Here is a 57671-nt window from a genome sequence, read left to right as displayed (position 1 = left end):
ACGCCGAGCGGCTCGAGAAGGCCGGCCGCAGCTGGAAGACGTACCAGGAGTGGGAGAACTTCACCGACAACAACATCGAGTTCTTCACCACCTTCAAGAAGATCGCGCGCAAGGCGCTGGCCAAGGCCGGCGACTTCACCTACATGGAGGCCTTCTACGCGAAGGTGCGCGACACCCAGGACACCGCCGAGCGCGCGCGGCTGCTCGCGGCGCTCGAAGAGGGCGTGGCGACGCTGACCGACAGCGAGCGGTCGCTCTTCGAACGCGGGCTCCGGCGCGCCGAGACCGGCTCCCTCGCGGACCGGTTCCGCGCGGACGTGGCGGCGGGCACGCTCCCCGAGGTGTCGTACCTGGTGCCCTCCGCGATCGACTCCGAGCACCCCGGCACCTCCTCGCCGATCGCGTCGGCCACCCTCGTCTACAAGGTGCTGGACGCCCTGGGCTCCCACCCCGACGTCTGGCGGCACACCGTCGTCCTGATCAACTACGACGAGAACGACGGCTTCTTCGACCACGTACCGCCGCCGGTCCCGCCCGCCGACAACACCGAGGAGCGCTGGCAGGGCAAGCCCACCGGCCTCGGCATCCGCGTCCCGCTGCTCGTCGTCTCACCCTGGTCGGTCGGCGGCTACGTCTGCTCCGAGGTGTTCGACCACAGCTCGGTGGTCCGGCTGCTGGAGAAGTGGACGGGCATCGAGGAGCCCAACATCACCCGCTGGCGGCGCGCTGTCACCGGCGATCTGACCTCCGCCTTCGACTTCCGGCGCGGCAGGCCGCAGCCCGACGTGGAGCAGCCGGGTGCGATCCCGCCGTTCACGGGACGCTGGCGGCCCGTGCCGCCACTTCAGCAGCACATGCCCGTGCAGGAGGAGGGGACCCGGCCCGCGCGGCCGCTGCCGTACCAGCCCGACGCGTACGGCAGGGTCACGGGCGACGCCTTCACGGTGGCCCTCAGCAACAGCGGTCGCGCGAGCGCCCACTTCGCGCTCTATCCGTACGCCGGTGAGTTCCCCGTCCCGCAGCACAAGGACGTAAGGGGCAAGGCGCAGTGGTCGGTACCCCTTACCGGCGACGCCTACCGCTTCACGATCACCGGCCCGAACGGCTTCCGGCGCGAGTTCGCGGGCAACATCCAGGGAACCGCTCAGGTCTCTTCGTCCATCGACCACCACGACCGCGATCTGCATCTCACGCTGCGCAACGACGGCAGCAAGCCGGTCACCTTCACGATCCGACCGCTGGCCTACGTCGATGACGCCGACCTCGACGACTGGACCCGCACCGTCACGGTCAAGGCGGGCCGCAGCCGCACCGTCGTGCACTCGGCGGCCGACGCGCACGGCTGGTACGACATCGAGGTGACGGCCGACCGGGACACCGGCTTCCGCCGCCGCCTGATGGGTCACGTCGAGAACGGGCGAGCGAGCGTGTCCGGCTAAGAGGTGAGGGCTGAGGGCTGAGAGGCGCGGGGGGGCCCGGGACCTTTGTCCTGGGCCCCCGCGCGACGGGTCGGCCTCGCCGTGTGCCGTGTGCTGTGTGCATGCGAAGATCCCTGGGCAGCGCGCGAGCGAGGACGGACAGCTCGTGCCGTAACCGGGCCGGGGGAAGAGGAAGACGATGTTCGCGATATCGCTGGGCGACGACGGGGCGGAACTGCGGCCGCTGGAGCCCTGGCAGGCCGAGGAGTACCTCGCCCACTTGGACCGGGGCCGGGAGTTCATCGGCCAGTACGTCGCACTCGCCGCCGTCTCGACCGATGTCGACTCGGCGCGGGCCTTCCTCCAGTCGTACGCCGACAAGCAGGCCGGGGACGGCGGGCGCATCTACGGGATCTGGCTGGACGGGACTCTCGTCGGCGGTGTCCTGTTCCGCACCTGGGACCACGCGAGCGAGTCGTGTGAGGCGGGCTGCTGGCTGGAGCCGTCGGCGGCAGGGCGCGGGCTGGTCACACGGGCCACGCGCGTGATCATCGACTGGGCGGTGTACGAGCGTGGAATGCACCGTGTCGAGTGGCAGGTGGCCTCGGGGAACACCGCGAGCATCAACGTCGCCAAGCGGCTGGGGATGGTGCGGGAGGGAGTGCTGCGGGAGAGCTACCCGTACAGGGGCGTTAGGCACGACATGGAGGTCTGGTCGGTGCTGGCGCCGGAGTGGCGGGAGCTGCGGACGCGGGAAGGGCGCTGAGGGGCTGACGACCCTGGGCCGGCCGCTGAGGGGCTGATGACCGGGGCCGGCCGCTGAGGGGCAGGGTCGTTAAGAGGACTCTCAGAATCGGCACCTAGCGTGCGGCGCATGAACCCCACCGAGACCAAAAAGACCACAGACACGACCGACGTGACGGACGCGCCCGACGCGGCTGCCGCCGAGTCGGCCGAGTCCACCGGAGCCGAGGTGCATACCGCCGAAGCCGAGGACATCGAGGACACCGACGAGGCGCCGCGCGCTTCCTCCGGCCTCGGAGCCGCCGCCGCGGGCGTCGTCTCGGTCGGCCTCGGCGTCGTAGCGCTCAGCGGGACCTGGGTCGGCAAGATCGCCGCAGAGAGGCAGGCGCTGGTCGGGCAGATCAAGACCTCGCAGGGCGGCGACCCCGCCCAGCAGATTTCCGCGATCTACGGCGACGCCTGGCACTCCACCGCCATGTTCAACGGCATCTTCGCGCTGCTCGCGCTGATCGTCGGCCTGGCTGTGTTCGCCCTGCCTCAGAAGGCCGGCTGGGTACGGGCCTTCGCCCTGGCCGGAGTCGCACTGGGCGTCCTGGGACTGATCGTCTCCGCCGGCATGTACTTCGACCTCTTCATGTCGCTGCCCAGCGCAGGCTCGTAGCTCTGGCTCTCAGGCCCCGGCTCCTCGTAACCCGTTGGTGCATCTGTCCGTCCGGTGCTGCAATGCGCGGATGGATCACGACGAGGTACTCAGCCTGTTCGACCACCAGATGCGGCAGGGTGGCGAAGGAGCCGGGGAGGCGCGCGACGTGGTGCGGCAGGTCGGTGCCGACGGCGACTGGAACGGGGTCGGGGTCCGAGTAGGAACGGAACAGAAAACCGGTGTAGCCGTCAAATCTTTTGACGACCTGTGAGGTGGGCTTCCGCTCCTGCGCTCACGAGGCCGCCTCCGTCTCCTGCTCGGATTGGGCCAAGGCGCGGTACAGCGAGGCGACCGATGGGCTCGTGCCCGCGTTTTTGCCGGTCTTGATGGTGAGCTTCTTCGCGATGTCGGGGACGGGGACGCCCTTGTCCTTCAGCGCCTGGGCGAAGGTGAGCATGTCGTCGTCGATGACCTTGGGTCGTCCGCCGTGGTTGCCCTTCTTCGCAGCGGTGACCTGGCCTTCGAGGGTCTTCTCCCGGATGTAGTTGCGCTCGATCTGCCCGGCGACGGCGAGCACGGCGAAGAACATCGCGCCCATGCCATTGGGGTCGTAGATCCCGGTGAGCGGGCCGGTGAGGAGTTCGAGCTGGATGCCGGCGGCCTGTAGCTCGGTCGACAGCGTCATCAGTTCGGCCGCGTTGCGGGCCAGGCGCTTGAGCTCGTGAACGGTGAAGATGACCGGGGTGTCCGGGGCGGCCTCCTTGAACTCGCGGGCCAGCTTGAGCGCGGCCTCGAGCTCGGGCCGCACCTTGATCCGGGTCCTGATCTGCTCGGAGTAGATCTTGTGGCAGTCGGCCGCAGCGAGGGCTTCGAGCTGGCTCGCCAGTTCCTGCCTCGCGGTCGACGTCCTTGCGTAGCCGATGCGGATGGGCTTGCTGCCGCGCTGGGCGGGCACGGCGGCGGGCGCCGGTCCTTCCTTCCACGGCCGTCCGGGTCCACGGTCGGCGGGCACGGGCACTTCGAGTTCCTCGCGCAGCGCGGCGATGAGAACGAAGCGCGGGGTGTGGTACTTCGAGGCGGTCTTCCCGCCGCGCGTGCGGCACGGACTCCCGCCGGGCACCTCGCACTTCGGGCAGTCGTTGCGTTCTACCGCAGCTGCGGCTTGATTGGGCGCCAGATCCACGCGATCAGTGTGTCAGAAGTGTCTCGCAGAACACCCGAGTTCTGAGAGGACTTCTGCGAATGGCGACCTGCGGAAACGCGATCACCCCGAGGGGTCTCGCAGAACTCGCAGAGATGGTCATTTGTGAGAATGACCCTGCGTCACACGGACGTGCCGGGCTGGTTCCTCACTGCCTTGTCCTTGATCCCTCGTTCGGCGCCATGGTGCCGAACGCGAAGAACAAGCAGTGCCTCGCTCTCGCGAAGGTGATTGTGCCGCTGCTGGAGCACGGTTGCCCCGAGAACAGCGGCGGCACGGCATGCCTCCGTCTGCTCTCTGGGGCGGTACGCCCGACCCGGCGTCTATGCAGTCGCCCGACGCGTTGCTGAGCGCGACCCCGCCGGACGTGACACCCCCTCGTTTGCGACTGGTGACAGCGTTCTTAACCGGCCCTGTGTTCGGAGTCAGGTGCGGTGGGCAGCCCAGACGGTGCGCTCGGTGCGTACCGTCAGGTCGTCGCGGCGCAGGATGCTGTGCGGGCTGCTGGTGTCGAGGAGCCGGTCGAGCGCGGTGAGGTCCTCGGGGGAGAGCCTTTCGGCGATGACGCTGCGGATGCGCTGCAGGATGCCGAGGGCGTAGAGGCCGATCGCTTCGCTGCGGGAGCCTTCGATGTTCACGGCGATGGTGCGTTCGTCCTCGACTGTGAAGCCGGCGGCGGTCAGCATCGGGCCCCAGTCGGCGCCGCGGTGGGGCATGTGTTCGGCTTGGAGGCGGTCGGCCGCGGCGTGGACGCGCTCTTCCAGGCCGGGCCGATCCTTGGGGGCGTTTTCGGGCAGGAAGCGGGGGTGGCCGGCCAGTTCGACGACGGCGAACAGGCCGCCGGGCGCGAGCGCGTCGTGGACGGTGCGCAGTGCGCGGTCGGGGTGGGCCATGTGGTGCATCGAGGCAGACGCCCATACCAGGTCCGGTGAGCCGAGGTCGGGCCAGGCGGCTTCATCGAGGTCAGCCTGCACGGTGCGCACGCGCTCCTGGACGCCGCGGGCGCACGCCTTTGTGCGCAAGCGCTGAAGGTGTTCGGCGGACGCGTCGACGGCGGTGACGTGCGCGTCGGGGAAGCGGTCGAGGAGGGTGAAGGTGCCCGCGCCCGTGCCACAGCCCAGATCCACGATGTGGTGTGGGCCGGTATGCAGTGGCAGCCATGCGGTGATGGAGGCTGTGTGCTCGGCGAGGACCTCGGCGTCCAGGTCGAGGATCTCCGCCTGGCCGTCGGTTCCGTGCTCGTGGTGGTGACCGTGCGAAGCGCCGTGGTGAGGGGTGTGCGTGTGTGCTTGGTTCATGCTCTTCACGCTAAGACGGTTATGCGCCTGCGGCACGAAAACTTCCCGTTTACGCAATACGATGGTCGGGGGTGCTGCCCGACGCGCAAGAGGTCACCGCTGCGGAGGCCGTCGCGCGGCCCGCGCCGTCATTCGGGAGCGCCCTGAGCGTCGCCGCCGTCGCCGTCGCGCTGGTGGCCGCGGCGGGCGTCGCGGTCGAAGATGCCCAGGATCTCGCAGGGCCCGCCCTCGGCGCCGATCGCGTGCGGCATCATCGTGGGGAACTCGGCGGCCTGGTTGGTCTCGAGGCGGAAGCGGCGGTGGCCGAGCATGAGGATCGCGGTGCCGGACAGGACTACGAGCCATTCGTGCCCCGGGTGGGCACGCATGCGCGCCGGGTTCTCGGGGGGTGGTTCGGTCAGGCGCTGGCGCACCACGCTCATCCCGGGGTCGGCCTTGACGATCCAGCGCATCTGGCCGTGGGTGCTGTCGATCGTCGGGCTGGTGACTACGTCGTCGGTGGCGGTCTCCACGAGCTGATCCAGCGTGGTGTCCAGGGCGCGGGCGAGAGTGACCAGCTGATCCAGTGCGAGGCGGCGCTGGCCGTTCTCGATGCGGCTCAGTGAGGACTGGCTGAGGTGGGCGCGGGTGGCCAGTTCCTCCAACGACCAGCCCTGCGCCACCCGCAGAGCGCGGATGCGTTTGCGTACGAGGCTGTCCAGCTCTCCACCTTCTTGCGTCATGAGCAACATCATATGCCCCTAATGCAATGCGGGGTTAGCGTCGTGTGCAGATGGTCCGCAACGTCTGGGACCACGCACGAGGAAAGGGTAGGAGGACATGGCTGTGACGACTTCTCCGTACGCGAGCGACGCACTGCCCGGTGGGACCGTCGACGCGGTGGTGATCGGCGGGGGCGCCGCGGGGCTGAACGGTGCGCTGATGCTCGCCCGCTCCCGCCGCTCGGTCGTCGTGATCGACAGCGGCTCCCCGCGCAACGCGCCGGCAGAGGCCATGCACGGCTTCATCGTCCTGGACGGCACCCCGCCCCGCGAGATCCTTCGGCGGGGCCGGGAGCAGGTGCGCCAGTACGGCGGGCGCATCGTCTTCGGCGAGGTGGCCTCGGCCGAGCCCGCCGCCCCGTCGGCTGACGGGGATCTGCGTTTCACCATCACCCTGGCCGACGGCCGGAGCGTGACCGCGCGCCGGGTCCTGGTGGCCACCGGCCTGCGGGACGTGCTGCCCGAGGTCCCCAGCCTCGCCGAGCAATGGGGACACGGTGTGGTGCACTGCCCGTACTGCCACGGCTGGGAGGTGCGCGATGAGCCCATCGGTATCCTCGCCACCGGCCCGGCCTCCATCGCCCACGCACTCCTGTTCCGCCAGCTGACCGAGGACCTGACCTACTTCACCCACGGTACTCACCTGGATGAGGACACCCGCGCCCGCTTCGCCGCCCGCAGCATCCGCATCGTCGACACCCCGGTGCAGGAGGTCATCAACAACGAGGACGGCACCCTCGCCGGGGTGCGCCTGACCGACGGCCAGGTCGTGGCCCGCCGCGTCCTCGCGGTCGCCACGCAGATGCAGGCCCGCATCGAGGGCCTGGACGGTCTGAAGCTGCCGATGGAGGACCTGCCCGACAACATGGGCCGCCGCTTCGCCTCCGGCATGGCCGGTACCACCGAGGTGCCGGGCGTGTGGGTGGCCGGCAACGCCACCGACCTCACCGCCCAGGTCGGTGCCTCCGCAGCGGCCGGCGCCCTGGCCGGCTCCCACATCAACGGCCTGCTGGCCACCGCGGACACCGACGCGGCCCTCGCCGCAGCCCAGGGCGAGACCCCCGCCCCCTGACGTCCCGGCACGGCACCGGCCCACCGCTCGACCGCACCCGGCGATGCGCGGCGCGCGGCGCCCGGGCCCCGCCCACCCCTTCACTCGGCGACCGGCGCTGCTCCGGCGCTGACTCGACATGCCCATTTTGAGAGGAATCCATGAGTACGAACCAGCCCGTACAGGCCGCGCAAGCCAGCGGCGGGGGTGTCCCCGACGCGCGTCAGCTGCGCACGATCCTGATCGCCGTCTCCATCGCCCTGATGGGGGTCATCGCCTCGGTGACCGGGCTGAACGTCGCACAGACCCACATGGCCGTGGAATTCGGCGCCTCCCAGAGCACGGTCCTGTGGATCATCAACATCTACACCCTTGCCCTGGCCGCGCTGCTGCTGCCGCTCGGCGCCGTCGGCGACCGCCTGGGCCGCAAGCCCATGCTCATCGCCGGACTGGGTGTCTTCGGCATCGCCACCGTTGTCGCGGGCCTGGCCCCGACGGCGGAGGTGATGCTCGCCTCGCGCGTGGCCAGCGGTATCGGCGCCGCGATGATCATGCCGATCACGCTTGCCGTCATCACCTCCACCTTCCCCGAAGAGCAGCGCGGCAAGGCGATCGGCGTGTGGACCGGTGTCGCCGGAGGCGGCGGCATCCTGGGCATGTTCCTCTCCGCGCTCCTCGTCGACGTCGCCGACTGGCGCTGGCTGTTCGTCCTGCCGCTGGTCCTGGTCCTCGTGGCCCTGGCCATGACGGTGAAGTCGGTTCCCAACTCCCGCGAGACCTCGGCCCACCGGTTCGACACTGTCGGCGCGCTGGTCTCCACCGTCGCCGTGGTCGGCCTCATCTTCGTCCTGCAGGAAGGCCCCGAACGCGGCTGGACCGCCCCCGAGACGCTGATCAGCCTCGCCGTCGGCCTCATCGCCACTGTCGGTTTCGTAGCCTGGGAGCTGCACCGCCGCGACGCCTCGCTGCTGGACGTGAGGCTGTTCCGGGAGCGCGGTCTGGCCGGCGGCTCGGTCACGCTTCTGGTGGTCTTCGGTGTCCAGGCGGGCATCGGCGTGGTTCTCTTCCCGTTCTTCCAGGCCGTACTCGGCTGGTCGGGCCTGCTGTCCACGGTGGCGATGATGCCCATGGCCGTCATGATGATGATGGCCTCCGGCATGGCCCCCAAGCTTGCCGCACGTATCGGCGCTCGCTCGACCATGGTGGTGGGCATTGCGATGGCCGGCGGCGGCATGGCGCTCATGGCCCTGTTCGTCTCCGTCGGCGGCGGCTACCTGTCCATCCTGCCCGGCCTGCTCCCCATGGGCGTCGGCATGGGCCTTTCGATGACCCCGTCCACGGAGGCCATCACCGCCTCCCTGCCGCGCGAGAAGCAGGGCGTCGCCTCCGCCCTCAACGACGTCACCCGCGAGTTCGGCACCGCACTCGGCGTCGCCCTGCTCGGCGCGCTCGTGTCCGCCGGCTACCGCAGCGCCATCGACGACAGGCTGCACGGCATCCCCCAGGGGGCCGCGGACACCGCCCGGGAAGGCGTCGCCAACGCCGTTGAAGCGGCGGGCAGCACCGGCCCGCACGCACAGGACCTGCTCCACGCAGCCCAGCAGTCCTTCGTCGACGGCTGGCAGCAGGCCATGTGGGCAGGCGCCGCCGTCATGGGCGTCCTGTTCGTCTACATCGCCTTCCGCGGCCCCAAGAACACGGCCTCCGCGGTCGCGAACGAGACAGAAGCCGCTGAGGCCGTCGCCGCCTGCTGACCGCACAAGAGCCGGGCGCACAGCAAGCAGACCGCTCCGCGTACTTCGCGTTCGCCAGCCGCACGATCAGCCGACCGGGTCACGGCCCGGCTGATCGTGCGCCGGGTTCGTGACCTGGTCTATCACATGGGGTAATGCTCTGGTCTGGAATCAGGGATCGTCTCACGCACCGTCAGGTCACCTGGCACCGTCGCGCGCGAATCACGCCGACAGGTCAAGGAGCGGGCAGCGGGCGGTGCCCACCAACTTTCTGAGCGACGAACAGCGCAGGCGCTTCGGTCACTTCACCGAGGACCCGGACGAGGGACAGCTCGCCGGGTCCTTCCTGCTGGATCAGACCGCACGGCGCCGGGCAATGGCCGCCCGCAGCGGGCGCAACCGGATCGGCTGGGCCGTTCAGCTCGGCACCATCCGCTACCTGGGCACCTTCCTGGAGAATCCCGAGGAGGTGCCCGCCGTGGTGGTCGGCTATGTCGCCGAGCAGCTCGGTCTGGACCCTGGCGAGCTCGCCGGGTACGGCACCGGTGAGGCCCGCTGGGATCACCAGGAGCAGATCCGCAAGGAGTACGGGTACACGAAGTTCGAGTTCGACCAGTGGTTCGCGCTCGCCCGCTGGATGTACCAGCGGGCCTGGATCGGCAACGAACGCCCCACCCTGCTGTTCGACCTCGCCACCAAGCGCCTGGTGGACAAGAAGGTGGTGCTGCCCGGGGTGACCGTGCTGGAACGCCTGGTCTCCGGCACCCGCGAGCGCGCCGAGAAGCGACTGTGGGCCACCCTCGCCGCCGCCCCGACCACGGAGCAGGCCGAGCGTCTGCAGCAGCTGGTCGTCGTCCCCGCGGGCACGCGCCTCTCTGAGCTGGACCGCCTGCGCCGCTCCCCGCGCGACATCTCGGCGCGCGGCGTGGGCAAGGCCCTGGAACGCTACGAATCCCTGCGCGTCTTCGGCGGCTCCGCGTGGAACCTGGACGCGATAGCGCCGGGACGGCTGCAGGCCTTGGTGCGGTTCGCCAAGGCCGCCCGCGCCCAGGCCGTCTCCGACCTCGCCGGAGACCGGCGCCTGGCCACCCTGGTCGCGTTCGCCGCGGTCATGCCGCAGCTCGCCGCCGACGAGGCGATCGAGGTCTTCGACCTGGTGATGGGCGACATTATCCGCAGCTCCGCCACCAAGATGACCAAGCAGAGGCTGCGGACGCTGAAGGACCTGGACGCCGCCGCGATCGAGCTGCGCAAAGCCTGGCTCGCCATCTGCACCGCCGCCGCCGACCCCGAGGGCGACGTACGCGCGATGCTCGACGCGATGGACGTCGGCCCCGTCCACGCGGCGGCCGACACCGTCAAACTCCTCGCCCAGCAGCCTGACGACGGCGCCGAGCAAATGCTCGCCGCCCGCTACAACACCATCGCCCGCTTCCTGCCCGGCCTGCTCAAGACGTTCACCTTCGAGGCCAGCCCGGCGGGCGAACCGGTCCTGGACGCGATCGGTTTCGTGAAGTCCCTCAAAGGCCGGCGCCGCCCCATCCAGGCGTGGGAGGTCCCCGCCAAGGTGCTCACCTCCGCCTGGCGGCGCCTGGTCTTTCCGCCCCCGCCGATGCCCGTGGGCAGCGTCGAGAAGCGCGCCCTGATCGTCGCGAAGCCCTGCGCGCAGCGCTGCACCGGCACGAGGTGTTCGTGCCGGGCATGCGCAAGTGGGGCGACCCCAACGCCCGTCTGCTGAAAGATGCGGCGTGGGAGGCGGCCCGCACCCGGGTCTGCGAGGAACTCGACCTCGACCCCAATCCCCACAAGATCCTCAAGGCCTGGACCGACCGACTCGACAAGGCCCACCGGGAGTTCGCCGACGGCCTGGCCGCCAATCCCAACGTGCGCATCGAGCAGCAGGGCGGCCGCGACCGCATCATCCTCACCGGCCTGGACCGCCTGGACGAACCCGCCTCTCTGATCGACCTGAACAAGGAGATCGAGGCGCGCATGCCCGCCGTCGACCTTCCCGAGATCGTGCTGGAGGTCGACTCCTGGGTGCCCTACCTGGCCGACTTCACCCACGTCTCCGAGGCCAACTCGCGCATGGACGACCTTCAGCTGTCCGTGGCCGCGGTCCTCACCTCGGAGGCCACCAACGTCGGCATCGAGCCGATCGTCCACGACGGGATCGACGCGCTCAGCCGCGACCGGCTGTTCTGGGTCGAGCAGAACTACGTACGCGCGGCGACCCTCTCGATGGCCAACGCCCGCCTGGTCGACTACCACATGCGCCTGCCGCTGGTGCAGGCGTGGGGTGGCGGCGAGCTGGCCTCCGCCGACGGACTGCGCTTCGTCACCCCGATCCGCACCCTCAACTTCGGGGCCAGTCCCGAAAATTCGGCACCCGCCGGCGCGGGGTGACGTTCTACAATTTCCTCTCGGACCAGTTCAGCGGCCTGCACGGCATCCTGATCCCCGGCACCCAGCGCGACTCCTTCTACATCCTCGACGGCCTCCTCGAGCAGGAGACCGCCCTGCGCCCGGTCGAGATCACCTCCGACACGCACGGCGCCAGCGAGATCGTCTTCGGCCTTCCGCCTCATGGGCTACCAGTTCTCCCCGCGCCTGGCCGACGTCGGCAGCGCCACCCTCTACCGCGCCGATCCGGACGCCGACTACGGGCCGCTCAACCCCGTCACACGCGACAAGATCAACCTCAAGCAGATCACCGCCCACTGGGACGAGATGCTGCGCCTCGCAGGCTCCCTCCACTCCGGCACGATCAAAGCCTCGGAGGCCCTGCGCGTCCTCGCGCCCGCAGGAAAGCCCACCCCCACCGGCAAGGCCGTCATGGAACTCGGCCGCCTGGACCGCAGCGCGTACCTGTCCTCGTACTTCACCGACGAACTCCTGCGGCGCCGGGTCAATACCCAGCTCAACCGTCAGGAATCCCGCCACGAACTCGCCCGGAAGATCTTCCACGGGCAGAAGGGCGAATTGAGGCAGTCCTACCGAGAGGGCCAGGAAGACCAGCTCGGGGCACTGGGACTGATGCTCAACATCGTTGTCCTGTGGAACACGGTGTACTTCCAGAAGATCATCGCCGAGATGCGGGCCGAGGGCATCCACGTCCGGGACGAGGACATCGCCCGCCTCTCACCGCTGAAGTTCGCTCACATCAACTTCCACGGCCGCTACAGCTTCGCCCTGCCAGTCGAGGTCCAGGGCGGACAGCTCCGCTCCACCGCCAAGCCCGATAAGACAAGCACCACGATCTAGGACGGCTCCCCGGCCGGCTCGTCCTTGCCCGCACTCTGGGCGAGCCGGTAGCGGACCTTCTCGTGCGACAGGCCCACCTGGCCGCCGATCTGCCGCAGCCCCCAGCCCTCCGCCTTTGCCGCGGCCATGCCCTCGTCCAGGGCTGCGTCCGTCACCTTGTCCAGCGAGGCCCGCAGCTGCACAAGCAGTCGCAGCCGGATCGCCGGGGCCAGTTCATCCAGACCGGCGCAGAACCGCGCCACGTCCGCCTTCAGGAAACCGATCGTCGGGTCGTCACTCATGGGGCGCACCCTGGCAGCCCCTCTCACAGCCCGTCAAAAGATTTGACGGCTACGCCGGTTTTCTGTTCCGTTCCTACTCGGGCCCCGGGTCGTCTGGTCCGGCCTGGAGCCCGCCACGGCCGACGCCGTGATCGCCGAGCAGATTCGGTACTTCACCGACCTGGGACGGGACTTCGAGTGGAAGTTGTACTCCTACGACCGGCCCGACGACCTCGGCGCACGGCTGCGGGCGGCCGGCTTCACACCCGAGCCCGAAGAAACCCTGATGGTCGCCGAGATCCGCGACCTGCCCACCGACGTCGAACTCCCCGACGGCATCCGGCTGGAACCGGTCACCGACCCGGCGGGCGTGGATCTGCTGGCCGACGTGCACGAGCAGGCCTTCGGCACGAGCGGGGCCAGGCTGCGCGAACAGCGCCTCGCTCAGCTGGCCCGGACCCCGGACACCATCGACATGACCGTCGCGCTGACCGGCGAACAGCCGGTCTGCGGGGCGCGGATGGAGCTACACCCGGGCACCGATTTCGCGAGCCTGTGGGGCGGCGGCACCCTGCTTGCCTGGCGCGGCCGTGGCATCTACCGGGCGCTGATCGCCCACCGGGCCCGTATCGCCGCCGCGAGCGGCTACCGCTTCCTGCAGGTCGACGCCTCCAGCCAGAGCCGCCCGATCCTGCAACGCCTCGGCTTCGCCCCGCTGAGCACCACCACTCCGTAAGTCTACGAGCAGCGGCGCTAAGGCCGGGGGAGCAGCGGCCCTAGGGCCGGGGGAGCAGCGGCGCTAAGGCCGGGCGCAGGGGCCTCAGGCCGTAGGCGTACGCATCCCGTCGCGTCTAAGACATCGTTTCATTTGGTGAGCCGGCGGTAGCCAATGAGGGCTGCGGCTATGCCGACGAAGGCGAGGAAGTGGTCGGCCTTGCGTTCGTAGCGGCGGTGCAGGCGTCGGCAGCCTGCCAGCCAGGACACGGTCCCCTCGACCACCCAGCGATGGCGGCCCAGCCGTTGGGAGGACTCGATTCCCTTGCGGGCGATGCGGTGCCGGACGCCGCGCTTGCGGAGCCATCGGCGCAGGCCGCCCTCACGCTGACGGAGTCGATCGCGCACCGCGACCAGTTCAGCTCACCTCTGGCACCGAGTTCGTCGAGGATGACACGGTGGAGCTTCGCCCAGACCCGGTCCCGGCCCCACTGGGCGAAGCGCCGGTAGACCGTCTGCCAGCACGAACCGAACACCGGTGGGAGCTGCCGCCACGTACAGCCCGAGGTGGCCACGAAGATGATCGCTGCCAGCGCCTCGCGGTCGCCCGCCCGTCGCCGGCCCCCACCCTGTGGACGCTTCACCTCTGTCGGAGGTACCACCTGCCGGAACAGCACCCACAACTCGTCCGGCACCAGCCGCTCAACCAGATCCGTCATGCACGGTTCAACGAACGATCACACCATAAGAAACGACGTCTAAGGACCCCTTCCGCGCGAAGATGCGGCACCCTCCCGATGTGGCGGACCCCCCTGGGCGACGAGAGTCGAGGCATCGCAAGACGCCGAGAGAACTCGCAACCAGGGAGTCCGAGATGTTCGAGTACGAGATGCAGCAGCTCCGCCGGGCCGAGCTGATCCGCGAGGCCGAGGCCGAGCGGCTGGTCCGGCAGGTGCGCAAGGCCCGTCGTGCCGCGAGGCGGGCCGCCAAGGACGCGGAGGGCCGGGTGAGTCCGGACCACGACCGCTTCACACGGGCCGCGTGAGACGGCCTGACCTCGCGTGATGACTGTCATCCCGATCAAAAAGGGTGCCGCGTTGTCAGAGGGCTGTGCGATGCTCGGCGACGTGGAGACCAGGTCCGTCAGCCCGGTGTTCGTCGGCCGCGCCGGCGAACTGACCGCGCTCACCAACGCGCTCTCCCGCGCCGCCGCGGGAGAGCCGCAGGCGTTGCTCGTCGGGGGTGAGGCGGGGGTCGGCAAGACCCGGCTCGTCGAGGAGTTGTTCACCGAGGCGTGCCGCCGCGAGGCTGTCGTCGCGGTCGGCGGATGTGTCGAGATCGGCGCGGACGGGCTGCCGTTCGCGCCTTTCTCGACCGCGCTGCGCACGCTCCACCGTCGGCTGCCCAAAGAACTGGCGGAGGCGGCCGCCGGCCAGGAGGACGAGCTGGCGCGGCTGCTGCCCGAGCTGGGGGAAACGTCCCGCGGACAGCCGGGCAGGCACGACGAGGAAGGCATGGCCCGCCTCTTCGAGCTCACCGCGCGGCTGCTCGAGCGGATCGCCGCGGACCGCACGGTCGTCCTGGTGCTCGAAGACCTGCACTGGGCCGACGCCTCCACCCGCCACCTGCTCGCCTACCTCTTCCGCACACTGCGCCGCGGCCGGCTCGTCGTGATCGCGACGTACCGTTCCGACGACGTCCACCGACGGCATCCGCTGCGGCCCTTCCTCGCCGAGCTCGACCGGATGCGTACGGTCCAGCGCATCGAGCTGACCCGCTTCAACCGCGGCGAGGTCCACCGCCAGATGGCCGGGATCCTCGCCGCCGAGCCCGAACCGGCCGTGGTGGACCGGGTCTTCGAGCGCTCGGACGGCAATGCGTTCTTCGTCGAGGAGCTCGCCTGCAGCATGTCCGACGGCTGCGCCACGGGGCTGAGCGAATCCCTGCGCGACATCCTTCTCGTCCGCGTCGAGGCGCTGCCCGAGGACGCCCAGCGGGTGGCGCGGATCGTCGCGGAGGGCGGCTCGACCGTGGAGTACGGGCTGTTGCGCGCTGTCGCCCGGCTGTGCGAGGACGACCTCATCGAGGCGCTGCGGGCCGCGGTGGGAGCGAAAATCCTGCTTGCCACGCCGGACGGCGACGGCTACCGCTTCCGGCACTCCCTCGCACGCGAGGCCGTGGGGGACGATCTGCTGCCCGGCGAGCGCTCGCGCCTCAGCCGGCGGTACGCGGAGGCGCTGGAGGCCGACCCCACGCTCGTACGGAGCGAGGAGCGGGCGACGCGGCTCGCCAGCTACTGGTACCACGCGCACGACGCCGCCAAGGCCCTCCCCGCAGTGCTCAGCGCGTCGGTCGAGGCGCGGCGACGGCATGCGTACGCCGAGCAACTGCGCTTGCTGGGGCGGGCGATGGAGCTCTGGGACAGCGCGCCGGACGAGGTACGGGCCGCGCTGCGGCCGGTCGACTACGCGGAGGCGTACCCTCCGTGCGGCTGCGATCCGGCCACCACGCCGCTGCGCTTCCTCGACCTGATGGCCGAGGCGTCCGTCGCGGGCCGGCTCAGCGGCGAGAAGGAACGCGCGCTGAAGATCACCAAGCGCGGGCAGCGGCTGGCGGAGGCTGAGGACGACCCGCTGCGCGGCGCCTGGTTCTCTGTCCAGCGCTCCCGGCTCGTCTCGTCGCTGGGCCGCGGCGACGGGTGGGCGGAGCTGGCGGCCGCGCAGGAGCTGGTGCGCGGACTGCCGCCGTCGGCCGTCCATGCGGAGGTGCTCGCGGAGGCGGCGAACTGGGGCATGGTGCACGACCCGGGGCCGGGCAGCCTGGCGACCGCCGAGCTCGCGGTGGAGTACGCGCGCATGGTCGGCGAGGAGGCCAACGAGCTACGGGCCCGCCTCACCCTCGGCAGCCTCATGGTCGACGCGGGCAACGTCGATGAGGGGCTCGCGGAGATGTACGCGGTCAAGGAGCGGGCGGTCGCCCTCGACCTGCCCGCGCACGTGGGGCGTACGCATGTGAATCTGCCGTCCGCGCTGGAGGGTGTGGGCCGCTCACGGGAAGCGGTCGACATTCTCGGCGAAGGCGTCGAACTCTCCCGGAAATACGGCCTGTTGGACACCGAGGCATGGATCCTGGCCAACCTCGCCGAGTCGTACAGCTCGCTCGGGCGCTGGGACGAGACGACCGAGGCCGCGGAGCAGGCGTTGCGGATCGCTCTGAGCCCGAAGCCCCGGGGGTTCGCTGCGACCCGGTGCGCCTACCTGGCCCTCGACCGGGGCGACGCGGTGAAGGCGGCCGAGCACTTGGAGGCGGCGCGCGCGCACTTCGGGTCCAATAATCCGATGCCGCAGAGTTCCATCCCGCTCCATACCGTGGCGCTGAGCATCGCGGCGGCACAGGGGCGCGTGCTGGACGCTCGGGCCGAGTTCGAAAGGGCGGCAATGGAGGGCTTCCCGCCCGGGACCCAGCCGTTCGCCTGGCCGCTGCTGCGCGCCGCGGCCACGCTGGAGGCCGATACGCGCGGCCTGCCCGCCGCGGAGCCCGGCCGCGCCGAGGCGCTGGTACGGATCCGCAAGGCAGCCAGAACGCTCGTCACCGCGGTCCCGGTATGGATGGCCTACGAGCGCTGGGTCCGCGCGGAACTGCTGCGCGCCGACGGCGGGGGCACGGCCCTCGACTGGGCCGAGGCCGGCACGGCCTTCGAGGCGCTGGAGCGCCCGTACGACCTGGCGAGGGTCCGCCACCGCTGGGCGGAGGCGCTGCTCCAGTCGGACCGTGCGCGAGCGACGGAGCTGCTGCGCCAGGCTGCGGCGACGGCGCAGCAACTGCGGGCGCGCCCGCTGTCCGAGGACATCGCCCTGCTCGCCCAGCGCGCCCGCATCTCCTTGACCGACGACCCGGCTCCTGCGACGGCCGCCACTGTGCCGCGGGGTCCGGCGCTCGGCCTGACCCGCCGCGAGGAGGATGTCCTCCGCCTGGTCGCGGCGGGCCGCAGCAACCGTCAGATCGCCGAGGAGCTGTTCATCTCCCCGAAGACGGCGAGCGTCCATGTCTCCAACATCCTGGCCAAACTGGGCGTCTCGGGCCGCGGCGAGGCAGCGGCCCTGGCCCACCGCCTGCGCCTGTTCCCACCGAGGGGCGAGGAGCAATCGGCGGCATCGGCCTGACCAAGCCAGGCCCGCGCGACGCCTGACGGCGGATGCTCGCCCCGTGCCGGCCGAGCCCACGCCCCGCCCCGGCTGACGGGTGCCGCCTCCGTGCCCGCAGATTCCGGCGGCCGCGCGCCATGCCGCGGTAATGCCGCCCCGGCCCCGGCGCGGCCAGGCACGCGGCTGGTGGCGGCCGCGCCCCAAGCTGCGGCGGCGGGTTCCCGCGCCCCGCGCCCGGCGGCCGGCGCGCCTGCGCACCGCGCACCCGCGACCCGCGCCGCCGTCGCGATCGCACCCCGCGGCCGCCTCACTCCTGCGGCGGGTTCTCCCTTGCGCGGATCGTCACCTTGCCCGACGCAAGGTCTATCGGGCTGTGGCCCGGGTCGTTGTCGCCCACGTCCGCCCTCGTCAGGGCCAGGCGGTTGCGTTCCTCGTCGGTGTGTTTGCGGCCCGGTGCGAAGAACTCCTCGAAGACGTTGAACACAAGCCGTACACCCCTCCTTGAGGCGCTCCTTCAGGCTCTACTTCACCTCCAGCTGGAGGATCTTGTCGTCCCCCGGCTCGGGCGATCCCCGCCTGTCCGTCTCGCTCGTGACGAGCCAGACCTTGGCTCCGCCCACCGACAGGACCGTGCGCAGGCGGCCGTGCTTCCCCTCCAGAAACGACTGGGGCTCCGACGAGGGTTCCGTGCCTGCCAGCGGGATTCGCCAGAGCCGCTCGCCCTTCAGCGACGCCATCCAGATCGAGCCCGACGCGTACGCGATGCCACTCGGCGAGGCCTCGTCCGTCCGCCACTGGGCCACCGGGTCGACGAAGCCGGACCTACCGCCCTTGCCCTCCACCTCCGGCCAGCCGTAGTTCTTCCCCGGCTCGATCAGATTGAGCTCGTCCCAGGTGGTCTGGCCGAACTCGGCAGCCCACAGGCGCTTGTCGGAGTCCCATGCGAGCCCCTGCACATTGCGGTGACCCCATGAGTAGACGACGGAGTCGGCGTCCGGATTGCCGTGCACCGGCTGCCCGTCCGGCGTCATCCGCAGGATCTTGCCGCCCAGCGACTTCCTGTCCTGCGCGAGCCCTGTGTCACCCGTCTCGCCCGTGCCTGCGTAGAGCATCTTGTCCGGGCCGAACGCGATCCGCCCGCCGTTGTGGACGATGCCCTTGGGGATGCCCCTCAACACCGTGTCCGGCGCGCCCAGTTGCTGTGCGGCGGGCTTCTTCTCGTCGTACAGCATGCGGGCGATGCGGTTGTCCGACTCGGTGGTGAAGTACGCGTACACCTGGTGGTCCGAGGCGAACGAGGGGGAGACCGCCAGGCCCATCAACCCGCCCTCGCCACCCGGGGAGACCCCCGGCACCGAGCCGATCACGGTCTGCTTGCCGCTCTCCGCGTCGACCCGGCTGATCGTCCCCTCGTCGCGCGAGGCGATCAGCAGATCCCCGTCGGGCAGCGCCGCGAGGCCCCACGGTGACTTCAGGTCCTGCGTCAGCGTGGAAACCACCTTCACCGACCCCTTCGCGGGTGGGGCCGTCGGACTCGGCGACCCTCCCGAGGCGGACCCGGAGGGGCCCGAGGTGGCCGAAGTCGGCCCCTCCCTGCCGCCCGGCGCTTTGTCGTCACCGGACGAACACCCGGCCACAAGCAGAAGCACGGCAGCGGCCAACACGGCCGTCACAGCAGGACGTTGCACAGTTCTGATCCCTTCGACGGCTGCTTGAACTGTCTGACTACTGTTCTTACACCGCAGCCGCCCCCGAGGTTCCCGATCTTCCGCCAGGAACCGGAAGAACCGCCGAGAGCCAAGAGAACGAGCGACAGCTCACTCAGTCCCAGGATCCCCGCGCCGACGGCAGTCCCGCCACCTCCGCCAGATCCCGTCCCGTCAGCTCAAGGTCCGCCGCCGCCGCGTTCGACACTGCCCACTCCTCCCGCTTCGCCCCCGGCACCGCCACCACATTCCGCCCCCGCCCCAGCACCCATGCCAGCGCGACCTGGGCAGGAGACGCGCCATGCCGCTGGGCGACCCTCAGCAGCCCCGCCACCACCGGCTGGTTCGCCGCCATCATCTCGGCCGTGAACCGCGGATGCCGCGCCCGTACGTCGTCAGGCTCGAAGCCCTGCCCCGGCGTGAGCGTCCCCGTCAGAAATCCGTTCCCCAGCGGCATCGCCGCCAGGAACCCCACCCCCCGCGCCTCGCACCACGGCAGCAGTCGCTCCAGCGCCTCCGGCGACCACACCGACAGCTCCGCCTGCACCGCGCTCACCGGGAACACCTGCTGCACCCGCTCCAGCTGCCGGATCGTTCCCTCGTGCAGATGCGCCCCGGAGCGCCTGGACGCGCGCGCCCCCACCGCGCACATGCCCAGCGCCCGCACCTTCCCGGCGCTCACCAGCTCCGCCATCGCGCCCCAGGTCTCCTCGACCGGAACTTCCGGATCCGCCCGGTGCAGCTGATAGAGATCGATCACCTCGGTCTGCAGCCGCCGCAGCGATGCGTCACAGGCCCGCTTCACATAACCCGGCCGCCCGTTGGCGACCACATGCTGATCGCCGACGAGCAGCCCGACCTTGGTCGATACGAACGCGTCCCGACGCCGCTCCTTCAGCACCCGCCCGATCAGCAGCTCATTGGTGAAGGGCCCGTACATATCGGCCGTGTCCAGCAGGCTGCAGCCGACGTCGAGCGCGGCGTGCACCGTACGCAGCGATCGCTCACCGCGCTGCTGGGAGCTGCTGTACGCCCAGCTCATCGGCATACAGCCGAGCCCGATCGCGCCCACTTCGAGGGCCGCCGCACCGATTGTCCTGCGCTCCAACTGCCCGTACCCCTCCCTTGGCCGCTGACCAAACTAGCCAATGCGGAGCGAGTTCCTTCGCATAGCCTCCTGAGCATGACTGCAGACGTGTGGCTCCCGATTCCGGCCGACGAGATCGAAGGGCTTCCCGACCCCTCGGACTCGGGCCTCAACTATCTCTTCTGGGACGGCGGTCCCGACTTTCCCGCCGACCCCGCCGACTGTGTCTTCTACGCCGTTCCATACATGAAGAGCCTCGAGGTCGCGGTCCGCCCGCTGGCCGCGATGACGTCCGTACGTGTCGTCCAGACCCTCTCCGCGGGGATCGACCACGTGGAACCGGGACTCGGCTCGCTGCCCGCCGGCGTGCGCCTGTGCAACGCCAAAGGAGTCCACGAAGCCTCCACCGCCGAGCTCACCCTGGCTCTGATCCTCGCTTCCCTGCGCGGTGTCCCCGGCTTCGTACACGGCCAGGACAAGGAGGAATGGCGGGCCGGCTTCTACCCTGCGCTCGCCGACAAATCGGTGCTCATCGTGGGATACGGATCGATCGGCGCCGCGATCGAGGACCGGCTCGCGCCGTTTGAATGCGCGCGGGTGGCGCGCGTCGCGCGCTCCGCCCGCGCTGCGGAGCGCGGCGAAGTGCGCGCACTCACCGACCTGCCCGCCCTGCTCCCGGGCGCGGACGTCGTGATTCTGTCCACCCCGCTCACCGAGCAGACGAAAGGCCTGGTCAACGCCGAGTTCCTGGCCCGAATGAAGGACGGCGCGCTGCTGGTGAACGTCTCCCGCGGTCCGGTCGTCGACACCAAGGCCCTGCTCGCAGAGGTGGAGACCGGGCGCATCACCGCCGCGCTCGATGTCACAGACCCGGAGCCGCTGCCCCCTGGCCACCCTCTCTGGCACGCCCCCGGTGTCCTCATCAGCCCCCATGTGGGCGGCTCCACCTCGGCTTTCATGCCGCGCGCCAAGCGGCTGCTGGCCGGACAGCTCACCCGTTTCGCCGCGGGCGACCCGGTGCACAACGTGGTGCTCACGACCGGGTAATGAACCCCTCGCGCCCGCGTTTCGTGCACTCTATGAAGTCGTCCGGATGCGCGACGTGCCGACAACACCCCTGGTAGTCACGGAGAGTAGAGGTCCTATGTCCCTGAGTGACGAGACTGGTGTATCGTCCGGACCTGGGGGCTGCGCCAGGCAAGGGGCGGTGCAGTAGCGCGACCTGACTGCCGATCAGACTTCGAGGGGGGCGACGGGCGATGCACAGCCATTGCACGAACGATCCGACGCGGCGAGGCCGCCGCCGACGACCCTCGCACGCGGCGAAGCAAAGACCCGCTCCGATGACCGTCCCACCGACGGCGGCGCTCCCCGGGGCAGCTCCGTGAGCGCCCCCGGAGTGCTCCTGGCACGGCAGGCGTTCGCCGGCGCCGCCACGGGGCTGCGTTCCCAGATCCTCCTCGCCGTCATCTGCTCCGGTTACGGCGTGGGCGCCGCCGTCGGCTGGGGTTCGCCCGAAGTCGCTCTGGTCATGGGCGACTTCGGGCTGAGCGCCGCCGCCCTTGTCGCCGCGGTCTCCTGCTTCATCTACGCGCGCTCCAGGCACAGCCGCTTTCGGCCCGCCTGGCTGATGTTCGCGGTCTCCTCCGCGATGGCCTCGTGCGGGAACGCCGTCTGGGGGTGGTACGAGGTCGTGCTGGACCGCGAGGTACCGAGCCCCTCGATCGCCGACCTGTTCTTCCTCTGCTTCGCGCCGCCCGCCATCGTCGGCCTGCTCGTCCTGGCCAAGCGCCCGGTCACCAGGGCGGGCTGGGTCTGCCTCGCGCTGGACGCCTGGCTGATCGGCGGCTCGCTCCTCACCCTCTCCTGGAGCATCGCGCTCGCCCACACCGCGCGCGTCCAGGGCGAGAGCGTGGCTCCCGCCGCTCTCGCCCTCGCGTATCCGCTGCTGGACATCGTGCTGGTCAGCCTGGTGCTCGCGCTGCACTTCCGGCGCTCGGCCACCAGCCGCTCCGCCATCAACACCGCCATCGCCGCTCTCGCCCTGACCGTCCTGTGCGACGCCCTGTTCACCTCGCCGCTGCTGCGCGAGAGCTACCGCTCGGGCCAGCTCCTCGACGCGGGCTGGTTCGCCGGTTCGCTGCTGCTCGCGTACGCCCCCTGGGGCGCACGCCGTACGGTCGAGACGGCCCGGCCCCCGCGCGGCCCCCGCCACCCCAGCCGCCCCGTCGCAGGCTCGCTGGCTGCCCTCACTCCATATCTCGCTGCTGCCGTCTGCACACTCGGCATCCTCCACAACGTCATTGAGGGCCGCCGAGTGGACCGGGTAGTCGTCCTCACCGGCTGCACCGTGGTCCTCGCCCTGGTCGTCCGGCAGGGCATCATGCTCCTCGACAACATCGCCCTCACCCATGAGCTGGCGCAGAAGGAGAACCACTTCCGCTCGCTGGTGCAGGGGTCGAGCGACGTCATCATGATCGCCGCCCCCAGCGGATTACTGCGCTATGTCAGCCCCGCGGCCGCCGGTGTCTACGGCCGCGAGGCCGAAGAGCTCATCGGCTCCGAGCTGGCCTGCCTGATCCACCCCGAGGACCTCGACCGGGTGGTCCGTGAAGTGCGCCGGTTTCTGGCCGCTGAGCCGGCCGCTGAGCCGACCACGCGGATCGACTGCCGCTTCAGATCGGGCAGCGGCGACTGGCTCAATGTGGAGTCCACGGTCAACCGCCACCAGGGCGGCCTGCTCTTCAACAGCCGCGACATCACCGAACGGGTCAGGCTGCAGGCGCAGCTGCAGCACAACGCCGAGCACGATCCGCTCACCGACCTGCCCAACCGCGCCCTGTTCACCGAACGCGTCCGCCAGGCCCTCACCGGCCGCCGCGCGGGCGACTCCGGCACCGCCGTGCTCTTCATCGACCTCGACGGCTTCAAGGGGGTCAACGACCGCCTCGGCCACCTGGCCGGCGACGAGCTGCTGATCCAGGCGGCCCGTCGCCTGCAGGAATCGGTACGGTCCGGCGACACCGCAGCCCGTCTCGGCGGCGACGAATTCGCGGCCCTCGTCCTCGGCGACGGCTCCCGCGACCAGTCCGCCCGCGAGTACCAGGTGCACGAGATCGCCGACCGGCTGCGCCTGACCCTCTCCCAGCCGTACCGCGTGGACGGCCGCGAAGTGCGGGTGGCCGCCTCCATCGGGGTGGCCTTCGCGGAGCCCGCCATCACCCCCACCGACCTGATGCGCAATGCCGACCTCGCCATGTATCGCGCCAAGGCCGCGGGCAAGGACCGCGTCGAGCTGTACGCCCCGCAGATGCAGGCCGATGTGGTACGCCGCACCGAGCTGGCCGCCCGGCTCCGCAGCGCACTGCACGAGGGGGAGTTCGCGCTGCTCCACCAGCCCGTGGTGAGCCTCGCCACGGGCCGTATCGCCGCCGTCGCCGCCCAGGCCCGCTGGCGATCCGCCCAGGGCATCCTGTTCACCCCGGCCGAGTTCCTGCGGGTCGCCGACGGTGCGGACACTCCGGAGGGCGCCAGCTCCGCCGAGCTCGGCCGCTGGCTGCTGGAGGAGGCCGTGGCGCAGGCCGCGGAGCGCAGCAGGCTGGGCCACCAGGTGCCCGTATCGGTGCGGCTCTCGGCCGGGCGGCTGCTGGACAAGTCCCTGCCGCTCGGTTCCATCGAAGCCCTCCTCACCCGGCACGGGCTGCCGTCGGGCGCGCTGGTCATCGAGCTCGCCGACAGCGATCCGCGGATCTCCTTCGACGATCTGGAGCAGCGTCTCGTCGCGCTGCGCAGACTCGGCGTACGGATCGGCCTGGACGGCTTCGGCAGCGGATACGCCGCGATCAACGCACTGCGCAGGCTCCCCGTGGACGTACTGAAACTGGACAGGGGTCTGGTCGAGGGCGTCGTAGAGTCCGCCCGGCTGCACAAGATCACCGCAGGGCTGCTGAGGATCGCCTGCGACCTCGGCATGCAGTCCGTCGCGGACGGCGTGGACATGCCCGAGCAGGTGCTCGCACTGCGCGCCATGGGGTGTACGCACGGCCAGGGCATGGCCTTCTCGGGGCCGCTCGACGAGTACCGGCTGCGCCGCGCCCTGGTCCGCGACGAGTTCCCGGTGCCCGGCGGAATCGCCCTGCCCGTGCTGACAGGCGGCGTCTACTCTGCCCGCAATGGCTCAAATAATGAGACGCGCGTCCCACCCACTTGACAGTCATGGCGCGCCGGGGGGAGGGTCAATGCCATGCGCACCCGAATTCTCGTACTTGGAAAGCGCGTCGGCTGAGCAGGGCCGTGAAAGCCCTGCAGACCCCTCCCGACGCGCTCCCCTCGCCTGCCTGACGGCACGAGGGGTTTTTTGTTGCACCGGCACACCCCAAACCCTCGCAAAAACCCTCAGCTTTGAGAAGAGAATGCCGATGACCGAGCAGGCCACGGGGGCCCACCATCCGCAGCCGCGGGCCCGTACCGGCGGACACACCGCTGCAGTTGAGCACGTCACGGGCGCGCAGTCCCTCATCCGTTCTCTCGAGGAAGTGGGGGCCGACACGGTGTTCGGCATCCCCGGCGGCGCCATCCTCCCCGCGTACGACCCGATGATGGACTCCACCAAGGTCCGCCACGTCCTGGTCCGCCACGAGCAGGGCGCCGGCCACGCGGCGACCGGCTACGCCCAGGCCACCGGCAAGGTCGGCGTCTGTATGGCGACCTCGGGCCCCGGCGCCACCAACCTGGTCACCCCGATCGCGGACGCGCACATGGACTCCGTGCCGCTGGTCGCGATCACCGGCCAGGTCTCCTCCAAGGCGATCGGCACGGACGCCTTCCAGGAGGCGGACATCGTCGGCATCACGATGCCGATCACCAAGCACAACTTCCTGGTCACCAAGGCCGACGACATCCCGCGCACCATCGCAGAGGCCTTCCACATCGCCTCCACGGGACGCCCGGGCCCGGTCCTCGTCGACATCGCCAAGGACGCCCTCCAGGCGCGGACCACCTTCAGCTGGCCGCCGCAGCAGGACCTGCCCGGCTACCGCCCGGTCACCAAGCCGCACGCCAAGCAGATCCGCGAGGCCGCCAAGCTGATCGTCCAGGCCCGGCGCCCCGTCCTGTACGTCGGCGGCGGCGTCCTCAAGGCCGGCGCCACCGCCGAGCTGAAGGTCCTCGCCGAGCTCACCGGCGCCCCCGTCACCACCACCCTGATGGCGCTGGGCGCGTTCCCCGACAGTCACCCGCTGCACGTGGGAATGCCGGGCATGCACGGTGCGGTCACCGCCGTCACCGCGCTGCAGAAGGCCGACCTGATCGTCGCTCTCGGAGCCCGCTTCGACGACCGCGTCACCGGCAAGCTGGACAGCTTCGCCCCGTTCGCCAAGATCGTCCACGCCGACATCGACCCGGCCGAGATCGGCAAGAACCGCACCGCGGACGTGCCGATCGTGGGTGACGCCCGCGAGGTCATCGCCGACCTGGTCCAGGCCGTCCAGGCCGAGCACAGTGAAGGTCACGCCGGCGACTACAGCGCCTGGTGGAAGGACCTCAGCCGCTGGCGCGAGACCTACCCGCTCGGCTACGAGCAGCCGGACGACGGCAGCCTCTCGCCGCAGCAGGTCATCCAGCGCATCGGTCAGCTGGCCCCCGAGGACACCATCTACACGGCGGGCGTCGGCCAGCACCAGATGTGGGCCGCCCACTTCATCGACTACGAGAAGCCCGCCACCTGGCTGAACTCCGGCGGCGCCGGAACGATGGGCTACGCGGTCCCGGCCGCGATGGGCGCCAAGGCCGGCATGCCGGACCGCACGGTCTGGGCCATCGACGGCGACGGCTGCTTCCAGATGACCAACCAGGAGCTCACCACCTGCGCGCTGAACAACATCCCGATCAAGGTCGCGATCATCAACAACGGCGCGCTCGGGATGGTCCGCCAGTGGCAGACCCTCTTCTACAACCAGCGCTACTCCAGCACCGTCCTGCACGCCGACGACACGGGGCACCACGTGGCCGGCTCCCAGGTCGGCGCGAGCACCACGGCGCGCCAGGGCACCCGCGTCCCCGACTTCGTCAAGCTGTCGGAGGCCATGGGCTGCCACGCGCTGCGCTGTGAGTCCCCGGACGACCTGGACAGGGTCATCGCCGAGGCCAACGCCATCAACGACCGCCCCGTCGTCGTCGACTTCATCGTCCACGAGGACGCCCAGGTGTGGCCGATGGTCGCCGCCGGCACCTCCAACGACGAGGTCATGGCAGCGCGCGGCGTCCGCCCCGACTTCGGCGACAACGAAGACGACTGAGAGCCGTAGGAAGAGGAACGACGCACATGTCCAAGCACACGCTCTCCGTCCTGGTGGAGAACACGCCCGGCATCCTCGCCCGGATCGCCGCCCTGTTCTCCCGCCGCGGCTTCAACATCGACTCGCTCGCCGTCGGTGTCACCGAGCACCCCGACATCTCCCGCATCACCATCGTGGTCAACGTCGAGGACCTGCCGCTGGAGCAGGTGACCAAGCAGCTCAACAAGCTGGTCAACGTTCTGAAGATCGTCGAACTCGAGCCCGCCGGTGCCATCCAGCGTGAACTCGTTCTGGTGAAGGTCCGCGCGGACAACGAGACCCGCTCGCAGATCGTCGAGATCGTCCAGCTGTTCCGCGCCAAGACCGTGGACGTCTCGCCCGAGGCGGTCACGATCGAGGCCACCGGCGGTGCCGACAAGCTGGACGCCATGCTCAAGATGCTGGAGCAGTTCGGCATCAAGGAGCTCGTCCAGTCGGGCACGATCGCCATAGGGCGCGGCGCCCGGTCCATCACGGACCGGTCTCTGCGGGCCCTCGACCGTTCCGCCTAGCGAGACCACCCGCCTGCCTCACCCCATCCCGCCGTACGGTGGGACGCAAACAGCGTCATTCCCTAGACGTGCACACCAAGGAGATATCCCAGTGGCCGAGCTGTTCTACGACGACGACGCCGACCTGTCCATCATCCAGAACCGCAAGGTCGCGGTCATCGGCTACGGCAGCCAGGGCCACGCCCACGCGCTGTCGCTCCGTGATTCGGGTGTCGACGTCCGTGTCGGTCTGCACGAGGGCTCCAAGTCCAAGGCCAAGGCCGAGGAGCAGGGCCTGCGCGTGGTGACCCCCGCAGAGGCCGCCGCCGAGGCCGACGTCATCATGATCCTCATCCCGGACCCGATCCAGGCCCAGGTCTACGAGGAGTCCATCAAGGACAACCTGAAGGACGGCGACGCGCTGTTCTTCGCCCACGGCTTCAACATCCGGTTCGGCTTCATCAAGGTCCCGGCCGGTGTGGACGTCGCCCTCGTCGCTCCCAAGGGCCCGGGCCACCTGGTCCGCCGCCAGTACGAAGAGGGCCGCGGCGTCCCGGCGATCGCCGCCGTCGAGCAGGACGCCTCCGGCAACGCGTTCGACCTGGCGCTCTCCTACGCCAAGGCCATCGGCGGCACCCGCGCCGGCGTCATCAAGACGACCTTCACCGAGGAGACAGAGACCGACCTGTTCGGCGAGCAGGCCGTCCTCTGCGGTGGCGCCTCCGCGCTGGTCAAGGCGGGCTTCGAGACCCTGACCGAAGCCGGCTACCAGCCGGAGATCGCGTACTTCGAGTGCCTCCACGAGCTGAAGCTGATCGTGGACCTGATGTACGAGGGCGGCCTGGGGAAGATGCGGTGGTCGGTCTCCGAGACCGCCGAGTGGGGCGACTACGTCACCGGCCCCCGCATCATCACGGACCAGACCAAGGCCGAGATGAAGAAGGTCCTCGCCGAGATCCAGGACGGCACCTTCGCCAAGAACTGGATGGACGAGTACCACGGCGGTCTGAAGAAGTACAACGAGTACAAGACGCAGGACGAGAACCACCTGCTGGAGACCACCGGCAAGGAGCTGCGCAAGCTCATGAGCTGGGTCGACAACGACGAGGCGTAAGCCTGCGGACGGGGGCCGGGACGAGCCGGTCCCGGCCCCCCGTCGTCGCGCCGCGCCGCGCTCCGGCGCTTCTCCACTCTGTCCAGCCACGGACGGGTGATCCTGCCGTGGAGGCGTTAAGACGCACCCGCTCGCACCACTAGACTGCACAACAAATACGCGTCAGGCCCACAGTGTCGTGTGTCTTCCACGCGGCTAGCCCCTCCACCGCCTGCGGCCGTCGGGACGGCCGTCCGCACTGGACTTGTGAGGACTCACGTGAGCTCGAAACCTGTCGTACTCATCGCTGAAGAGCTGTCGCCCGCCACCGTCGACGCGCTTGGCTCGGACTTCGAGATCCGGCACTGCAACGGCGCCGACCGCGCGGAGCTGATCCCTGCCATCGCCGACGTCGACGCGATCCTCGTCCGCAGCGCCACCAAGGTCGACGCCGAGGCCATCGCCGCCGCGAAGAAGCTGCGCGTCGTCGCCCGCGCGGGCGTCGGGCTGGACAATGTCGACGTCGCCGTCGCCACCAAGGCCGGCGTGATGGTCGTCAACGCCCCCACCTCGAACATCGTGACCGCCGCCGAGCTGGCCTGCGGTCTGCTGGTCGCCAGCGCGCGCAATATCCCGCAGGCCAACACCGCCCTGAAGAACGGCGAGTGGAAGCGCTCCAAGTACACCGGCGTCGAGCTGAGCGAGAAGATCCTCGGCGTCGTCGGCCTCGGCCGCATCGGCGTCCTGGTCGCACAGCGGATGTCGGCCTTCGGCATGAAGATCGTCGCGTACGACCCCTATGTACAGCCCGCGCGCGCCGCGCAGATGGGTGTCAAACTGCTCTCGCTCGACGAGCTGCTCGAGGTCTCCGACTTCATCACGGTCCACCTGCCGAAGACCCCAGAGACGCTCGGCCTGATCGGCAACGAGGCCCTGCACAAGGTCAAGCCGTCGGTCCGGATCGTCAACGCCGCGCGCGGCGGGATCGTCGACGAGGAGGCGCTGTACTCGGCGCTCAAGGAGGGACGCGTCGCGGGCGCAGGCCTGGATGTGTACGCGAAGGAGCCGTGCACGGACTCCCCGCTGTTCGAGCTGGACCAGGTCGTCTGCACCCCGCACCTCGGCGCGTCCACCGACGAGGCGCAGGAGAAGGCCGGTATCTCCGTCGCCCGCTCGGTCCGTCTCGCGCTCGCCGGTGAGCTCGTGCCCGACGCGGTCAACGTCCAGGGCGGCGTCATCGCCGAGGATGTGCGCCCGGGTCTGCCGCTCGCCGAGAAGCTCGGCCGGATCTTCACCGCGCTGGCGGGCGAGGTCGCGGTCCGGCTCGACGTCGAGGTGTACGGCGAGATCACCCAGCACGACGTCAAGGTGCTCGAACTGTCCGCGCTCAAGGGCGTGTTCGAGGACGTGGTCGACGAGACCGTGAGCTACGTCAACGCCCCGCTGTTCGCGCAGGAGCGCGGCGTGGAGGTCCGGCTGACGACGAGCTCGGAGTCCCCGGACCACCGCAATGTCGTCACCGTCCGCGGCACGCTCTCGGGCGGCGAGGAGGTCGCGGTCTCCGGCACGCTGGCAGGACCCAAGCACCTCCAGAAGATCGTCGCGATCGGCGACTACGACATCGACCTGGCGCTCGCCGACCACATGGTCGTCCTGCGGTACGAAGACCGTCCCGGCGTCGTCGGCACGGTCGGCCGGATCCTCGGCGAGGCCGGACTGAACATCGCGGGCATGCAGGTCTCGCGCGCGGAGGAGGGCGGCGAGGCGGTCGTCGTGCTGACCGTGGACGATACCGTTCCGCCGTCGGTGCTCACCGAGATCGCGGACGAGATCGGCGCGGCGTCGGCGCGTACGGTGAACCTCGTCGACTGATCTTCCCGGCCCCTCCCGCTCCACGTACCCGGTTCATAGACGCGCGTCTTACACAAGCGTCTGTGTGCCGGGTGCGCTGCTGCTGTGGGACATCGTGAGGATCCTCCATCGGCTACCACTACGGCTCGAAGGAGGCGCTCCTCAACCAGGCCTTCCTCGCGGTGACGGAGGAGTGGGGCAATGCCGTCGGCCCGGCGAACAGGGAAGCGCCCGACCTGACGGCGGATCCCCTGGAGCGCTTCGAGAAGACCTGGGAACAGATCATCGCGGCGTTCGACGCCGGCCGCGCGGTCTGGAAGCTCAGTGGATGGTCGACCCGGAGACCGCGCCGTCGGCGAAGGATCTGACGCAGGGGCTGCGGGCGATCCTGGAGGACAAGCGGTCCGTCACACGGTGATGACGACCTTCGCGCGCGCGTGCTCCACCTCGAGGTACCGGATGGCCTCGGGTACCTCGCTCAACGGGTAGGTCCGGTCAATGACCGGTGTGATCTTTCCGGACTCGGCGAGATCCCTCAGCGTCGCCAGGTTCTCCTTGTTCGGCGTCGCCGTGAGTACGAGCAGCCGATGGCGGGCGAAGCGTGACAGCGCCTGTCCCCTGATGATGAGCCCCATCGGCCCGAGCAGGCTGCCGCCTTCGGACACGCCCCCGCCGGACAGAACGAGAGTCCCGGCGGGGGTGAGCGCGCGCCGGATGTCGGCCAGCGATCGGTTCCCCACCAGGTCGAGCACGACGTCGTACCGTTGTCCGTTTCGGGTGAAGTCTTCCCGGGCGTAGTCGATGATGTGGTCCGCGCCGAGCGACCGGACCAGATCCACGTTTCTCGCGCTGCACACGCCGGTCACTTCCGCGCCGAACGACTTCGCGATCTGGACCGCGAACGTTCCCACGCCACCTGACGCGCCGTTGACCAGGACCTTCTGTCCTGTCTGTACTCGTCCAAGGTCGCGCAGGCCCATGAGGGCGGTGTTCCCCGCCAGCGGCACCGCAGCCGCCTGCTCGAAGGTCAGGCCGGCCGGTTTCTGCTCCACGACGTCCTCCGAGGCGCACACGTATTCGGCGAATGCTCCGTCGGCCTCGCCGAATACCTCGTCACCGGGGCGGAACCGTTTCACGTCCTTGCCCACCGCTTCCACCTGACCCGCGAAGTCCGTGCCGCGGATCTTCGTTTTCGGCCCGCGGAACCCGAGCACCAGGCGCGCCAGGTACGGGTCACCCCGCATCAGGTGCCAGTCGCGCGCGTTGACCGTGGCCGCGTGGACCCGCACCAGCACCTCATGGTCGGCGACCACCGGCTTGTCGACCTCCCTGAACTCCAGAACGTCAGGTGAGCCGTACCGATCCTGGACGATCGCCTTCATTGCGCCTCCGTAACGCACGAGTTCGGTGCGTAATGGGATCGGCTGACCGGAGGATCAGCGCTACTCGCGACGGTAGGCGAGCGGCCTCGGTGCGGGAATCGGGGATGGTCCCTAGGTGACGCCCGGCTACAGCCGCGCCGCTTTGAGGGTCATGTGCAGCAGCAGCCGGTCCTCGCCCTTGGCCAGGTCGAGGCCGGTGAGCTGCTCGACGCGGGAGAGCCGGTAGTAGAGCGTCTGCCGGTGGATGCCGAGGGCGGCCGCGGTGCGGCCCGCCTGGCCCGCGTTGTCCAGGAACACCTCGGCGGTGCGGGCCAGTTCGGCGTGCGAACGGTCGAGCAGTTCGCGAACGGCGGGGTCGTGCGCGATGTCCGGGGGCAGCGCGGTCAGCATGCGGTACGGGCCGATCGCAGCCCACTCGGCGACGGGCCCGAGCCCAGGCTGGGCTTGGGCGGCGCGGGCCGCGGAACTGGCCTCCAGCCAGGCGGTGTTGAGGTCGGCGAGACCACGGCGCGGGGCAGCGACCCCGCCGCTCGCCGCGTCGCCGCCCGCCATGGCGCGGAGCCGGTCCGCGGCGGTGACTGCGGGGGCGAGGGCGTCGGCCGTGCGGAGTCGTACGAGGACGGCGAGGGCGTGGCCGGCGTCGCGGGGGTCGTCGGGGCTGCCGCTCCCGGGGCCCGCGCCGCCGCCGGTCGTTCCGGTACGGCCGGTTGTGCCGCTCCCGGGAGCCCCGGGCCGGCCGGCCGTGCCGCTCCCGGGGGCCCTGGCTCCGACGGCGTCCGCGTCAGGGCTCACCGCCCGGCCGTCCGCGCTCCCGCCGGCGCCGAGCTGCCCAGCCTGGGCACCGCCGCCCGCTCCCCACGACACCGTGCACAGCGCCGCCGTGCCCGGCAGCGAGCGAGCCGACGGGGCGTCGCCCGACAGCCACGGCGTCACGCACACCACCGCGTGCAGCGCGTCCGCGGACGCGCCGCCGAGGGCCGTGCGCAGTGCCGACACCGCCATGTCGTACTGCCAGCCGCGCTCCGCCGTCAGCACCGCGCGGAACTCCCGGGACAGATCCGAGCCCGCCCGCTCCTCGTCCGCGAGCAGCGTCCCGATCTTCGCCGTGACCTCCATCGCCGCCGCCAGCTGCGCCTCGGTCGGGCCCGGGGACGCGTCGAGCAGCCATACGTAACCCAGCACGATGCCCCGATGGCGTACGGGAAGACAGATCCGGTCCCGGAAGACCCCCGCGTCCGGGGCCGCGGGGATCCGGACCGGGCCTGTCGCGCGCGCGATGCCGAAGTCCTCGAACCAGGCGCGCACCGCCGGGGTGGACTTCCGGGTCAGGATCGAGCGCGTCCTGACCGGGTCCATCGCGATGGTGTCATCGCTGTCGTGGGCGCCGAAGGCGATCAGGCCGAAATCACGGTTCTCCAGCGTCGCGGGGACGGCCAGCAGCGCCGAGATCTCGTCGACAAGTTCTTGGTAATCGCCCTTCATCCGGACATTCTCGCACCTCTCTCAGACATATGTCTGAGATCCGGACCACGGATGCGTGACAGCTGTCGATGGCAGACCATCAGAGCGATCCTTAGGTTTCACGGTGGTTCTTCGTGCCGTTCCCGATTCGTTCGGATCCGGCCTCCTTCCATCCCTGTTTCCGTGGAGGTGCCCCGTGCTGGGTCCCGTGATCCTCGCCGCGTCCCGCAGCGACAAGATGCGTCGCTTCGTGTCGGCCGCACCGGGGACCAAGCAGGTCGTCGCCCGGTTCATCGCCGGTGAGACGATCGAGCAGGTCGTCCCGATCGTCAAGGAGACCGTCGGCAAGGGACTCGAGGTCACCCTGGACGTGGTGGGCGAGGACATCACCACGCGCGAGCAGGCCTACGCCGCGCGCGACGCCTACATGGAACTGATCGAGCACCTCGAAGAGCTCGGCCTGGGCACGAAGGCCGAGATGTCCGTCAAGCTGTCGATGTTCGGCCAGGCCCTGGAAGACGGCCACGAGCTGGCGCTCGCCAACATCCGCCCCGTCGTCGAGGCCGCCGACTCCATCGGCACCACGGTCACGCTGGACGCGGAGGACCACACCACCCTCGACTCGATGTTCGCCATCCACGAGGAGCTGCGGAAGGAATTCCCGCAGACCGGCTGCGTGATCCAGGCATACCTGTTCCGCACCGAGGAGGACGCCCGCCGCCTCGCCGCGGCCGGCTGCCGCGTCCGCATCGTGAAGGGCGCCTACAAGGAGCCCGCCGCCGTCGCTTACCAGGACAAGGCCGAGATCGACAAGGCGTATGTCCGCATCCTGAAGATCCTGATGGAGGGCGACGGCTACCCGATGATCGGGTCCCACGATCCGCGCCTCATCGCCATCACACAGGAGCTCGCACGCCAAAGCGGGCGCAAACTGGATGAGTACGAATTCCAGATGCTGTACGGGATCCGCGGCGACGAGCACCTCCGGCTCGCGGCCGAGGGCCACCGGATGCGCGTCTACACGGCGTACGGCACCGACTGGTACGGCTACTTCATGCGCCGTCTCGCCGAGAAGCCCGCCAACCTGCTGTTCTTCCTGCGCTCGATGATCACCAAGGGCTGAGCCCTCCCATCCCTCACAAAGGAGTATCGGAACTCATGGACGCTGTGACCCAGGTCCCCGCCCCGGTCAACGAGCCGGTGCACAGCTACGCTCCCGGCAGCCCCGAGCGCGCCCGCCTGGAGGCCAAGCTCAAGGAGCTGTCCGAGAACCCGATCGAGCTGCCGATGACGATCGGCGGCGTGAAGCGGATGGGCGGCGGCGAGCGCTTCGACGTCGTACAGCCGCACAACCACAAGGCCGTCATCGGCACCTTCGGCGGTGCCACGCAGCAGGACGCGCAGGACGCGATCGATGCCGCGCTGGCCGCCGCGCCCGCGTGGCGCGCGATGTCCTTCGACGACCGCGCCGCGATCATCCTGCGCGCGGCCGAGCTGCTGGCGGGACCGTGGCGCGAGACGCTCGCCGCCTCGACCATGCTGGGCCAGTCGAAGACCGTGCAGCAGGCCGAGATCGACACCCCCTGCGAGCTCGTCGACTTCTGGCGTTTCAACGTCAAGTACGCGCGTGACCTGCTCGCCGAGCAGCCGCCGGCCAACTCGCCGGGCGTGTGGAACCGTCTGGACCACCGCCCGCTCGAGGGGTTCGTCTACGCGATCACGCCGTTCAACTTCACCGCGATCGCCGGCAACCTGCCCACCGCCCCGGCTCTGATGGGCAATGTGGTGGTCTGGAAGCCGTCCCCGACCCAGACCCACGCTGCCGTTCTGCTGATGCAGCTGCTGGAGGAGGCGGGCCTGCCCAAGGGCGTCATCAACCTGGTGACGGGCGACGGCATCGCCGTCTCCGAGGTGGCCCTGAACCACCCCGAGCTGGCAGGCATCCACTTCACCGGCTCGACCAAGACCTTCCAGCACCTGTGGAAGACGGTCGGCAACAACATCGAGAAGTACCGTTCCTACCCGCGCATCGTCGGCGAGACGGGCGGCAAGGACTTCGTCGTCGCCCACCCGAGCGCCGACCGTGCCGTGCTGAAGACCGCGCTGACCCGCGGCTCCTTCGAGTTCCAGGGCCAGAAGTGCTCTGCGTCCTCGCGTGCCTACGTCCCCGCCTCGATCTGGAACTCCGGCTTCAAGGAGGAGTTCGCGGCGGAGGTCGACGCCATCAAGATGGGTGACGTCACAGACCTGACGAACTTCGTCGGCGCCGTGATCGACGAGCGTGCCTTCGCCAAGAACAAGGCTGCGATCGACCGTGCGAAGGAAGACTCGAACTGCACCATCGTCGCGGGCGGAACGTACGACGACTCCGTCGGCTACTTCGTCCGCCCGACGGTCGTCGAGTGCTCGGACCCGGCCAACGAGGTCTTCACGACCGAGTACTTCGGCCCGTTCCTCGCGGTGCACGTGTACGAGGACGACGAGTACGACGCGATGCTGGAGCAGATGGAGTCGGTGTCCGCGTACGCCCTGACCGGCGCGGTCATTGCGAACGACCGTGCTGCGGCGGCGTACACGATGGAGAAGCTGCGGTACGCCGCGGGCAACTTCTACATCAACGACAAGTCGACCGGCGCCGTCGTCGGCCAGCAGCCCTTCGGCGGCGGCCGCGCGTCCGGCACGAACGACAAGGCGGGCGCTCCGCAGAACCTGATGCGCTGGACGCTGACCCGCGCGATCAAGGAGACGTTGGTCGCGCCGACGGACTACTCGTACCCGCACATGGGCTGACGTCCGGCTCCCCGAACCCCGCCCCCGTCCCGGCCCCCACGCCGGACGGGGGCGGTTCACGTTCGGCGGGTTTACGCTGCTTCAAGGGGGCGCCGGAAGGAGGGTGTGATGCCTGGTTCCACAACGCTGGGCGGCGGCCACGGGGTCGACTCGATCGAGCACACCGATGCGGTGCGACTGGCTTCCGTGCTACGGGAGATGAGCCGGCTGCTGGCGGTGGACGGGCCGAACCGGCTCACGGATGCGCAGGTCAGCGCCTTGTGCGGCGGACAGGTGCATCACCGGCAGGAGTTCAGCGAGTGGGTCGCCCGGGTGGCGCGGGAGCTGAGCCAGAAGGTCTCGGCGTAGCCGGGTCCGCCTCGGCCAGGCGCTTGATCGCCGAGAGCCGGTTGTCCCACTCCGAGGCGACGCGGTCCATCCACCGGGCGGTGACACCGAGCCGCGCGGGCAGGACGGTGTACCGCGCCTCGCGGCCCTCCCGGTGGCCGGCCACCAGACCGGCCCGGGTCAGGACCGCGAGGTGCTTGACGATCGCCTGCCTGCTGACGGGCAGCTCCGTCGCCAGGACTGTCGCCGTCGCCTCGCCGTGCGCGGCGATGGCGTCGAGTATCCGGCGGCGGGTCGGGTCCGCCAGCGCGGACAGGACCTCGCTGACGGCGTCCTGGTCCGTGTCCCGGTCGGTACTCCGGTCCGCATTCCCGGCCGTACTTGGGTCCCTGTTCCCGGCCGTACTCGGGTCCGTGTTCCCGGCCGTACTCGGGTCCGTACCCCGGCCCGAGTCCGCGCCCGGGTCGGGGATCCGGCTGTCCGTGTCCCGGCCTGCGTCCGCCGTCATGCCGCGAGCCGCTCCGCGTACTGCTTGATGTTCCGGGCCTGTTCGGTCCAGCCGCTCGAGTGGCTCTCGTACCCGGCCGTGTCGACCCTGTCCGCGGGGATGTCGAGGCCGGCGAAGCCGGTCTCCACCACGCGCAGATGCGTGCCGTCGCCGTCCGGGGTGAGAGTGAACTCCACCAGGGTGGAGTTGCCCTCGACCGCCTGCTCACCGGGGAAGGCGCTCGCCCAGCGGTACGAGAAGTGGTGCGGCGGGTCCACCTTCACGATCGTCGTCGGGAACTGTCCGTACTTCCCGTGGTCGAAGTACATCGTGCCGCCCGGGCGAAGGTCGACCGGGGTCGGCTCGCCCTGTCCGAACCACGATCCGACGTGCTCCGGCTCCGTGAGCACCGCCCAGACGCGCTCGACGGGCGCGGCGATGGTGATCTCTCGTTCGATCCGGTCCTCGCTCATGATCTCCAGCTTCCTGCTCGACTATGACGTGCTACCCAATGGTTGCACGTCATGTCCGGGAAGTGCAACCAATCGGTTGCGTAATTATTTCCGCGCCGACTGACGGGACGTCGGTGCCACAGTGGGGCGTATGACCGAGCCGCTGCGCGCCGCCCACACCTACCAGCTCTCCTCGCTCGAACTGGCCGAGATCCGCGCCCTGATGGACGAGGCCTTCGATGGCGACTTCGGTGACGAGGACTGGGATCACTCGCTCGGCGGCATCCACGCGTTGGTGCGCGACGGCCAGGGGATCGCCGCGCACGGCAGCGTGATCATGCGCCGGGTGCTGCACGGGGGCCGCTCGCATCGCATCGGTTACATCGAGGCGCTGGCCGTACGCGGCGACCGCCGGAGGCAAGGGCTCGGCAGCCTGGTGATGGCCGAGCTGGAGCAGGTCGTCGACGGCGCGTACGAGTTCGGCGCGCTGTCCGCGTCCGACGACGGCGCCCTGTTGTACCGGGCGCGCGGCTGGCAGCTGTGGCAGGGCCGGGTCGAGGCGCTCGGCCCGGACGGGGTGGTGCACCTCCCGGACGAGGAGGACTCCGTATTTCTGCGCCCCGCCGTGGGCCGTCCACTGCCGCAGCCCCCCGCCGCGCTGCTCTTCGACTGGCGAGGTGGGGACGTGCTGTAGCCGCAGTGCCTCGGTCGGCGTACTCGTCGGCCGTGCCTGATCCGGGAGCCGCGCGCCCTCGCCGTCTCAGATAGTAGGAAGTCCGAGTAATTGTGGAGACAGGAGCGCGTACCTGTCCTAGCTTTGTAGAAGCCGAACGTCTCGCTCGATCCAGCGAATGGCGGTCGTGAGCCAGTGCCCCAAGCAGGCAACCCCTGCGGCCCGGCTCCCCGCCCCTTCCGGCGCCTCGAAATCATCTCCGTGATCTCAAGGAGTCGATCACCATGCCCGAGACGACCGTCCGCCGCGTCCGTCACGCCGCCCGTTCGAGTGAGACCGAGCGAAAGAACGCCGCCGCCGCCCTGCAGCGAGCCCTCGACCGCAGGGACAACGGCGGCTCCACCGGCCACTGAGCCGGTTTACCGACCCGAGCGCTTCACCTCGAAGTAGTCGATGCGCTTGCCGCTCTCGGCAAGCGCGGAGACCTTCAGCTTCGGCGCTGCACCGGCCTCCGCCTCCACCGCGAGGAAGGAGAAGCCGGTGTATCGCACGCGCGACCACTGCACGGTGTCCGGGTCGGGCAGCCGCAGCTTGGTCCAGTGGAAGGTCACGATGGTGTCGTGGTCATGGACGTTGCCCTCGTAGCTGTCCTGGACCCCGAGCCCGAAGTCGTACAGGTCTTTTCCGGCGCCGCCCGCCGTGACGTACACGATGCCGTCCCGCGTCGGGTCGGTGGACGCCCCGATCGGCACCGGCCTGCCCACCTCGCCGCCCTTGATCGCGTCCGTCCGCTCGTACACATGGTTGTGGCCGTTGATCACCAGGTCGACCTGGTGCTTGGTGAACAGCGGCAGCCAGGCGTCGCGCACCCCGCCGTCCGAGGCGTGGGTCGCCGTCGAGTACATGCAGTGGTGGAAGAAGACCACCACGAAGTCGATCCCGGGCTGCGCCCGCAGCTCGCCGAGGCGCTTGTCGAGCCAGGCGGTCTGCTTGCCGTCCGTGTAGCCCTTGTTGGCGGGAATCTCGTACGAGACGTCATTGGCGTCCAGCGCCACGACGCCGACGTTCCCGTAGACGAACGAGTAGACGCCCGGCGCGTTCTTGGCGTCCGGCCCGTTCCCGGGCAGCGACCAGCGGGCCGACTGGCCGCCGTAGCCGTTCGGCGAGTACCACGCCTCCATGTCGTGGTTGCCGGTGGTCACCATCCACGGCACCCGCGAGGCCACGCTCTCCGTCTGCGCCAGGAACTGGTCCCACACCCGCGCGTCGTAGGTGTCCGACTCCTTGCCGAGCCCGCTGCTGTCCGCGTAGCAGATGTCGCCCGCGTGCAGATGGAACGACGGGTTCTGACCGAGGATCAACTGGTCGTTGCCGAGGGCGTGATAGCTCACGCCCTGGTCGCCGAAGGCGGTGAAGACGAACTTCTCGGGCGTCGCCGGAGCCGTTCGGAACGAGCCGATCGTGGCGATGCGCTCGGGCGACGCCGGGTCGAAGCCGTCGTGGCCGACCCCGTAGTAGTACGTCGTCCCCGGCTTCAGCCCGTCCAGGCCCACGTGCAGGTAGAACTGGTCGACGGCCGGCAGCTTCCTGGAGAGGGAGGGCGTGTGCAGATCGCGCACCTCGGCCTCGATCTTCCGGCTCAGCTCCCAGGGCTTGAGGCCGACGCGCAGATACGGCTGCTTCACCGCGAACGGCACCTGCCAGGAGATCCGCATCTGGGTCTTCGGGTCCGCGCCGAAGGCGAGATGCCGGCCGAACGGCGCGACCAGCGAGCCGTCCACTGCGGCCGTCGCCGCAGCAGTGGCCAGTTCGGGGGAGGCCGCCGTCGCGGTCGACGCGCGGCCGAGCAGCAGCCCGCCGCCGCCCGCCACACCCGCCGCGATCCCGCCGACCAGCGCGCCACGGCGGGACAGCTTCGGGCGTGCGTGCTTGGCGCGCAGATACTCGTGCTGCTCCGGCATGCTCATGCGGCGGGCGAGCTGCTCGGGAATCCCGACGTGGGGGGTGTCCTCAGTCATGGCGCTGAACTTGCCAGTAACTTACAACTCCCCGCCGGACTCGGGATGAACGAAATTCAAACCGGCGTTGATCGATCTGTGGAGGTCCAGATGGTGGACGTCAAGTGTCATGGGTTGGGACGCGGAGTAAGGTGCCGGTATGTCTCGCAGCATCAATCTCGCAGTGATCCCCGGTGACGGCATCGGCCAGGAGGTCGTGGCTCAGGGCCTGAAGGTCCTCGCGGCCGTCCTCCCGCAGGATGTGAAGCTGGAGACCAAGGAGTACGACCTCGGCGCCCAGCGCTGGCACCGCACCGGAGAGACCCTCCCCGAGACGGAGCTCGGCTCCCTCAAGAACCACGACGCCATCCTGCTCGGCGCGATCGGCGACCCGTCCGTGCCGTCCGGCGTGCTGGAGCGGGGGCTGCTGCTCAAACTGCGGTTCGCCTTCGACCACTACGTCAACCTGCGTCCGTCGAAGCTCTTTCCGAACACCGCCACCCCGCTGGCCGGCCGCCCCGACATCGACTTCGTCGTCGTCCGCGAGGGCACCGAGGGACCGTACACCGGCAACGGCGGTTCCCTGCGCACCGGTACGCCCGCCGAGGTGGCCACCGAGGTCAGCCTGAACACGGCGTACGGCGTGGAACGCGTCGTCCGTGACGCGTACGAGCGGGCCAACTCCCGCCCCCGCAAGAAGCTGACGCTGGTCCACAAGAACAACGTCCTCGTCTACGCCGGCCACATGTGGAAGAACATCTTCGACACGGTCGGCAAGGAGTACCCCGAGGTCACGACCGACTATCTGCACGTCGACGCCGCGACGATCTTCTTCGTCACCCAGCCGGAACGCTTCGACGTCATTGTCACCGACAACCTTTTCGGTGACATTCTCACCGACCTCGCCGCTGCCGTGACCGGCGGCATCGGCCTGGCCGCGTCCGGCAACATCAACCCGACGGGCGCCTTCCCGTCGATGTTCGAACCCGTCCACGGCTCGGCGCCCGACATCGCGGGCACCGGCAAGGCGGACCCGACGGCGACCATCCTCTCCGTCGCCCTCCTGCTGCGGCACCTCGGCTTCGAGGCCGAGGCGGCACGTATCGAGGAGGCCGTCTCCGCCGACCTCGCGGAGCGCGACGGCGCCACCTTCCGCACGACGGACGAGATCGGCGACGCGCTCGCTGTACGAGTAGCGAGCTGACCCTTCGGTTCCAGTACCACCACAGCCGCCGGGTCGCATCTGCACCCGGCGGCTTCTCTTGTGCGGCCTCCGGGTGTCACCATCAACCCTGGACCGCATTCACCCCGATTCCTGGCACAGTCCCACCCGAGCGATAATCGGACGTGGGCCGTGGCATGCGGGAAAGCTCGGACGTCCTAGCAGCAGTAGCGGCGTGAGCGCGGTCCGTCACAAACAACCGGTGAAGGACACTGCACTCATGACGACGCCCACGATCGAGCTCAAGCCCTCCTCACACCCGCTGTCCGACGCGGAGCGCGAGGCGATCCTGGCCAACCCCGGCTTCGGCCGCCACTTCACCGATCACATGGTGATGATCAAGTGGACGGAGGGGGTTGGCTGGCACGACGCTCAGCTCGTCCCGTACGCGCCGCTGTCGATCGACCCGGCCAACATGACGCTGCACTACGCGCAGGAGATCTTCGAAGGGCTCAAGGCCTACCGCCGCCCCGACGGATCGGTCGCCAGCTTCCGGCCGGAGGCCAACGCCGAGCGCTTCCAGCGGTCGGCGCGCCGACTGGCCATGCCGGAGCTGCCGGTCGAGACGTTCATCGAGGCGTGTGACGCCCTCGTCCAGCAGGACAAGGCGTGGGTTCCGGCGCACGGTGGCGAGTCCTCGCTGTATCTGCGCCCCTTCATGATCGCGACCGAGGTCGGTCTCGGTGTGAAGCCGGCGAACGAGTACCTCTTTCTCGTCATCGCCTCGCCGGCCGGGGCGTACTTCCCCGGCGGCGTGAAGCCGGTCTCGATCTGGCTCTCCGAGAACTACGTCCGCGCGGTCCCCGGCGGCATCGGCTACGCCAAGACCGGCGGCAACTACGCGGCGTCGCTGCTCGCCCAGGCCGAGGCGGCGGCGAAGGGCTGCGACCAGGTCGCGTATCTCGACGCGCTGGAGCACAAGTGGGTCGAGGAGCTGGGCGGCATGAACCTGTACTTCGTGTACGGGGACAAGCTCGTCACCCCGGAGCTGACCGGCTCGCTGCTCGCGGGCATCACCCGTGACTCGCTGCTGAAGCTTGCCAAGGACCTGGGATACGAGTCCGAGGAGGGCCGGATCTCCATCGACGACTGGAAGCGCGACACCGAGAACGGCACGCTCACCGAGGTCTTCGCGTGCGGCACGGCGGCGGTCATCACCCCGGTCGGCTCGGTCAAGTCGGCGGGCGCGGACTGGACGCAGGCCGACGGGCAGCCGGGCAAGGTCACGTTGGAGCTGCGCAAGGCGCTGCTGGACATCCAGACGGGCGTCGCGGAGGACGTCCACGGCTGGATGCACCAACTGGGCTGACGCACCGCCGGTGTTCAAGGGCCCGCACCCCGCCTGTCGGGGTGCGGGCCTGTTGTTGCCGCGGAGGGATCAGGAAACAGCCACCTCCGGCTCCGGCTGCGGGGCACGCGCGCCGCGTGCACCCAGCGCCGCGTACGCCGCCCCTCCCACCACGCCCGACAGCACAAAGCTGCAGTCCACCCCGCCCGTCAGCGCCAGCAGCGGACCCTCGTACAGCGGGGTGGAGACCGCGCAAAGACCGAGCGTCGCGCCGAACGCCCAGCTGACTGTGGCGCGCGGGTTCCAGCCCGCGCGGAACCAGTAAATGCCGCCGTGGGCACGGCGGTTGTAGACCTGCAGGGCCTCCGCGTCGTACGCGCCGCCGCACCGGGCGTGGGCGATCATCGTGATCACCGCCCAGGGCGTGCCGATCGCCGTGAGCAGCAGGACGAACGACGTCATCGCGGACCGCGCGTCCCAGGCGAAATGGCCGAGGAAGACGAACACCGTCGCGACGACCGCGACCACGAGGGTGGCCCGCGTCCGGGTGGCGCGCGGCAGGATCGCGTCCAGGTCGAGGCCCATCGAGTAGAGCATCAGGCCCGCGTTGCCGACCGAGCCCGCCGTGGCGGCGAGCAGCAGCGGCACCACGTACCAGGCGGGCGACGCGGCCACCAGCGGGCCCGCGTAGTCGAGCGCGGCACGGGCCGCGAGCGCCGTGTACGTGCCGAAGAGCTGCGGGATCAGCAGTCCCGCGACCAGGCCCAGACAGGTCGCCCGCAGGACCCGCCGCGGGCTGTGCCGCAGCGGCGAGATGTAGCGCGTGTAGTCGCCGAGCAGCGTGATGAACGCGATCGGGCCGCTCAGCCCCGCGGCCACCGCGGACAGCACCCAGGTCGGCCAGAAGGACCCCAGCAGATAAGGGGCGTCGGGCGGCGCGGTCGTGGTGAGGTCGGGGGCGTACGCGACCAGGCCGAGCAGCAGGAGCGCGGTCATGCCGATCGCGAGGACCTTGCTCAGCCTGAGCAGCAGCCGGTAGCCGTGGACCGCGCCGACGACCGTGCACGCGGCCAGCAGCGCGTAGACCAGAGCGTGCGCGAGCCCGCCCGTCGGCAGTCCGGCGAGCCGCGCCAGCGTCCCGACCATCACGTCCCCGCCGATCCACAGGGTCAGTGCGGTGTAGCCGAGCGAGAGCAGCAGCCCGACCACGGACCCGACGAGCCGGCCGCGTACGCCGAAGGCCGCGCCGCTGGACGTCGACAGATTGGTGGCGGTGCGCAGCGACACCAGGGCGAGCGGCGCGGTGACCGCGACACCCACGATCGTGCCCGCGACGATCGAGGTGACGGCCGGCCACAGGCCGAGCCCGAAGGAGACCGGCAGCCAGCCGAAGACGATGACGCCCAGGCAGAGGTTCGATCCCAGCAGGATCGAGATGAGATCGCGCGGAGTGCTGGTGCGCTCCGCCTCCGGGATCGTGTCGACTCCGCGCTGTTCTATCGGCATGAGGACGCCCCTGACGCTCGACTGTTCTCGAGACTGTTCTCGACTATTTGAGTGGCGCTCAATGTGACTGAAGCAATGCTCACCCGTCAATGCTTCCGTGAAAAGAGAGTCAGGGTTAGAGTGTCGTTCAAACAGGAGGTGTGGTGACGTGCGACTGACCCCGACCGAGCGCGACCGGCTGCTGCTCTTCGGCGCCGCCGAACTGGCGCGGGCGCGCCGGGCCCGTGGCCTGCGGCTCAATGTCCCCGAGGCCACCGCGCTCATCGCGGACACGGTCTGCGAGGCGGCCCGCGACGGCAGGCGGCTCGCGGAGGCGATCGAGGCGGCGCGGAGTGTGCTGGGCCCGGACGACGTCCTGCCCGGTGTCGCGGATGTGGTCACGGAGGTGCATGTGGAGGCTGTCTTCGACGACGGATCACGACTCGCGGTCGTCTCGGAGCCCATCGGCGGCGGCCCGGGCGGCGCCCCCGGGAGCGGAGCAGGCGCGCGGCTTGGTGACGGCGCACGGCTCGGTGACCGCGCGCCCGGCGCCGTCATCCCCGCGCCGCCGCACCCCGAGCCCGCCCCCACGCTGCGGCTGACCGTGCGCAACACCGCCTCCGTGCCTATCAGCGTCACGTCCCACTTCCACTTCTTCGAGGCCAACCCACGGCTCGACTTCGACCGGGCAGCCGCCTACGGCATGCGGCTGTGCGTCCCGGCCGGCTCCTCGACGCGCTTCGGCCCGGGCGGCGAGGCCGAGGTCGGCCTCGTCCCCATCGGCGGCGACCGGATCGCGATCGGCTTCGCCGGTCTGGTCGACGGCCCGCTGGACGCGCCGGGCGCGAAGGACGAGGCCCTGCGACGGGCGGCGGCCTGCGGCTACCTGGGAGCGGAGGGCCACTGATGGACCCGTACGAGTACGCGAGCGTGCACGGACCGCGGGCCGGGGACCGGGTCGTCCTCGGCGACTCCGGCCTGGTCGTGCGCGTCGAGTCGGACGCGCAGAAGCCCGGGGACGAGTTCCTCGCCGGATTCGGCAAGACCGCGCGCGACGGGCTGCACCTCAAGGCCGCGGCCGTACGCGAGACCTGCGACGTCGTGATCAGCAATGTGCTGGTCATCGACCCCGTTCAGGGCATCCGCAAGGTCTCCGTCGGCATCCGCGAGGGCCGCATCACGGCGATCGGGCGGGCCGGCAACCCGGACACTCTCGACGGCGTCGACGTCGTCGTCGGCACCGGCACGTCGATCGTGTCCGGCGAGGGCCTGATCGCCACCGCCGGAGCCGTCGACACCCATGTCCATCTGCTCTCGCCGCGGATCATGGAGGCCTCGCTGGCCTCCGGAGTCACCACCGTCATCGGCCAGGAGTTCGGCCCTGTGTGGGGCGTCGGCGTCAACTCGCCGTGGGCGCTGCGCCACGCCTTCAACGCCTTCGACGCCTGGCCGGTCAACATCGGCTTTCTGGCGCGTGGTTCGTCGTCCGACGACGCGCCGCTGGTCGAGGCGCTCGCCGAGGGCGGCGCGTCCGGCTTCAAGGTCCACGAGGACATGGGCGCGCATACGCGTGCGCTGGACACGGCCCTGCGGACCGCCGAGGAGTATGACGTCCAAGTCGCCCTGCACAGCGACGGGCTGAACGAGTGCCTGTCGGTCGAGGACACCCTCTCCGTGCTCGACGGCCGCACGATCCACGCCTTCCACATCGAGGGCTGCGGCGGCGGGCACGTCCCGAACGTGCTCAAGATGGCGGGTGTCCCGAACGTCATCGGCTCGTCCACCAACCCGACCCTCCCCTTCGGCCGGGACGCGGTCGCCGAGCACTACGGGATGATCGTCTCCGTACACGACCTCAAGACCGACCTGCCGGGTGACGCCGCGATGGCCCGCGACCGGATCAGGGCCGGGACGATGGGGGCGGAGGATGTGCTGCACGACCTCGGCGCGATCGGGATCACCTCGTCGGACGCGCAGGGGATGGGGCGCGCGGGCGAGACCGTACGCCGCACCTTCGCGATGGCCGGGAAGATGAAGGCCGAACTGGGCCCTATGGAGGGCGACGGCGCGCAGGACGACAACGCGCGCGTGCTGCGGTACATGGCGAAGCTGACGATCAACCCCGCGATCGCGCACGGGCTCGCGCACGAGATCGGCTCGATCGAAGTGGGCAAGCTGGCCGACATCGTGCTGTGGAAGCCGCAGTACTTCGGGGCGAAGCCGCAGCTCGTACTGAAGTCCGGCTTCCCGGCGTACGGAGTGACGGGCGACCCGAACGCCGCCACCGACACCTGCGAACCGCTGGTCCTGGGGCCGCAGTTCGGGTCGTACGGAGCAACGCCGGCGGACATCTCGGTCGCCTTCGTGGCCAAGGCCGCGACCGAGCTGGGCTCCGACCTGATGCCGACGCGCCGCCGCCGGGTCGCCGTGCGCGGCACGCGTGGCATCGGCCCGGCGGATCTGCGCCTCAACTCGCGGATCGGCGATGTGGGGGTGGACGGCCGCACCGGTCTGGTCACCCTCGACGGCGATGCGCTGCGCTCCGAGCCCGCCGACTCGATCTCCCTCAACCGCCTCTACTTCCTCTAGTCCTCCCGTCCTCCAGTCCTCCCGTCCTCCAGGAGTCCGACCCATGAGTTTCCGTATGCCGCCCGAGTGGGCACCGCACGAGCGCACCTGGATGGCCTGGCCCGGCCCCAACATCACCTTCTCCGGCGACGACCTCGCCGAGTCCCGCCGGGCGTGGGCCTCGGTCGCCCATGCGGTACGCCGCTTCGAGCCGGTGACCATGGTCGTCGGCCCTGGTCAGGCGGAGGGCGCCCGGGGGCTCCTCGGCCCGGACATCGGCCTGGTCGAGCGCGAGCTGGACGACGCGTGGATGCGCGACATCGGCCCCACGTTCGTCACCGACGGCAGCCGACTGGCCGCCGTGGACTGGGTGTTCAACGGCTGGGGCGCCCAGGACTGGGCCACCTGGGACCACGACGCGAAGATCGCCCGCCAGGTCGCGGACCTCGCCGGCGTGCCCGTCCACAGCTCGCCCCTGGTCAACGAGGGCGGCGGCATCCACGTCGACGGCGAGGGCACGGTGCTGCTCACCGAGACGGTGCAGCTCGGTCCCGAGCGCAACCCCGGCTGGACGAAGGCCGAGGTCGAGACGGAGATCCACGCCAAGCTCGGCACCACGAAGGCGATCTGGCTGCGGCGCGGCCTGACGGCCGACTACCCGCCCCACGGCTTCGGCACCCTGGGCCACGTCGACATCGTGGCGGCCTTCGCCGGCCCGGGCGTGATAGTCGCCCACACCCAGCCCGACGCTGCCCACCCCGACCATGCGCTCTGCAAGGAGAACGTGGCGCTGCTGGGGCTCCAGAAGGACGCCCGCGGCCGCCGCATCGAGGTCGTCGAGGTCCCGGCGCCGACTCGGGTGCGCGACGGGGACGGGGAGTGGGCCGACTACTCGTACATCAACCACTACGTCTGCAACGGCGGGGTGGTGCTGTGCGCCTTCGACGACCCGCGTGACGAGATCGCGGCCGGTATCTTCCGCCGTCTCTACCCCGGCCGCACGGTCACGCTGGTCGACGCCCGGACGATCTTCGCAGGGGGAGGGGGCATCCACTGCATCACGCAGCAGCAGCCGAGGGTCTGAGATCTACGGTCGGCCCGTATGGCCGAGTGCGGCTGGCGCGATCAGGTAGAACGTACGAGTGAACGTACTGCTCCGATATCCGGAGGCTGCCGTATGACCCCCGCCGCGCGCCGACGCAACACCGCGCCGCCCCGAGGGGAGCTGCTCGCCGCGGCCATGGCCACCATCGCCGAGCGCGGGCTCGACGGGCTGACCATGGCGGGGCTCGGGCGGGAGGTCGGGATGAGCAGTGGGCATCTCCTCTACTACTTCCGCACCAAGGATGAGCTGCTGCTCCAGACCCTCGAATGGAGCGAAGGCCGCCTGGGCGCGGAGCGCAGTGCGCTGCTGTCCCAGCAGGCGCCCGTCGCCGAGCGGCTCGGCGCGTACGTCGATCTGTACGTCCCCGACGGGCCCCGCGACCCGCACTGGACCCTCTGGCTGGAGGTCTGGAACCGCTCCCAGAACGCCGACGCCGACGCCCGTGCGCGTCAGGCCGCGATCGAGGGTGCGTGGCACCGCGACCTGGTCGCGCTGATCGCGGAGGGGATCTCCCGCGGCGAGTTCCGCACCGTGGACCCCGACCGCTTCGCCGCGAGGCTGCGGGCGCTGCTGGACGGGTTCAGCGTCCATGTCGCGGTGGGGATACCGGGTACGGGGCGGCCGCAAGTCCTGGCGCATGTACGTGAGTTCCTGGCCGACACGCTGCTCCCCTGACCGGGCCTCGGCCCCGGCCCCGGGCCCCGGGCCCCGGGTCCTCAATCGCCGGACGGGCTGAGGAGCCGGGGCTCCGCCCCGGACCCCGGTCCTCAATCGCCGGACGGGCTTAGAGTGTGGGCCTGCCTCGCCGGATGGGCTTGAGGTGCGGGCCTGCCTCGCCGGACGGGCTTGAGGTGCGAGCCTGCCTCGCCGGGCGGGCTTGGAGTGCGGGCCCCGGGTGTGGGGCGACCGCATGGTGAGACCCGTGCCCGCCCGTCGCAGGCGTATGGCACACTGCGACCGTGCTTTCGTTCGCCATGATTATCGGCAGCAGGCGCGCCGGTCCGCAGTGATCGCCTCGTACCACCGCATACGACGCGACCACCGTGCCCCAGACCCGCGCGCAGACCTCTCGCACCCGCGAGAGGTTTTTTCGTTTTACGGCCTCACCCCGGCCAAGAACGAGCCGCGCGAAGATGGGGGCAAGTGGAGCCAGCATTTCCGGAGCCACGAATCCGACAGGAGTCAATTCAGCCATGACCACGGAGACCGACGACAGCTTTCATGTCTTCGACACGACGCTCCGCGACGGGGCCCAGCGCGAGGGCATCAACCTCACCGTCGCGGACAAGCTGACCATCGCCCGGCACCTGGACGACTTCGGCGTGGGGTTCATCGAGGGCGGCTGGCCCGGTGCCAATCCGCGGGACACGGAGTTCTTCTACCGTGCCCAGCAGGAGATCACCTTCAAGCACGCCCAGCTCGTGGCCTTCGGCGCCACCCGCCGCGCGGGCGCAAGGGCCGCCGAGGACCCGCAGGTCAGAGCCCTGCTCGAATCGGGCGCCCCGGTGATCACGCTGGTCGCCAAATCGCACGACCGGCATGTCGAGCTGGCCCTGAGAACCACGCTCGAAGAGAACCTGGAGATGGTCCGCGACACCGTCTCCTACCTGCGCGAACAGGGCCGCCGCGTCTTCGTGGACTGCGAGCACTTCTTCGACGGCTACCGCGCCAATCCGGAGTACGCCAAGTCCGTCGTGCGCACGGCGGCCGACGCCGGCGCAGACGTCGTCGTGCTGTGCGACACCAACGGCGGGATGCTGCCCGCCCAGATCCAGGCCGTCGTCGCCACCGTCCTCGCCGACACCGGCGCGCGCCTGGGCATCCACGCTCAGGACGACACCGGCTGCGCCGTCGCCAACACCCTGGCCGCGGTCGACGCGGGCGCCACCCACGTCCAGTGCACCGCCAACGGCTACGGCGAGCGGGTCGGCAACGCCAACCTCTTCCCGGTCGTGGCCGCCCTGGAGCTCAAGTACGCCAAGAAGGTGCTCCCCGAGGGCGCGCTGGCCGACATGACCCGGATCTCGCATGCGATCGCCGAGGTCGTCAACCTGGCGCCCTCCACCCACCAGCCCTATGTGGGTGTATCCGCCTTCGCCCACAAGGCCGGACTGCACGCCTCGGCCATCAAGATCGACCCCGATCTGTACCAGCACATCGACCCCGAGAAGGTCGGCAACACCATGCGGATGCTCGTCTCCGACATGGCCGGCCGCGCCTCCATCGAGCTCAAGGGCAAGGAGCTCGGCATCGACCTCGGCGGCGACCGCGAGCTCGTCGGCCGCGTCGTCGAGCGGGTCAAGGAGCGCGAGCTCAAGGGCTACACGTACGAGGCCGCCGACGCCTCCTTCGAGCTGCTGCTGCGTACGGAGGCCGAGGGCCGGCCCCGCCGTTACTTCCGTACGGAGTCCTGGCGGGCGATCGTCGAGGACCGCCCCGACGGCACCCACGCCAACGAAGCCACCGTGAAACTGTGGGCCAAGGGCGAGCGCATCGTCGCCACCGCCGAGGGCAACGGCCCCGTCAACGCGCTCGACCGGGCGATGCGGGTCGGCCTGGAGAAGATCTACCCGCAGCTCGCCAAGCTGGAGCTGATCGACTACAAGGTCCGCATCCTCGAAGGCCGCCACGGCACGGAGTCCACCACCCGCGTGCTGATCACGACGGGCGACGGAGGCGGCGAATGGGCCACCGTCGGCGTCGCCGACAATGTCATCGCCGCCTCCTGGCAGGCCCTGGAGGACGCTTACACCTACGGCCTGGTGCGCGCCGGCGTCGAACCGGCCGAGTAGCCGCCCGCGCGGATCAGGCCTGGAGCCGCCACTTCTGGTTGGCGGCTCCGGTGCAGGACCAGATCTGCGCACGCGTGCCGTTCGCCGATGAGTTGTCCGAGGCGTCCAGGCACTTGTCGGCCGGGACGTTCACCAGATCGCCGGTGGACGATTCGTGGCGCCACTGCTGCGCGCCCGAGCCGTTGCACCCGTACAGCTGCACTTTCGCGCCGTTCGCCGTCGAGCCGGCGGTCACGTCCAGGCACTTGCCGAGTGCCTGGACGGTGCCGTCCGCGCGGACGGTCCAGCGCTGGGCGGCGGTGCCGTTGCAGTCCCACAGCTGGACGGCGGTGCCGTCGGCGCTGGAGCCGCCCGCCACATCGAGGCACTTTCCGGCCAGGCCGGTGAGGCTGCCCGTCGCGTCCGAGCCGCCGGCCTGGGTGCCGGACCAGGTGAAGGTCGCGGACGTCTTGCCGGGCAGGGAGTAAGTGGCGTGCTGGCCGCCCCAGTTGACCGTGATGCTCTGCGCCGAGGACGCGTCGTTGTACGCGATCAGCGCCTTCGATCCGTCGGGGTTGCGCCAGGCCACGTTCGGCACGGCCGAGCTCGCCGTGGACGCGATCCGGTGGGCGCCCGGCTTCACGAACTTCGTGAGGTGGCCCATCGTGTAGTACTCGATCATGTAGTCGACCTGGCCGTGCCGGCCGTCGCCGTTGTGCACGGTGATCAGGCCGTCGCAGACCCCGCAGCCGCCGTTGTGCGGGCCGCGGTTCTGGTCGACCGCCAGAGACCACTTGGTCACCGACTTCGCCCAGTTACGGGTGTAGTCGATGATGTTCATCATGTCCTCGCGCTGCTGATGGGCGATCCAGGTGCCGCCCGAGTGCTCGGTCTGGAAGGCGTCCAGCTGCGGGTACTGGTTGTGGACCTCCGTCTGCTTGGAGACGTCGCCGCCGTAGCCGTGCCAGGCGATGCCGCCGAAGTTGGGGTGGCTGCGCACAGCCGCGTCGTTCACCGTCTGGGCGGCGTACGCGTCGTAGGTGTCCCAATTCCAGTCGTGCGCCATGACCTTGGTCGCCAGGCCCGCTCCCTGGAGCTTCGGCAGCAGCTCGCTCTTGGTGAAGTAGGCGAGGCCCGAGGCGTTCCAGCTCATCGAGGGGTAACTGTCGCAGCAGGTCGGCTCGTTCTGTGCGGTGACATAGTCGACCGGGACGCCCTGGTCGCGGTAGGCCTGCAGATACTTCACGAAGTAGTTCGCGTACGCGCCGTAGAACTCTGATTTCAGCCAGCCGCCGTTGAGCTGCCCGCTGTCCTTCATCCAGGCGGGCGCGGTCCACGGCGATGCCATCGTGGTGAGGGACGGGTTGAGCTGCTTGGCCTGCCTGGTCAGCGGCAGCACATCGGCGAGATCGTGCGCGATGGAGAACTTCGACAGCGACGGGTCACTCTGCCCGGCCGGGACGTCGTCGTACGTATAGCCGAAGCGGGCCAGGTCGGAGCCGCCCATCGGGTTGCGTACGAAGGACAGCCCGATCCCCTCGGTGGGGGAGAAGAGCTTCTTCATCGTCTCGTCGCGGGTCGCATGGGACAGTGCGCCGCTGCCCTTCATCAGCCAGGCCGCGGTGTCGGTGAAGGACGCCCCGCCGCCCGTGAACGTCTGGAAGCGGGTGTTCTCGTCGACCGTGACATTGGCGCCGCTGCCGCCGGTGCCCGGCTGGAAGTTGACGGGTGTCTGCTGCTGGAGGCCGCGGGTGACATTGCGGCCGCGGTCGTCGTTCGTCGTCGTCAGCCAGACGTTCACCTGCTCTCCCGCGGCGTGGGCGGAGCCGGTCGTCAGACCGGTCAACCCGGCCGCGGCCAGGGCCGATGCGAGCAGAACTCTGATCGTTCTCGTACGTCGTGCCATGGGCTGGGCCCTCTCCGGCAGAGGTGTGGGGGACGAGGCGTGAGTGAACTGCCGTTGGATACGGCCGTCAAGGGTTTGCGCATTCAGAGCCTGAAGGCATAACCCCCTTCAGCCGCAGGAAACTTGGGATTCGAGCGATCTCGGTGTGAAGTCTTGACGACGCGATGGAACGCCGATTGACTCGCGCGCACCACCGGTACCGGTTCCGGCACCGGTTCCGGAACTCGACCCGAAGGGCTCCGATGCGTGTCACGATCGCCGATGTCGCACGTGAGGCGGGTGTCAGCAAGACAACCGTGTCCCGCGTCCTGAACACCAAGGGCGAAGTGGACGTCACGACGGCCGCCCGCGTTCATGAAGTGATCGCAAACCTCGGCTATGTGCCCAGCAGCGGCGCCGTCGGTCTGGCCCGCGGCAGCAGCCGTACGGTCGGCATGCTCACGCCCCCGCTCAACTGGCCATGGATGGGCGAAGTCCTCCAGGGAGTCGTCGACACCGTCGAGGCCGCCGGATACGGGCTGCTGCTCTTCACCTGCAACCGCGGAGCCGAGTCCGTGGAGCACTTCACCAGCCAGGTCTCGGCCCGCGCCTTCGACGGACTGCTCCTGGTCGAACCCGAGAACACCCTCGACGCGATCACCGCCATGCACCGCAAGGGCCTCCCGGTCGTGCTGATCGACGACCGCGGCCACCACCCGGAGTTCCCGTCCGTCGCGACCACCAACCGCGAAGGCGGAGCGTCCGCCGCCCGCCATCTGATCGCCGCGGGCCGTACCCGCCCGCTCATCGTCACCGGCCGCCGCCACTTCGGCTGCGTACGCGACCGGCTGAAGGGCTTCCTCGACGTGCTGCCGACCGGGCTGATCGCCGAGGGGGACTTCACAGAGGCCTCCGGCCGGCTCGCGGTCGAGCGGACCCTCGCCGCCGGCACGCCTTTCGACTCGGTCTTCGCGCACAACGACCTCAGCGCCGCGGGTGCCCTGCGGGCACTGCGCGCGGCGGGCCGGAGCGTGCCGGACGACGTCGCCGTGGTCGGTTTCGACGACATACCCATGGCCCAGCACACCGAGCCGCCGCTGACCACCGTCCGCCAGCCGATGCGGGAGATGGGCGAGACGGCGGCGCGGATGCTCCTCGCACACCTGGGCGGCACGCAGGCCCCCGACGAGCCCGTCGTCCTGCCCACCGAACTGGTAGTCCGGCGCTCCGCACCCGCGTCGTGACCTCCTCCGCAGTACCCGTCCGTACCGAAGGAGCCGCAATGCCACGCACCCGTCCGAGAACGAGGACAGGAACGGCGGTGCTCGCCGCGACCGCCGTACTCACCGGCCTGCTCGCCGGGGCCGCCTCCGGCGCCGCCGCCGACGACCCCGCACCCGTCCTCGTGGACCGCTTCGAGGGTGAGATCCCCTTCGCGAACCCCCCGGCCGAGGGAATCTTCACCTGGGGCAGCGACGCCGACGACCAGCCGAAACTGGAGCTCAAGGAGCGCGCCGACGCCCCCGAGGGCGGCAAGGTCCTCGAAGGCGCCTACGACATCAGTGGCTGGGGCGGACTCACCCACGACTTCGCCTTCGACAAGCCCGCCCACGACTGGACCGCCCACAAGGGCATCCGCTTCTGGTGGTACGGCCAGAACACCGCACCCCTCCCGCCCGGTTCGGGCAAGCGCATCAACTTCGAGCTCAAGGACGGCGGCGCGAACGGCGAAGCCTCCGAGCTGTGGACCACGTCCTTCACCGACGACTGGGAGGGCTGGCACCTCGTCGAGATCCCCTTCGCCGACTTCCAGTACCGCGCGGACTACCAGCCGGTCGGCGGCATCGACCAGGTCCTCGGCCTGAACGAGATGTGGGGCTACGCCCTCACCCTGCCGACCGGCGCACCCGGCAAGTTCGCCATGGACGGCGTCGAGTTGTACGGAAAGGCCGACCCGGCACTGAAGGCGAAGGTCGTCACCGACGCCGCCGTGTACCCGGTCGACGAGGGCGGCACCGCGCAGGTGAAGATCTCCGTCGCCACCACCGGCTCGGGCCCGGTCGACGAGCCCGTGACCGTCGCGTACACGACCGAGGGCGGCACCGCAGAGGCGGGCAAGGACTACGAGCCCGTCTCCGGCACGGTCACCTTCCCGGCCGGTACGGCCTCCGGCACCGCCAAGACCGTCGCCGTCGCCACCAAGAAGGACCGCACGGCCGAGTCCGCCGAGACGATCCCGCTGAGGCTCACCGTCACCGGCGCGAAGTCCCCGGCCGAGACCCCGCAGGTCGTCGTGGACGCCCACGGCCTGCCGTACCTCGACGCCAGGCTCCCGGTGAAGAAGCGCGTCGCCGACCTCGTCTCCCGGATGTCCCTCGCGGAGAAGGCCGGTCAGATGACCCAGGCCGAGCGCAACGCGCTCAAGTCCCAGGGTGACATCGCGAGTTACGACCTCGGCTCGCTGCTCTCCGGCGGCGGCTCTGTGCCCACCCCCAACGCCCCCGAGGCCTGGGCGAAGATGGTCGACGCGTACCAACTGCGCGCCCAGGCAACCCGGTTCCAGATCCCACTGATCTACGGCGTGGACGCGGTGCACGGCCACAACAACGTCATCGGGTCGACGATCATGCCGCACAACATCGGCGTCGGAGCCACCCGTGACCCCGCCGTCGCCCAGAAGACCGGCGCGGTGACCGCCAAGGAAGTACGCGCCACCGGCATCCCGTGGGACTTCGCCCCCTGCCTCTGCGTCACCCGCGACGAGCGCTGGGGCCGCTCCTACGAGGCGTTCGGCGAGGACCCGGCCCTGGTCACCGCCATGGAGACGGTGATCCGCGGCATGCAGGGCTCCCCGTCCGGCAAGGACCTCCACCGCAACGACAAGGTGCTGACCAGCGCCAAGCACTTCGTCGGCGACGGCGGCACGGAGTTCGGCTCGTCCTCCACCGGCTCGTACACGATCGACCAGGGCATCACCAAGGTCACCCGGCAGGAGCTGGAGGCAGTACACCTCGCGCCCTTCGCCGAAGCCGTCAAGCGCGGCGCCGGCACGGTCATGCCCTCGTACTCCTCGCTGGACATCCTCGGCGACGCCGAGGGCCCGGTGAAGATGCACGCCAACGCGGCCATGATCAACGGTGTGCTGAAGGACCGCATGGGCTTCAAGGGCTTCGTGATCAGCGACTGGCAGGCCATCGACCAGATCCCCGGCGACTACCCGAGCGACGTCCGTACGTCGGTCAACGCCGGCCTCGACATGATCATGGTCCCGACGGCCTACCCGGACTTCCACAGGACGCTGCAGGACGAGGTGAAGGCGGGCCGCATCAGCGAGGCCCGGATCGACGACGCGGTCTCCCGGATCCTGACCCAGAAGTTCGCCCTGGGCCTCTTCGAGAAGCCGTACGCCGACACCGCCAACCTGTCGAAGATCGGCTCGGCCGAACACCGCGCGGTCGCCCGCGAGGCCGCCGCCAAGTCCCAGGTCCTGCTGAAGAACGACAGCGCGGTCCTGCCGCTCAAGCCGTCCCAGAAGGTGTACGTCGCCGGGTCCAACGCCGACGACCTGGGCAACCAGGCCGGCGGCTGGACCATCAGCTGGCAGGGTTCATCCGGAAAGATCACCACCGGCACGACCATCTTTGAGGGCATGAAGAAGGCCGCCCCGGACGCGGCCCTCACCTACTCCAAGGACGCGTCCGCGCCCACCGACGGGCATGACGTCGGCGTGGTCGTGGTCGGCGAGACCCCGTACGCCGAGGGCTTCGGCGACGTCGGCAACGGCAACGACCTGGAGCTGACCGTGGCCGACAAGGCAGCCGTCGACAAGGTCTGCGCCGCGATGAAGTGCGCGGTGCTCATCGTCTCTGGCCGCCCGCAGCTCATCGGCGACCGCCTCGGCGACATCGACGCGCTCGTCGCCTCGTGGCTGCCGGGCACGGAGGGCGACGGTGTGGCCGACGTCCTCTACGGCAAGCGCGCGTTCACCGGGCAGCTTCCGGTGACGTGGCCGAAGTCGCAGGCCCAGCTGCCGGTCAACGTCGGCGACAAGGCGTATGACCCGCAGTACCCGTACGGCTGGGGCCTGACCACGCTGACCAAGCCGCCGTCGGGCGGTGAGCTCACCCTCAAGGCGATCGCCCTGGCGGCGAAGCTCCTCGAGTCGGCGGGCCGGGCGGACTCCCCGGAGGCCAGGGCGCTGGTGTCGCAGGCGCGGCTGATGGTCCAGGCGAAGATGGGCCAGCACGTGACGGAGGCGTCGGCGAAGCCGTTCGCGGAGGCGGATCAGCTGCTGCTGAGGGGGGAGCTTACGGGGGCGGTGGCCAGCCTGACGGTGGCGTACAGGCTGGCCTAGCCCCCGCCCCGCCCTTCCCGTAACCGGGGCTCCGCCCCGGACCCCTGTACGCCCTCCGGGCGTGTCCTCAATCGCCGGACGGGCTCCAGTGGAGCCCCTCCGGCGATTGAGGAGCGGGGGCGCGGGGCGGAGCCCCGGTCAGGGCCGAGTGTTCAGCCTCGCCGGCGTTTGAGGCGTGGGGTCTGGGGCGGAGCCCCGGTTCTTGAACCTCGCCGCTTTGTCCGAATTCGCACCCATTCAGGTAGCGTCGAAGTATGAAGACCAGGCTGCTCACCGCACTGTCCGGTCTGCTGCTCGCGTTCTCGGCCACCGCCCTCGTCGCGGCCCCGACAGCCCAAGCAGCCACCGGCCCCGAAACTGTGGCCGAAGCCCTCAAGCAGAGCCCCGTGTACGTCGATCCGCGCGCCGCCGGCCAGCTCTCCGGCGCCGAAGCGGACTCCCTCGCGAAGAAGATCAAGGACGCGGACAAGCCGCTCTTCGTGGCCGTCCTGCCCGCCGGGACGGCGGAGTTCCCGCCGAACACCGTCATGCAGAACCTCCGCACCGAGACCGGCATCACCGGCCTGTACGCCGTCCGCCTCGGCGACGGCTTCAACGCGGGCGCCGACAGCAGCGTCATGACCAGGCCGGCCGTGCAGAACCTGGTCACCGCGGTCAAGACGCCCCCCGGCGCCGACGCCGCCACCCAGCTGAACAACTTCGTCGACCAGGCACTGCCCCAGCTGCGCGGCAGCGCCCCCGCCTCCTGGGGCTCGGCCCCGGACGAAGGCGTGAACACCGTCGGCCTGATCACGGTCGGCGCGGTCGCCGCCGCCGGCGGCGCGAGCGTGTACAGCGTCATCCGCCGCAACCGCCGCAAGCGGGAGGAGGCCGAGCGAGCCGCCCTCGACAAGCTGCGCGTGGTCGTCGACGAGGACATCACCGCGTTCGGCGAGGAGCTGGACCGGCTGGACTTCCACCCCTCGGAGAAGGGCGCGGACGACGCGATGCGCGCAGACTACGAGCGCGCACTCGACTCGTACGACAAGGCGAAATCGCTGATGGGCTCCGCCGAGCACCCCAGTGACGTACGCGCGGTCACGCAGGCCCTGGAGGACGGCCGGTACTCACTGGCCTCCCTGGACGCACGCCGTACGGGCCAACCCGTGCCGGAGCGCCGGGCGCCCTGCTTCTTCGACCCGCGCCACGGTCTCTCGGTCGCCGACATGACCTGGACCCCGGCGGGCGCCACGTCCCGCGAGGTCCCGGTCTGCGCCGCCGACAAGGCCCGTCTCGAGGACGGTCAGGACCCGATGGGCCGCATGGTCGAGACGGAGTCCGGCCGTCGCCCGTACTGGGAGGCGGGTCCGGCGTACGGCCCCTGGGCGGGCGGCTACTTCGGCGGCGGGCTGCTGCCGGGCCTGCTGGTGGGCACGTTGCTGGGCAACATGCTCGCCAGTCCGGCGTACGCATCGGAGTACGGCGGCGGTGAGTTCAGCGGCGGCGACTACTCGGGCGCCGACTTCAACTCCTCCGACTTCGGCGGAGGAGGGGGCTGGGGCGGCGGCGGAGACTTCGGCGGCGGTGGCGGCTTCGACGGCGGCGGCGGCTTCTAGTGGGGTACTACGCCGAGCGGGTCGTGCCGCGGAT

Annotated in this window: 47 protein-coding genes and 3 pseudogenes (2 of these 50 cut by a window edge); 35 read left to right on the top strand and 15 right to left on the bottom strand. The window is 70.1% G+C overall.

Annotation, left to right across the window (positions count from 1 at the left end; all coding sequences use genetic code 11):
* From ACFYWY_RS16660 to ACFYWY_RS16645, 4 genes are all read left to right on the top strand, one after another.
* Positions 1-1439, top strand: partial view of a phosphocholine-specific phospholipase C gene (locus tag ACFYWY_RS16660; RefSeq protein ID WP_389186168.1) — the 3' portion only. Its footprint begins 655 nt before the window's first position; 1439 of the gene's 2094 nt are visible here — the last part of the coding sequence; its start codon lies off the left edge, out of view; it ends in the stop codon at positions 1437-1439.
* 178 nt (positions 1440-1617) lie between these two features.
* Positions 1618-2184, top strand: coding sequence for a GNAT family N-acetyltransferase (locus ACFYWY_RS16655; RefSeq protein WP_389186165.1), 567 nt, complete (start codon positions 1618-1620; stop codon positions 2182-2184).
* A 99-nt stretch (positions 2185-2283) separates the two neighbouring features.
* Positions 2284-2823 carry a hypothetical protein gene (locus tag ACFYWY_RS16650; protein WP_389186161.1) on the top strand — a complete coding sequence of 180 codons (540 nt, stop codon included), beginning with the start codon at positions 2284-2286 and terminating at the stop codon, positions 2821-2823.
* A 70-nt stretch (positions 2824-2893) separates the two neighbouring features.
* Positions 2894-3076 (top strand): hypothetical protein, encoded by a 183-nt coding sequence (locus tag ACFYWY_RS16645; RefSeq protein WP_389186158.1) that lies wholly within the window; start codon positions 2894-2896, stop codon positions 3074-3076.
* A 21-nt stretch (positions 3077-3097) separates the two neighbouring features.
* On the opposite strand, the gene ACFYWY_RS16640 is transcribed toward ACFYWY_RS16645, so the two are convergent.
* The 3 genes from ACFYWY_RS16640 to ACFYWY_RS16630 all read right to left on the bottom strand — a co-directional run bounded on the left by ACFYWY_RS16640 (position 3098) and on the right by ACFYWY_RS16630 (position 6026).
* Positions 3098-3988: a recombinase family protein gene (locus tag ACFYWY_RS16640; RefSeq protein WP_389186155.1), complete on the bottom strand. Its 891-nt coding sequence runs from the start codon at positions 3986-3988 to the stop codon at positions 3098-3100.
* Between the two features lie 443 nt (positions 3989-4431).
* On the bottom strand, positions 4432-5304 hold the full coding sequence (locus tag ACFYWY_RS16635; RefSeq protein WP_389186152.1) for a class I SAM-dependent methyltransferase: 873 nt from the start codon (positions 5302-5304) through the stop codon (positions 4432-4434).
* A gap of 128 nt (positions 5305-5432) precedes the next feature.
* Positions 5433-6026: a helix-turn-helix domain-containing protein gene (locus tag ACFYWY_RS16630; protein ID WP_389186149.1), complete on the bottom strand. Its 594-nt coding sequence runs from the start codon at positions 6024-6026 to the stop codon at positions 5433-5435.
* Positions 6027-6123: 97 nt separating this feature from the next.
* Here ACFYWY_RS16630 and ACFYWY_RS16625 point away from each other — a divergent pair, with 97 nt between their 5' ends.
* The 5 genes and pseudogenes from ACFYWY_RS16625 to ACFYWY_RS16605 all read left to right on the top strand — a co-directional run bounded on the left by ACFYWY_RS16625 (position 6124) and on the right by ACFYWY_RS16605 (position 12113).
* Entirely contained in the window at positions 6124-7137 is a 1014-nt protein-coding gene (locus tag ACFYWY_RS16625; RefSeq protein WP_389186146.1) for an NAD(P)/FAD-dependent oxidoreductase, read from the top strand.
* Between the two features lie 140 nt (positions 7138-7277).
* Positions 7278-8870: an MFS transporter gene (locus ACFYWY_RS16620; RefSeq protein ID WP_389186143.1), complete on the top strand. Its 1593-nt coding sequence runs from the start codon at positions 7278-7280 to the stop codon at positions 8868-8870.
* A gap of 235 nt (positions 8871-9105) precedes the next feature.
* Positions 9106-10587: a DUF4158 domain-containing protein gene (locus ACFYWY_RS16615; RefSeq protein WP_389186140.1), complete on the top strand. Its 1482-nt coding sequence runs from the start codon at positions 9106-9108 to the stop codon at positions 10585-10587.
* Positions 10551-11255, top strand: coding sequence for a Tn3 family transposase (locus ACFYWY_RS16610; RefSeq protein ID WP_389186137.1), 705 nt, complete (start codon positions 10551-10553; stop codon positions 11253-11255). The genes ACFYWY_RS16615 and ACFYWY_RS16610 overlap by 37 nt, the downstream gene beginning before the upstream one ends.
* Positions 11144-12113, top strand: a pseudogene (locus tag ACFYWY_RS16605) (Tn3 family transposase). Before ACFYWY_RS16610 ends, ACFYWY_RS16605 begins: the two are co-directional and overlap by 112 nt.
* On the opposite strand, the gene ACFYWY_RS16600 reads toward ACFYWY_RS16605, so the two are convergent.
* Positions 12110-12394 carry a hypothetical protein gene (locus ACFYWY_RS16600; protein ID WP_389186134.1) on the bottom strand — a complete coding sequence of 95 codons (285 nt, stop codon included), beginning with the start codon at positions 12392-12394 and terminating at the stop codon, positions 12110-12112. The pseudogene ACFYWY_RS16605 and the gene ACFYWY_RS16600 sit on opposite strands and share 4 nt — an antisense overlap.
* Before the next feature lie 88 nt (positions 12395-12482).
* On the opposite strand from ACFYWY_RS16600, the pseudogene ACFYWY_RS16595 reads away from it, so the two are divergent.
* Positions 12483-13109 (top strand): annotated as a pseudogene (locus ACFYWY_RS16595) (GNAT family N-acetyltransferase); the annotation flags it as partial.
* 128 nt (positions 13110-13237) lie between these two features.
* Here the strand turns inward: ACFYWY_RS16595 and ACFYWY_RS16590 are convergent.
* Positions 13238-13806: pseudogene (locus ACFYWY_RS16590) on the bottom strand (transposase).
* A gap of 155 nt (positions 13807-13961) precedes the next feature.
* Between ACFYWY_RS16590 and ACFYWY_RS16585 the strand changes: the two are divergent.
* Both ACFYWY_RS16585 and ACFYWY_RS16580 read left to right on the top strand, forming a co-directional pair.
* Positions 13962-14132: a hypothetical protein gene (locus ACFYWY_RS16585; protein WP_389186131.1), complete on the top strand. Its 171-nt coding sequence runs from the start codon at positions 13962-13964 to the stop codon at positions 14130-14132.
* Between the two features lie 70 nt (positions 14133-14202).
* Complete coding sequence (locus ACFYWY_RS16580) at positions 14203-17250, top strand: AAA family ATPase (RefSeq protein WP_389186365.1); 3048 nt, start codon at positions 14203-14205, stop codon at positions 17248-17250.
* A gap of 289 nt (positions 17251-17539) precedes the next feature.
* Here ACFYWY_RS16580 and ACFYWY_RS16575 read toward each other — a convergent pair whose 3' ends face one another.
* The 3 genes from ACFYWY_RS16575 to ACFYWY_RS16565 all read right to left on the bottom strand — a co-directional run bounded on the left by ACFYWY_RS16575 (position 17540) and on the right by ACFYWY_RS16565 (position 20046).
* Positions 17540-17716 (bottom strand): DUF6191 domain-containing protein, encoded by a 177-nt coding sequence (locus tag ACFYWY_RS16575; protein ID WP_389186128.1) that lies wholly within the window; start codon positions 17714-17716, stop codon positions 17540-17542.
* Between the two features lie 37 nt (positions 17717-17753).
* The gene (locus ACFYWY_RS16570) at positions 17754-18905 is read right to left on the bottom strand and encodes a PQQ-dependent sugar dehydrogenase (RefSeq protein ID WP_389186125.1); all 1152 of its coding nucleotides are present in this window, start codon (positions 18903-18905) and stop codon (positions 17754-17756) included.
* A gap of 148 nt (positions 18906-19053) precedes the next feature.
* Complete coding sequence (locus ACFYWY_RS16565; protein ID WP_389186122.1) at positions 19054-20046, bottom strand: aldo/keto reductase; 993 nt, start codon at positions 20044-20046, stop codon at positions 19054-19056.
* A 75-nt stretch (positions 20047-20121) separates the two neighbouring features.
* On the opposite strand from ACFYWY_RS16565, the gene ACFYWY_RS16560 reads away from it, so the two are divergent.
* The 7 genes from ACFYWY_RS16560 (at position 20122) to ACFYWY_RS16530 (ending at position 30163) form a co-directional block, all read left to right on the top strand.
* Complete coding sequence (locus ACFYWY_RS16560; protein ID WP_389186119.1) at positions 20122-21072, top strand: 2-hydroxyacid dehydrogenase; 951 nt, start codon at positions 20122-20124, stop codon at positions 21070-21072.
* 337 nt (positions 21073-21409) lie between these two features.
* Positions 21410-24235 carry a putative bifunctional diguanylate cyclase/phosphodiesterase gene (locus ACFYWY_RS16555; RefSeq protein WP_389186116.1) on the top strand — a complete coding sequence of 942 codons (2826 nt, stop codon included), beginning with the start codon at positions 21410-21412 and terminating at the stop codon, positions 24233-24235.
* Positions 24236-24437: 202 nt separating this feature from the next.
* On the top strand, positions 24438-26321 hold the full coding sequence (locus ACFYWY_RS16550) for an acetolactate synthase large subunit (RefSeq protein WP_389186113.1): 1884 nt from the start codon (positions 24438-24440) through the stop codon (positions 26319-26321).
* A gap of 26 nt (positions 26322-26347) precedes the next feature.
* On the top strand, positions 26348-26872 hold the full coding sequence (ilvN, locus tag ACFYWY_RS16545; protein ID WP_142213490.1) for an acetolactate synthase small subunit: 525 nt from the start codon (positions 26348-26350) through the stop codon (positions 26870-26872).
* 91 nt (positions 26873-26963) lie between these two features.
* Entirely contained in the window at positions 26964-27965 is a 1002-nt protein-coding gene (gene ilvC / locus ACFYWY_RS16540; RefSeq protein WP_389186109.1) for a ketol-acid reductoisomerase, read from the top strand.
* Positions 27966-28223: 258 nt separating this feature from the next.
* A complete protein-coding gene (gene serA / locus ACFYWY_RS16535; RefSeq protein ID WP_389186106.1) occupies positions 28224-29816 on the top strand; it encodes a phosphoglycerate dehydrogenase in 1593 nt (530 codons plus the stop codon).
* A 161-nt stretch (positions 29817-29977) separates the two neighbouring features.
* Positions 29978-30163: a hypothetical protein gene (locus ACFYWY_RS16530; RefSeq protein ID WP_389186103.1), complete on the top strand. Its 186-nt coding sequence runs from the start codon at positions 29978-29980 to the stop codon at positions 30161-30163.
* Positions 30164-30202: 39 nt separating this feature from the next.
* On the opposite strand, the gene ACFYWY_RS16525 is transcribed toward ACFYWY_RS16530, so the two are convergent.
* Complete coding sequence (locus ACFYWY_RS16525) at positions 30203-31177, bottom strand: NAD(P)-dependent alcohol dehydrogenase (protein ID WP_389186100.1); 975 nt, start codon at positions 31175-31177, stop codon at positions 30203-30205.
* Between the two features lie 126 nt (positions 31178-31303).
* Positions 31304-32659, bottom strand: coding sequence for a PucR family transcriptional regulator (locus ACFYWY_RS16520; protein WP_389186097.1), 1356 nt, complete (start codon positions 32657-32659; stop codon positions 31304-31306).
* 175 nt (positions 32660-32834) lie between these two features.
* Between ACFYWY_RS16520 and ACFYWY_RS16515 the strand changes: the two genes are divergently transcribed.
* The 3 genes from ACFYWY_RS16515 to ACFYWY_RS16505 all read left to right on the top strand — a co-directional run bounded on the left by ACFYWY_RS16515 (position 32835) and on the right by ACFYWY_RS16505 (position 35776).
* Positions 32835-33761, top strand: coding sequence for a proline dehydrogenase family protein (locus ACFYWY_RS16515; RefSeq protein WP_389186094.1), 927 nt, complete (start codon positions 32835-32837; stop codon positions 33759-33761).
* A 35-nt stretch (positions 33762-33796) separates the two neighbouring features.
* Entirely contained in the window at positions 33797-35428 is a 1632-nt protein-coding gene (gene pruA / locus ACFYWY_RS16510) for an L-glutamate gamma-semialdehyde dehydrogenase (protein WP_389186091.1), read from the top strand.
* 108 nt (positions 35429-35536) lie between these two features.
* Positions 35537-35776, top strand: a complete 240-nt coding sequence (locus ACFYWY_RS16505; protein ID WP_389186088.1) for a hypothetical protein — start codon at positions 35537-35539, stop codon at positions 35774-35776.
* Here the strand turns inward: ACFYWY_RS16505 and ACFYWY_RS16500 are convergent.
* Positions 35721-36071 carry an ArsR/SmtB family transcription factor gene (locus tag ACFYWY_RS16500; protein WP_389186363.1) on the bottom strand — a complete coding sequence of 117 codons (351 nt, stop codon included), beginning with the start codon at positions 36069-36071 and terminating at the stop codon, positions 35721-35723. The two genes, ACFYWY_RS16505 and ACFYWY_RS16500, sit on opposite strands and share 56 nt — an antisense overlap.
* A gap of 188 nt (positions 36072-36259) precedes the next feature.
* A complete protein-coding gene (locus ACFYWY_RS16495) occupies positions 36260-36715 on the bottom strand; it encodes an SRPBCC family protein (RefSeq protein WP_389186085.1) in 456 nt (151 codons plus the stop codon).
* Between the two features lie 130 nt (positions 36716-36845).
* On the opposite strand from ACFYWY_RS16495, the gene ACFYWY_RS16490 reads away from it, so the two are divergent.
* Positions 36846-37388 (top strand): GNAT family N-acetyltransferase, encoded by a 543-nt coding sequence (locus ACFYWY_RS16490; RefSeq protein ID WP_389186082.1) that lies wholly within the window; start codon positions 36846-36848, stop codon positions 37386-37388.
* A gap of 263 nt (positions 37389-37651) precedes the next feature.
* A complete protein-coding gene (locus tag ACFYWY_RS16485; RefSeq protein ID WP_389186079.1) occupies positions 37652-37780 on the top strand; it encodes a hypothetical protein in 129 nt (42 codons plus the stop codon).
* A gap of 6 nt (positions 37781-37786) precedes the next feature.
* Here the strand turns inward: ACFYWY_RS16485 and ACFYWY_RS16480 are convergent, their stop codons facing one another.
* Positions 37787-39385 (bottom strand): purple acid phosphatase family protein, encoded by a 1599-nt coding sequence (locus ACFYWY_RS16480; protein WP_389186076.1) that lies wholly within the window; start codon positions 39383-39385, stop codon positions 37787-37789.
* Between the two features lie 139 nt (positions 39386-39524).
* Between ACFYWY_RS16480 and ACFYWY_RS16475 the strand changes: the two genes are divergently transcribed.
* Together ACFYWY_RS16475 and ACFYWY_RS16470 are read left to right on the top strand one after the other, a co-directional pair.
* Complete coding sequence (locus ACFYWY_RS16475) at positions 39525-40568, top strand: 3-isopropylmalate dehydrogenase (protein ID WP_389186073.1); 1044 nt, start codon at positions 39525-39527, stop codon at positions 40566-40568.
* Positions 40569-40806: 238 nt separating this feature from the next.
* Complete coding sequence (locus ACFYWY_RS16470; RefSeq protein WP_389186070.1) at positions 40807-41895, top strand: branched-chain amino acid aminotransferase; 1089 nt, start codon at positions 40807-40809, stop codon at positions 41893-41895.
* 69 nt (positions 41896-41964) lie between these two features.
* Here ACFYWY_RS16470 and ACFYWY_RS16465 read toward each other — a convergent pair whose 3' ends face one another.
* Positions 41965-43380, bottom strand: coding sequence for a cytosine permease (locus tag ACFYWY_RS16465; protein ID WP_389186067.1), 1416 nt, complete (start codon positions 43378-43380; stop codon positions 41965-41967).
* Between the two features lie 148 nt (positions 43381-43528).
* Here ACFYWY_RS16465 and ureA point away from each other — a divergent pair, with 148 nt between their 5' ends.
* The 5 genes from ureA (at position 43529) to cimA (ending at position 49824) form a co-directional block, all read left to right on the top strand.
* Positions 43529-44266, top strand: a complete 738-nt coding sequence (gene ureA / locus ACFYWY_RS16460; protein WP_389186064.1) for an urease subunit gamma — start codon at positions 43529-43531, stop codon at positions 44264-44266.
* Entirely contained in the window at positions 44266-45948 is a 1683-nt protein-coding gene (locus ACFYWY_RS16455) for an urease subunit alpha (protein ID WP_389186061.1), read from the top strand. The genes ureA and ACFYWY_RS16455 overlap by 1 nt, the downstream gene beginning before the upstream one ends.
* Before the next feature lie 43 nt (positions 45949-45991).
* The gene (locus tag ACFYWY_RS16450) at positions 45992-47011 is read left to right on the top strand and encodes an agmatine/peptidylarginine deiminase (RefSeq protein WP_389186058.1); all 1020 of its coding nucleotides are present in this window, start codon (positions 45992-45994) and stop codon (positions 47009-47011) included.
* Positions 47012-47104: 93 nt separating this feature from the next.
* Positions 47105-47707, top strand: coding sequence for a TetR/AcrR family transcriptional regulator (locus tag ACFYWY_RS16445; protein WP_389186056.1), 603 nt, complete (start codon positions 47105-47107; stop codon positions 47705-47707).
* A 518-nt stretch (positions 47708-48225) separates the two neighbouring features.
* Entirely contained in the window at positions 48226-49824 is a 1599-nt protein-coding gene (gene cimA / locus ACFYWY_RS16440) for a citramalate synthase (protein WP_389186053.1), read from the top strand.
* A gap of 13 nt (positions 49825-49837) precedes the next feature.
* On the opposite strand, the gene ACFYWY_RS16435 is transcribed toward cimA, so the two are convergent.
* Positions 49838-51709 (bottom strand): ricin-type beta-trefoil lectin domain protein, encoded by a 1872-nt coding sequence (locus tag ACFYWY_RS16435; protein ID WP_389186050.1) that lies wholly within the window; start codon positions 51707-51709, stop codon positions 49838-49840.
* A gap of 242 nt (positions 51710-51951) precedes the next feature.
* On the opposite strand from ACFYWY_RS16435, the gene ACFYWY_RS16430 reads away from it, so the two are divergent.
* The 4 genes from ACFYWY_RS16430 to ACFYWY_RS16415 form a co-directional block, all read left to right on the top strand.
* Positions 51952-52932, top strand: a complete 981-nt coding sequence (locus ACFYWY_RS16430; protein WP_389186047.1) for a LacI family DNA-binding transcriptional regulator — start codon at positions 51952-51954, stop codon at positions 52930-52932.
* Between the two features lie 38 nt (positions 52933-52970).
* Positions 52971-56042 (top strand): glycoside hydrolase family 3 N-terminal domain-containing protein, encoded by a 3072-nt coding sequence (locus ACFYWY_RS16425; RefSeq protein WP_389186045.1) that lies wholly within the window; start codon positions 52971-52973, stop codon positions 56040-56042.
* 254 nt (positions 56043-56296) lie between these two features.
* Positions 56297-57637 (top strand): hypothetical protein, encoded by a 1341-nt coding sequence (locus ACFYWY_RS16420; protein ID WP_389186042.1) that lies wholly within the window; start codon positions 56297-56299, stop codon positions 57635-57637.
* Positions 57637-57671 carry the start of a class I SAM-dependent methyltransferase gene (locus ACFYWY_RS16415; protein WP_389186039.1) on the top strand. 589 nt of this gene lie beyond the right edge of the window, so only the first 35 of its 624 coding nucleotides appear in the window; its start codon is at positions 57637-57639; its stop codon lies beyond the right edge, outside the window. The genes ACFYWY_RS16420 and ACFYWY_RS16415 overlap by 1 nt, the downstream gene beginning before the upstream one ends.

Origin of the sequence: Streptomyces sp. NPDC002870, from assembly GCF_042888505.1 — a bacterium.
Classification (GTDB): Bacteria; Actinomycetota; Actinomycetes; order Streptomycetales; family Streptomycetaceae; genus Streptomyces.
Note: the sequence above shows the minus strand (reverse complement) of the source record. Positions and strands in the feature narration are given on the sequence as shown.

What these genes read in the sequence shown, in the direction of transcription:
- ACFYWY_RS16655 (WP_389186165.1), top strand. Translation starts at nt 1,618, where the DNA reads ATGTTCGCGATATCGCTGGGCGACGACGGGGCGGAACTGCGGCCGCTG.
- ACFYWY_RS16645 (WP_389186158.1), top strand. Translation starts at nt 2,894, where the DNA reads ATGGATCACGACGAGGTACTCAGCCTGTTCGACCACCAGATGCGGCAG.
- ACFYWY_RS16635 (WP_389186152.1), bottom strand. Translation starts at nt 5,304, where the DNA reads ATGAACCAAGCACACACGCACACCCCTCACCACGGCGCTTCGCACGGT.
- ACFYWY_RS16630 (WP_389186149.1), bottom strand. Translation starts at nt 6,026, where the DNA reads ATGACGCAAGAAGGTGGAGAGCTGGACAGCCTCGTACGCAAACGCATC.
- ACFYWY_RS16625 (WP_389186146.1), top strand. Translation starts at nt 6,124, where the DNA reads ATGGCTGTGACGACTTCTCCGTACGCGAGCGACGCACTGCCCGGTGGG.
- ACFYWY_RS16620 (WP_389186143.1), top strand. Translation starts at nt 7,278, where the DNA reads ATGAGTACGAACCAGCCCGTACAGGCCGCGCAAGCCAGCGGCGGGGGT.
- ACFYWY_RS16610 (WP_389186137.1), top strand. Translation starts at nt 10,551, where the DNA reads ATGCGCAAGTGGGGCGACCCCAACGCCCGTCTGCTGAAAGATGCGGCG.
- ACFYWY_RS16600 (WP_389186134.1), bottom strand. Translation starts at nt 12,394, where the DNA reads ATGAGTGACGACCCGACGATCGGTTTCCTGAAGGCGGACGTGGCGCGG.
- ACFYWY_RS16585 (WP_389186131.1), top strand. Translation starts at nt 13,962, where the DNA reads ATGTTCGAGTACGAGATGCAGCAGCTCCGCCGGGCCGAGCTGATCCGC.
- ACFYWY_RS16580 (WP_389186365.1), top strand. Translation starts at nt 14,203, where the DNA reads ATGCTCGGCGACGTGGAGACCAGGTCCGTCAGCCCGGTGTTCGTCGGC.
- ACFYWY_RS16560 (WP_389186119.1), top strand. Translation starts at nt 20,122, where the DNA reads ATGACTGCAGACGTGTGGCTCCCGATTCCGGCCGACGAGATCGAAGGG.
- ACFYWY_RS16550 (WP_389186113.1), top strand. Translation starts at nt 24,438, where the DNA reads ATGCCGATGACCGAGCAGGCCACGGGGGCCCACCATCCGCAGCCGCGG.
- ilvN (WP_142213490.1), top strand. Translation starts at nt 26,348, where the DNA reads ATGTCCAAGCACACGCTCTCCGTCCTGGTGGAGAACACGCCCGGCATC.
- ACFYWY_RS16525 (WP_389186100.1), bottom strand. Translation starts at nt 31,177, where the DNA reads ATGAAGGCGATCGTCCAGGATCGGTACGGCTCACCTGACGTTCTGGAG.
- ACFYWY_RS16520 (WP_389186097.1), bottom strand. Translation starts at nt 32,659, where the DNA reads ATGAAGGGCGATTACCAAGAACTTGTCGACGAGATCTCGGCGCTGCTG.
- pruA (WP_389186091.1), top strand. Translation starts at nt 33,797, where the DNA reads ATGGACGCTGTGACCCAGGTCCCCGCCCCGGTCAACGAGCCGGTGCAC.
- ACFYWY_RS16505 (WP_389186088.1), top strand. Translation starts at nt 35,537, where the DNA reads ATGCCTGGTTCCACAACGCTGGGCGGCGGCCACGGGGTCGACTCGATC.
- ACFYWY_RS16495 (WP_389186085.1), bottom strand. Translation starts at nt 36,715, where the DNA reads ATGAGCGAGGACCGGATCGAACGAGAGATCACCATCGCCGCGCCCGTC.
- ACFYWY_RS16490 (WP_389186082.1), top strand. Translation starts at nt 36,846, where the DNA reads ATGACCGAGCCGCTGCGCGCCGCCCACACCTACCAGCTCTCCTCGCTC.
- ACFYWY_RS16485 (WP_389186079.1), top strand. Translation starts at nt 37,652, where the DNA reads ATGCCCGAGACGACCGTCCGCCGCGTCCGTCACGCCGCCCGTTCGAGT.
- ACFYWY_RS16480 (WP_389186076.1), bottom strand. Translation starts at nt 39,385, where the DNA reads ATGACTGAGGACACCCCCCACGTCGGGATTCCCGAGCAGCTCGCCCGC.
- ACFYWY_RS16475 (WP_389186073.1), top strand. Translation starts at nt 39,525, where the DNA reads ATGTCTCGCAGCATCAATCTCGCAGTGATCCCCGGTGACGGCATCGGC.
- ACFYWY_RS16470 (WP_389186070.1), top strand. Translation starts at nt 40,807, where the DNA reads ATGACGACGCCCACGATCGAGCTCAAGCCCTCCTCACACCCGCTGTCC.
- ACFYWY_RS16465 (WP_389186067.1), bottom strand. Translation starts at nt 43,380, where the DNA reads ATGCCGATAGAACAGCGCGGAGTCGACACGATCCCGGAGGCGGAGCGC.
- ACFYWY_RS16455 (WP_389186061.1), top strand. Translation starts at nt 44,266, where the DNA reads ATGGACCCGTACGAGTACGCGAGCGTGCACGGACCGCGGGCCGGGGAC.
- ACFYWY_RS16450 (WP_389186058.1), top strand. Translation starts at nt 45,992, where the DNA reads ATGAGTTTCCGTATGCCGCCCGAGTGGGCACCGCACGAGCGCACCTGG.
- ACFYWY_RS16445 (WP_389186056.1), top strand. Translation starts at nt 47,105, where the DNA reads ATGACCCCCGCCGCGCGCCGACGCAACACCGCGCCGCCCCGAGGGGAG.
- cimA (WP_389186053.1), top strand. Translation starts at nt 48,226, where the DNA reads ATGACCACGGAGACCGACGACAGCTTTCATGTCTTCGACACGACGCTC.
- ACFYWY_RS16435 (WP_389186050.1), bottom strand. Translation starts at nt 51,709, where the DNA reads ATGGCACGACGTACGAGAACGATCAGAGTTCTGCTCGCATCGGCCCTG.
- ACFYWY_RS16430 (WP_389186047.1), top strand. Translation starts at nt 51,952, where the DNA reads ATGCGTGTCACGATCGCCGATGTCGCACGTGAGGCGGGTGTCAGCAAG.
- ACFYWY_RS16425 (WP_389186045.1), top strand. Translation starts at nt 52,971, where the DNA reads ATGCCACGCACCCGTCCGAGAACGAGGACAGGAACGGCGGTGCTCGCC.
- ACFYWY_RS16420 (WP_389186042.1), top strand. Translation starts at nt 56,297, where the DNA reads ATGAAGACCAGGCTGCTCACCGCACTGTCCGGTCTGCTGCTCGCGTTC.